The 57,671-nt window shown below is 68.7% G+C and carries 43 protein-coding genes and 1 pseudogene (1 of these 44 running past the window's edge); 13 read left to right on the top strand and 31 right to left on the bottom strand.

Annotation, left to right across the window (positions count from 1 at the left end):
* The 4 genes from FMP39_RS12355 to mutL all read right to left on the bottom strand — a co-directional run.
* Positions 1–337, bottom strand: partial view of a tol-pal system YbgF family protein gene (locus tag FMP39_RS12355; protein ID WP_141590105.1) — the start only. The gene continues 650 nt to the left of window position 1, outside the view; only the first 337 of its 987 coding nucleotides appear in the window; it begins with the start codon at positions 335–337; its stop codon lies off the left edge, out of view.
* Positions 338–454: 117 nt separating this feature from the next.
* The gene (locus FMP39_RS12350) at positions 455–1,096 is read right to left on the bottom strand and encodes a hypothetical protein (protein ID WP_228557922.1); all 642 of its coding nucleotides are present in this window, start codon (positions 1,094–1,096) and stop codon (positions 455–457) included.
* Positions 1,097–1,194: 98 nt separating this feature from the next.
* Positions 1,195–1,350, bottom strand: coding sequence for a hypothetical protein (locus FMP39_RS37410; RefSeq protein ID WP_163884409.1), 156 nt, complete (start codon positions 1,348–1,350; stop codon positions 1,195–1,197).
* 95 nt (positions 1,351–1,445) lie between these two features.
* Entirely contained in the window at positions 1,446–3,305 is a 1,860-nt protein-coding gene (gene mutL / locus FMP39_RS12345) for a DNA mismatch repair endonuclease MutL (protein ID WP_141590103.1), read from the bottom strand.
* 102 nt (positions 3,306–3,407) lie between these two features.
* On the opposite strand from mutL, the gene FMP39_RS12340 reads away from it, so the two are divergent.
* On the top strand, positions 3,408–4,370 hold the full coding sequence (locus FMP39_RS12340) for an SDR family oxidoreductase (protein ID WP_141590102.1): 963 nt from the start codon (positions 3,408–3,410) through the stop codon (positions 4,368–4,370).
* A gap of 2 nt (positions 4,371–4,372) precedes the next feature.
* A complete protein-coding gene (locus tag FMP39_RS12335) occupies positions 4,373–6,406 on the top strand; it encodes a lysophospholipid acyltransferase family protein (RefSeq protein WP_141590101.1) in 2,034 nt (677 codons plus the stop codon).
* 39 nt (positions 6,407–6,445) lie between these two features.
* Here FMP39_RS12335 and FMP39_RS12330 read toward each other — a convergent pair whose 3' ends face one another.
* Together FMP39_RS12330 and FMP39_RS12325 are read right to left on the bottom strand one after the other, a co-directional pair.
* Positions 6,446–7,321, bottom strand: coding sequence for a GGDEF domain-containing protein (locus tag FMP39_RS12330; RefSeq protein ID WP_011554038.1), 876 nt, complete (start codon positions 7,319–7,321; stop codon positions 6,446–6,448).
* Positions 7,322–7,413: 92 nt separating this feature from the next.
* Positions 7,414–10,023: a carboxypeptidase-like regulatory domain-containing protein gene (locus tag FMP39_RS12325; RefSeq protein ID WP_141590100.1), complete on the bottom strand. Its 2,610-nt coding sequence runs from the start codon at positions 10,021–10,023 to the stop codon at positions 7,414–7,416.
* A gap of 179 nt (positions 10,024–10,202) precedes the next feature.
* Here FMP39_RS12325 and FMP39_RS12320 point away from each other — a divergent pair, with 179 nt between their 5' ends.
* Both FMP39_RS12320 and FMP39_RS12315 read left to right on the top strand, forming a co-directional pair.
* On the top strand, positions 10,203–10,508 hold the full coding sequence (locus FMP39_RS12320; RefSeq protein ID WP_141590099.1) for a DUF721 domain-containing protein: 306 nt from the start codon (positions 10,203–10,205) through the stop codon (positions 10,506–10,508).
* On the top strand, positions 10,505–12,019 hold the full coding sequence (locus tag FMP39_RS12315; RefSeq protein ID WP_141590098.1) for a CAP domain-containing protein: 1,515 nt from the start codon (positions 10,505–10,507) through the stop codon (positions 12,017–12,019). Before FMP39_RS12320 ends, FMP39_RS12315 begins: the two co-directional genes overlap by 4 nt.
* A 76-nt stretch (positions 12,020–12,095) precedes the next feature.
* Here the strand turns inward: FMP39_RS12315 and FMP39_RS12310 are convergent, their stop codons facing one another.
* Positions 12,096–12,329, bottom strand: a complete 234-nt coding sequence (locus tag FMP39_RS12310; protein ID WP_002636478.1) for a hypothetical protein — start codon at positions 12,327–12,329, stop codon at positions 12,096–12,098.
* Between the two features lie 359 nt (positions 12,330–12,688).
* Between FMP39_RS12310 and FMP39_RS12305 the strand changes: the two genes are divergently transcribed.
* Positions 12,689–14,824 carry a transglycosylase SLT domain-containing protein gene (locus tag FMP39_RS12305; protein ID WP_141590097.1) on the top strand — a complete coding sequence of 712 codons (2,136 nt, stop codon included), beginning with the start codon at positions 12,689–12,691 and terminating at the stop codon, positions 14,822–14,824.
* Positions 14,825–14,877: 53 nt separating this feature from the next.
* Here the strand turns inward: FMP39_RS12305 and FMP39_RS12300 are convergent, their stop codons facing one another.
* Positions 14,878–15,540, bottom strand: a complete 663-nt coding sequence (locus FMP39_RS12300) for a glutathione S-transferase family protein (protein WP_141590096.1) — start codon at positions 15,538–15,540, stop codon at positions 14,878–14,880.
* Positions 15,541–15,632: 92 nt separating this feature from the next.
* Between FMP39_RS12300 and FMP39_RS12295 the strand changes: the two genes are divergently transcribed.
* A complete protein-coding gene (locus tag FMP39_RS12295) occupies positions 15,633–16,133 on the top strand; it encodes a helix-turn-helix domain-containing protein (RefSeq protein WP_141590095.1) in 501 nt (166 codons plus the stop codon).
* 47 nt (positions 16,134–16,180) lie between these two features.
* Here FMP39_RS12295 and cmk read toward each other — a convergent pair whose 3' ends face one another.
* From cmk to FMP39_RS12280, 3 genes are read right to left on the bottom strand one after another with little or no spacing between them, the layout of a single operon-like run.
* Positions 16,181–16,873 carry a (d)CMP kinase gene (cmk, locus tag FMP39_RS12290; protein ID WP_141590094.1) on the bottom strand — a complete coding sequence of 231 codons (693 nt, stop codon included), beginning with the start codon at positions 16,871–16,873 and terminating at the stop codon, positions 16,181–16,183.
* Positions 16,870–17,961, bottom strand: a complete 1,092-nt coding sequence (gene hisC, locus FMP39_RS12285) for a histidinol-phosphate transaminase (RefSeq protein WP_141590093.1) — start codon at positions 17,959–17,961, stop codon at positions 16,870–16,872. Before hisC ends, cmk begins: the two co-directional genes overlap by 4 nt.
* Positions 17,962–17,988: 27 nt before the next feature.
* Positions 17,989–18,957, bottom strand: coding sequence for an acetyl-CoA carboxylase carboxyltransferase subunit alpha (locus FMP39_RS12280; RefSeq protein ID WP_011554047.1), 969 nt, complete (start codon positions 18,955–18,957; stop codon positions 17,989–17,991).
* A 71-nt stretch (positions 18,958–19,028) separates the two neighbouring features.
* Here FMP39_RS12280 and FMP39_RS12275 point away from each other — a divergent pair, with 71 nt between their 5' ends.
* Complete coding sequence (locus FMP39_RS12275; protein WP_228557921.1) at positions 19,029–19,715, top strand: tetratricopeptide repeat protein; 687 nt, start codon at positions 19,029–19,031, stop codon at positions 19,713–19,715.
* A gap of 276 nt (positions 19,716–19,991) precedes the next feature.
* Here the strand turns inward: FMP39_RS12275 and FMP39_RS12270 are convergent, their stop codons facing one another.
* The 6 genes from FMP39_RS12270 to FMP39_RS12245 form a co-directional block, all read right to left on the bottom strand.
* Positions 19,992–21,959 carry an ArsA family ATPase gene (locus tag FMP39_RS12270; RefSeq protein ID WP_141590091.1) on the bottom strand — a complete coding sequence of 656 codons (1,968 nt, stop codon included), beginning with the start codon at positions 21,957–21,959 and terminating at the stop codon, positions 19,992–19,994.
* 269 nt (positions 21,960–22,228) lie between these two features.
* Entirely contained in the window at positions 22,229–23,680 is a 1,452-nt protein-coding gene (locus tag FMP39_RS12265; protein WP_141590090.1) for a sigma-54 dependent transcriptional regulator, read from the bottom strand.
* Between the two features lie 79 nt (positions 23,681–23,759).
* On the bottom strand, positions 23,760–24,497 hold the full coding sequence (locus tag FMP39_RS12260; RefSeq protein ID WP_141590089.1) for a histidine kinase dimerization/phospho-acceptor domain-containing protein: 738 nt from the start codon (positions 24,495–24,497) through the stop codon (positions 23,760–23,762).
* A gap of 176 nt (positions 24,498–24,673) precedes the next feature.
* Positions 24,674–25,126 carry a cytidine/deoxycytidylate deaminase family protein gene (locus FMP39_RS12255; protein ID WP_141590088.1) on the bottom strand — a complete coding sequence of 151 codons (453 nt, stop codon included), beginning with the start codon at positions 25,124–25,126 and terminating at the stop codon, positions 24,674–24,676.
* Positions 25,127–25,220: 94 nt separating this feature from the next.
* Positions 25,221–26,099 carry a serine protease gene (locus FMP39_RS12250; RefSeq protein ID WP_141590087.1) on the bottom strand — a complete coding sequence of 293 codons (879 nt, stop codon included), beginning with the start codon at positions 26,097–26,099 and terminating at the stop codon, positions 25,221–25,223.
* Positions 26,100–26,221: 122 nt separating this feature from the next.
* Positions 26,222–28,468, bottom strand: coding sequence for a PrkA family serine protein kinase (locus tag FMP39_RS12245; RefSeq protein ID WP_141590086.1), 2,247 nt, complete (start codon positions 28,466–28,468; stop codon positions 26,222–26,224).
* A 272-nt stretch (positions 28,469–28,740) separates the two neighbouring features.
* Here FMP39_RS12245 and FMP39_RS12240 point away from each other — a divergent pair, with 272 nt between their 5' ends.
* Entirely contained in the window at positions 28,741–30,261 is a 1,521-nt protein-coding gene (locus FMP39_RS12240; protein ID WP_011554055.1) for an Hsp70 family protein, read from the top strand.
* 81 nt (positions 30,262–30,342) lie between these two features.
* On the opposite strand, the gene FMP39_RS12235 is transcribed toward FMP39_RS12240, so the two are convergent.
* Complete coding sequence (locus FMP39_RS12235) at positions 30,343–32,415, bottom strand: response regulator (RefSeq protein ID WP_141590085.1); 2,073 nt, start codon at positions 32,413–32,415, stop codon at positions 30,343–30,345.
* Between the two features lie 68 nt (positions 32,416–32,483).
* On the opposite strand from FMP39_RS12235, the gene FMP39_RS12230 reads away from it, so the two are divergent.
* Complete coding sequence (locus FMP39_RS12230; protein WP_228557920.1) at positions 32,484–34,625, top strand: carotenoid oxygenase family protein; 2,142 nt, start codon at positions 32,484–32,486, stop codon at positions 34,623–34,625.
* A gap of 19 nt (positions 34,626–34,644) precedes the next feature.
* Here FMP39_RS12230 and leuS read toward each other — a convergent pair whose 3' ends face one another.
* The 3 genes from leuS to crtI form a co-directional block, all read right to left on the bottom strand.
* Positions 34,645–37,131: a leucine--tRNA ligase gene (gene leuS / locus FMP39_RS12225; RefSeq protein ID WP_141590083.1), complete on the bottom strand. Its 2,487-nt coding sequence runs from the start codon at positions 37,129–37,131 to the stop codon at positions 34,645–34,647.
* Between the two features lie 668 nt (positions 37,132–37,799).
* Positions 37,800–39,302, bottom strand: coding sequence for a VCBS repeat-containing protein (locus FMP39_RS12215; protein WP_194858369.1), 1,503 nt, complete (start codon positions 39,300–39,302; stop codon positions 37,800–37,802).
* A gap of 359 nt (positions 39,303–39,661) precedes the next feature.
* A complete protein-coding gene (gene crtI, locus FMP39_RS12210; RefSeq protein WP_255508482.1) occupies positions 39,662–41,119 on the bottom strand; it encodes a phytoene desaturase family protein in 1,458 nt (485 codons plus the stop codon).
* A 219-nt stretch (positions 41,120–41,338) separates the two neighbouring features.
* Here crtI and FMP39_RS12205 point away from each other — a divergent pair, with 219 nt between their 5' ends.
* A complete protein-coding gene (locus FMP39_RS12205) occupies positions 41,339–46,633 on the top strand; it encodes a trifunctional serine/threonine-protein kinase/ATP-binding protein/sensor histidine kinase (RefSeq protein WP_141590080.1) in 5,295 nt (1,764 codons plus the stop codon).
* Positions 46,634–46,699: 66 nt separating this feature from the next.
* Here the strand turns inward: FMP39_RS12205 and clpX are convergent, their stop codons facing one another.
* From clpX to FMP39_RS12190, 3 genes are all read right to left on the bottom strand, one after another.
* Positions 46,700–47,977, bottom strand: a complete 1,278-nt coding sequence (clpX, locus tag FMP39_RS12200) for an ATP-dependent Clp protease ATP-binding subunit ClpX (RefSeq protein ID WP_141590079.1) — start codon at positions 47,975–47,977, stop codon at positions 46,700–46,702.
* 224 nt (positions 47,978–48,201) lie between these two features.
* On the bottom strand, positions 48,202–48,858 hold the full coding sequence (locus tag FMP39_RS12195) for a hypothetical protein (protein ID WP_141590078.1): 657 nt from the start codon (positions 48,856–48,858) through the stop codon (positions 48,202–48,204).
* 27 nt (positions 48,859–48,885) lie between these two features.
* On the bottom strand, positions 48,886–49,818 hold the full coding sequence (locus FMP39_RS12190) for an AgmX/PglI C-terminal domain-containing protein (RefSeq protein ID WP_194858367.1): 933 nt from the start codon (positions 49,816–49,818) through the stop codon (positions 48,886–48,888).
* A gap of 44 nt (positions 49,819–49,862) precedes the next feature.
* Here FMP39_RS12190 and FMP39_RS12185 point away from each other — a divergent pair, with 44 nt between their 5' ends.
* Complete coding sequence (locus FMP39_RS12185; protein WP_141256927.1) at positions 49,863–50,708, top strand: tRNA pseudouridine(38-40) synthase TruA; 846 nt, start codon at positions 49,863–49,865, stop codon at positions 50,706–50,708.
* Positions 50,709–50,735: 27 nt separating this feature from the next.
* Here the strand turns inward: FMP39_RS12185 and FMP39_RS12180 are convergent, their stop codons facing one another.
* From FMP39_RS12180 to FMP39_RS12170, 3 genes are all read right to left on the bottom strand, one after another.
* Positions 50,736–50,900, bottom strand: coding sequence for a ribbon-helix-helix domain-containing protein (locus FMP39_RS12180; RefSeq protein WP_011554065.1), 165 nt, complete (start codon positions 50,898–50,900; stop codon positions 50,736–50,738).
* A gap of 59 nt (positions 50,901–50,959) precedes the next feature.
* A complete protein-coding gene (locus FMP39_RS12175) occupies positions 50,960–51,535 on the bottom strand; it encodes a hypothetical protein (protein WP_141590130.1) in 576 nt (191 codons plus the stop codon).
* Between the two features lie 113 nt (positions 51,536–51,648).
* A complete protein-coding gene (locus FMP39_RS12170; RefSeq protein WP_194858366.1) occupies positions 51,649–52,140 on the bottom strand; it encodes a DUF1772 domain-containing protein in 492 nt (163 codons plus the stop codon).
* Between the two features lie 77 nt (positions 52,141–52,217).
* Between FMP39_RS12170 and FMP39_RS12165 the strand changes: the two genes are divergently transcribed.
* Together FMP39_RS12165 and FMP39_RS12160 are read left to right on the top strand one after the other, a co-directional pair.
* Positions 52,218–53,006: an AraC family transcriptional regulator gene (locus tag FMP39_RS12165; protein ID WP_141590075.1), complete on the top strand. Its 789-nt coding sequence runs from the start codon at positions 52,218–52,220 to the stop codon at positions 53,004–53,006.
* Between the two features lie 136 nt (positions 53,007–53,142).
* Positions 53,143–54,942: a hypothetical protein gene (locus tag FMP39_RS12160; RefSeq protein ID WP_228557919.1), complete on the top strand. Its 1,800-nt coding sequence runs from the start codon at positions 53,143–53,145 to the stop codon at positions 54,940–54,942.
* Between the two features lie 41 nt (positions 54,943–54,983).
* On the opposite strand, the gene larE is transcribed toward FMP39_RS12160, so the two are convergent.
* The 4 genes and pseudogenes from larE to FMP39_RS12140 form a co-directional block, all read right to left on the bottom strand.
* Positions 54,984–55,880 carry an ATP-dependent sacrificial sulfur transferase LarE gene (gene larE / locus FMP39_RS12155; RefSeq protein WP_141590073.1) on the bottom strand — a complete coding sequence of 299 codons (897 nt, stop codon included), beginning with the start codon at positions 55,878–55,880 and terminating at the stop codon, positions 54,984–54,986.
* 97 nt (positions 55,881–55,977) lie between these two features.
* Positions 55,978–56,751, bottom strand: a complete 774-nt coding sequence (cysC, locus tag FMP39_RS12150) for an adenylyl-sulfate kinase (RefSeq protein ID WP_141590072.1) — start codon at positions 56,749–56,751, stop codon at positions 55,978–55,980.
* A 192-nt stretch (positions 56,752–56,943) separates the two neighbouring features.
* A complete protein-coding gene (locus tag FMP39_RS12145; protein WP_141590071.1) occupies positions 56,944–57,357 on the bottom strand; it encodes a Mov34/MPN/PAD-1 family protein in 414 nt (137 codons plus the stop codon).
* Positions 57,354–57,671 (bottom strand): annotated as a pseudogene (locus FMP39_RS12140) (ThiF family adenylyltransferase); the annotation flags it as partial. The gene FMP39_RS12145 and the pseudogene FMP39_RS12140, both read right to left, overlap by 4 nt.

Genomic DNA, 57,671 nt, shown 5'->3' with positions numbered 1-57,671 from the left:
CGGCGACCGTCTTCTCCAGGCGCTCCTTCTCGTTGGTGGCGCTGGTGCTGCGCGCGCTGGTGATCATCAGCGCGGCGCCCACGCAGATGACCGCGAACAGCACGTAGGCCACCGCGGACGACAGCCACTGGCGCTTCTGGAAATCTTCGTGGCGTTTGCCAACCGCCTTCACCTCCGCATGGAGGTTCTTGAGCAGGTTGTCGCTCTTGATGACGAGGTTGCGTGCCTCGACAATCTCACGGCGCAGATCCGTGAGCTCCTTTTCCACATCCGTTTTCGGCTGGTCTGGCATGGACATCTTCCTAGGCCCGGAAATGAATTCGGCCGATTCACGCATCGTAAGGAGTTCTCCCGGTCATGCGTCGATAATTTCCGCAGCGGAACAGCGCTGCTTAGCCAATGCATTTCCCGAAGAAGGGCAACAGCGCCCGGCTCGCCTGCTTCCCCTGCGGACTTACAGGCTCCCAGGGAGCGGCCGTGATGGCTCTGCTGGAAAGCTGTACGTCACGCCCAGCGAGAGCCAGCTCCCGCCCAGGCTGAACGAACCGACGCGCGCCGTGGACGGCCCCACGGGACCTCGGAGGAACGCGAGCCGGTAGTCGGCAGTGATGCCCCAACGCGGCGTCAGGCGCAACGTGGCGCCCACGTTGCCCATCCACGTCTGGGTGGTGGTTTCCTGGAGCTCCTCCCCCTTGCGCTCCGACGAAGCGAGCGTGGGCCCCGTCAGCAAGCCCGCGAAGGGCACGAGCCCATGAGGGCCCAGCTGCGGAATCACCGTCTGGAAGCGCAGGCCGATGAGCGCCCCGTAGCCCAGCACGTCCACCTGCCGGGCCTGCGGCGGCCCGCCGTCGGCGCCCGGCTCGTTGAGGTACAGGCGACTCTGCGTGCCGAACAGGTCGATGCCCACCTCCAGCAGGTCGGAGATGGCGTAGGCGAAGGACGCCACCACCGTGGGCCCGCCCGCCACTTCCCGGGCACGCGGCAGTGCCTGGTTGGCGGAGCGCGAGTACCAGCCGTCGTAGAGCGTCTTGTTGGGGGTGATGCGCCAGCCGCCCTGGATGGTGATGCGGCCCACCCCATCCAGCGAGGTGGACACATCCTCATCACCGTATGCGTAATCCTGAGCGGCGGCGGGAGCGGAAAGCAGCAGTGTGAGCGGAAGAAGGCGACGGAGCATCAATGGCGGCTTTGGCGTCAGGGGCGCTTGGGGCTCAGCGCGATTTCCAGGAAGGTGGTCCGCCGGCGGCGAAGTGATGCGACGAAGCAGCGCACCACGCATCCGGCGCCGAACTCGCGCAGCACCACGCCGAGATTCGCCACCACGTCCCGCAGGGTGATCACACCGTGCATGTGCCCGCTCCTGTGCGCTGCGGAGGTTGGCCTGGGTGCTACAAGCGTGTGGCGCACGGTAACAGGGGGTCCCCCCCCGTCAATTTTCGGGGCACTCAGCGGGCGCGCCGCTCCAGCTCCAGCAAGGGCATCTCCAGCACCACCACCGTGCCGTGGCTGCACGTGGGGTGGAAGTCGGCCCGGTCCAACTCCCCGAGCAGCGCGCGGAACTGCGCGTCGGAGAGCGGCACGGCGCCGGCCTGCTTCGCGGCGTGGCACGCCATCACCCGCACCGCCTCCGCCAGCGACACCGTGTCCAGCGTCGCGCTCTTCGGCGGCAGCGCCCGCGCCAGGGCCTCCAGCAGCGAACGCGCGTCCGCCCCTTCAAGTCCCGGCGGCACTGTCTTCAACGCCACAGTGGTGCCGCCGAACGGCTCCACGTCGAAGCCCAGGCGGGACAGGGCTTCCCTGCCCTCCACCAGGGCCTTGGCCGCCGCGACGGGCAACTCCAGCGTGGTACCGAAAAGCGTGGGTGCCGGAGGCGGCTTGCCGGCCTCCAACGCGCGCAGGTAGCCCGTCAGGCGCGCGCGCTCCAGCGCTGCGTGTGGATCCATCACCACCAGCGTGCCACCCGGTCCCTCGCAGACATGGAAGCGGCCCCCCAGCATGCCCAGGGGCCGCAGCGCGCCGAAGTAGCCCGGCGGAGGTGCCTCGTTGAGCTGGGGCTGCGCCTGACCGAAGGCGGGGGCCTGCCCCACCGCGGCGGCGAAGGGCAGCGCTCCCGGCCGAGCCCCCTGCCCCAGCGTCCCCAGGGACGGGGCCCCAGGGCCAGGGCCCGGTGCATCCATGGCGGTGGGCAGCGGGCCGCCCCATGCGGCTTCCTGGGCGCGGGTGAGGAAGCGCTCCACGGCGTGCGCGTAGTGCGCGGCGTCCATGGGCTGGCCGGCCTGGGGCGCGGCGCCCTCCACGCCCGAGCCCAGCCACGGCGCGGCGCGCAGCATGCGGCTGAGCGCGGCCGTCACCGCCTCCTGGACACCCCGGGCGTCGGCGAAGCGGACCTCCTGCTTCTGCGGGTGCACGTTGACGTCCACCGCGCGCGGGTCCACGTCGATGTGCAGCACCACCACGGGCTGGCGCCCGGCGGCGAGGAAGTCCTGGTACGCGCGCTGGATGGTGCCAATGAGGCCGCGGTCCCGGATGTAGCGGCGGTTGACGAAGGTGTAGAGGCCGCGCGCGTTGTTGAAGGTGAACTCGGGCGAGGCGGCATACCCCGTGACGGCCACGCCCAGCCGGCGCTCCTCCACGGGGAACAGGTGCGGATGCGACGTGGAGCCCAGCGCCGCGGCGATTCGCTCGCGCGGGTCATCCGGGCAGGCCGCGCTGGAGAAGAGCGCGCCGCCCTCGTGCGAGGCGAAGAAGCCCACCTCCGGGTACGCCAGGGCCAGGCGCACCACGGCCTCTTCCGCGTGCTTCAGCTCCGTGTCGCCCCGGCGCAGGAACTTGCGGCGCGCGGGCACGTTGAAGAACAGGTCCTCCACGGTGATGACCGTGCCCGTGCGCGGCGGCGCGTCCTCCACCAGCGGTGGCCCACCGCCTTCCACCGACACCCGCGTGCCCACCTCGGAGTTCGTAGCCGCGGAGTGAAGTGTGAACCGGGAAACGGATGCGATAGCGGGAATGGCCTCGCCCCGGAACCCCATGGAGTCGATGTGGAACAGGTCGTCCAGCTCGCGCAGCTTGCTGGTGGCGTGGCGCTCCAGGCAGGCCACGGCGTCCGAGCGCCCCATGCCGTGCCCATCATCCGACACGATGATGCGGTCCACGCCTCCCCCGTCCAGCTCGACGCGGATCGTGCCGGCACCGGCGTCGATGGCGTTTTCCACCAGCTCCTTCACGACGGAGGCGGGGCGCTCCACGACTTCGCCGGCGGCAATCTTGTTGATGAGGACGTCGCTGAGACGGGCAATCCGGGACATGGCGGCCGGACACCCTCCGCCACCCAGGCGACGTTGTCCAGCAACACAGCATGGGTGGCGGCTGACAATCCCAGGCGGCTGGGCTAACACGCGACACCGCGTATGGACGTGTCACGACCAGGCAAGGGACGGCTGCGCATCGCGGTAACGGGCGCGAGCGGCGACTATGGGCGGCTCCTGCTGTCTCGGCTGGACAGGGATCCCGACGTGGAGAGCATCCTCGTGCTCGACGTCGTCCGCCCGGAGGGCGACAAGGTGGAGTTCCACCGCGTGGACCTCACCCGGTACGATGCCGAGAGCGAGCTCACCGACGCGCTCACCGAGCGCCCCGTGGACGCGCTCTATCACCTGGCGTTCCTGTTCGGTCCCATCCGCAACGGCTCCCTGGCGCACGAGCTGGAAGTCATCGGCACGATGAACGTGCTGACGGCGGCGGGCCGCTCGCGGCTGCCCCGGCTGGTGGTGCCCTCCCTGACGGCCGTCTACGGCGCGCGCGGGAACAACCCCGCGATGCTGCGCGAGGACTCGGCGCTCCAGGGTTGCCCGCACAGTCGCTTCGTCACCGACAAGGTGGAGGTGGAAGGCCAGGTGCGCGCCTTCCGGGAGCGGCATCCGGACATGCGCGTGCTCGTGCTGCGCTTCGCGCCGGTACTCGGGCCCTCGGTGGACAACCCGGCCACGCGCTTCTTGAAGAATCCCGTGGTGCCCACGCTGATGGGCTTCGATCCGCTCTGGCAGGGGCTGCACGAAGACGACGCCGCCCGTGCCTTGCACCTGGCCCTGCGCGCGGACGCGTCCGGCGAGTTCAACATCGTGGGCCGCGGGGTGATGCCGATCTCCGGCCTCATTCAGCAGGCGGGCGCGCGGCCGCTCCCTCTGCCAGGGCCCTTGTTCCGGGCCGGCCTGCATACGTTGGACGCCGTGGGCGCGGGCACGTTGCCCGTGGCCCTGCTCGACTACATCCATTACTCATGGGTCGCGGATGGCGAACGCGCCGAGTCCGCACTCGGTTTCATCCCCCTCCACCATGTCAGAGACGCCGCTGCGGCGCTGAAGAGGAGCTAGTCATGGCCAAGGGTGTCCTTGGGAACGATCCCTTCAAGCGCGGCGCCGCGTCGCGCCCCACCGAATCCTCCACGCCGGGTGGCGAGGAAAAGGCCGCCGCCGCGGAGACGAAGAAGAAGCCGGGGCCTGGCGGGACGGCGTCCGCGAAGGGCGGTGGCAAGGCGGCTGCCGCGAAGTCGCGCAAGCATGAGGGCAAGAAGACGTCCGGGAAGGCCAAGGGAGGCAAGGCGGCCGGAGGCATGAAGGGCGCCGCCACGGATGCCCGGCCTCCGGCGCAGGCATCGGGGACGCATGCCCCCGCGCCGCAGGCCGAAAGGACTGAGGCAGCGGACGCCGCGACTCCGCAGGGCCGCGTACAGCCTACGAATGCCCCTGGGCCCCAAGCCCAGCGGCCCCCCGTGCACGGGGCAGCGGACGCCGCGCTTTCGCCGCGCGAACCCGCCCCGTCCCAGCAGGAGCGGACGCCGCAGGCTTCTGCCCACGACGCGGACGACGCCGTGCTTCCCCTGCGCGAGCCCGCGGTGTCCACGCCGCTCACGCTGGATTCACAAGCCCCCGGCCCGGTGAACGATGCCGGTGCCCCCACGCCGAAGCAGCGCGACGTGGACCTTGCCTTGGCGGAAGCCCTGGCCGCCGACGTGGCCGAAGCCACCGCCACCGCCGCGGTGGACGCGGCGCTGGGCGCGGAGGCCGGTCCCGACGCCGAGGTCGAGCGGCTCATGGCCACCGAGTTTGCGACCGAGCTGGCCGAAGCCGCGGTGGAGGAAGCGCTGGAGCGGGGCGCTCCTGCCCAGACTCTGGAACAAGAGCAGGAGCTCGCCGCCGCCGTGGCCGCGCAGGTCGCGGACAGCGCCGCACGGGCCGCCATCGACAAGGTGCGCGCGCTCCACGCCACACCGGATGCTCCGGCCGTCACCCGGTGGGAGCGGGAGACGCCGGTCCGCGTCGTGGTGACGGAAGAAGCGGACACGTCCGCGGTGGAGCCGGAAGTAGAGCTCCCGGATGCAACACGCGACGAGCTCCCTCCCAGCCGCAGGGGCCCGCTGTCGCTGGTGCCTCCGCCCGCCACGAACGCGGGTGAGTCGTCCTATCGGGAGTCCTTCTCTCCGGAGTCCGGACGGGGCGAGCCCGACGGCATCCGTCCCCTGGCGGAGCGCGCCGTGGCGGCCCTGTCCCTGGCGCGCGACATCGCCGGGCAGGCCCTGGCGAGCGAGAGTCTGGCCCGGGCGCTGCTCGCGATGGGCGGCCTGAAGGACATGCTCCGCGCCGGCCTGGGCACTGGCGGTGGCGCGAACCTGGACGAGTACGGCAAGGATCCGTCGCTCGTCGAGCGGCTGGAGCCCGTGCTCGAGTTCCTCTATTCGCAGTACTGGCGCGTGTCAGTGCAGGGCGTGGACCACGTGCCCCCGGGCGCGGCAATCCTGGTGGCCAACCATTCGGGCGCCCTGCCCTACGATGGGCTCGTCATGTCCATGGCCCTCACGCGTGAGCGCCCGGACCTGCGCGAGCCCCGCTGGCTGGTGGAGGACCAGATCTTCCACGCGCCGATGGTGGGCACCCTCTTCAACCGGCTCGGCGCCGTGCGGGCCTGCCCGGAGAACGCGCTGCGGCTCCTGGACGAGCATCGTCCGCTGGTCGTCTTCCCCGAGGGCTACCAGGCACTCAGCAAGCCTTTCGGTGAGCGTTACCGGCTGAAGCGCTTCGGCCGCGGCGGCTTCGTGAAGCTGGCGCTACGCACCGGCGCGCCCATCGTCCCGGTGGCCATCGTCGGCGCGGAGGAGACGTCACCGCTGCTGGGCCGCATCCCTGCCTCCTTCCTGGGACTGCCCTACGTGCCCCTCACGCCGCTGGGCCCCCTGCCCCTGCCGGCCAAGTGGAGCATCCGTTTCGGCGAACCCATTGGCGTCGAGGACCTCGCGCCCGAGGCGGCGGACGACCTGGGCGAGGTCCAGCACCTCACCGAGCGCACCCGTGAGGCCATCCAGAGCATGCTCCAGTCGCTGCTGCGCGAGCGCCGCTCCGTCTTCGCGGGCTGAAGCGGAAGCGCCTGGACAGGCACGGGGTGGGCTGGAGACTCAGCCCACCACGCGGTTGCGGCCGGACGTCTTCGCATCGAAGAGCTTCTCGTCGGCATCGCGCACCAGCTCCCCCGGCTCGCGGTGGTGCGGCTCCAACACCGCGAGGCCCACGGACACCGTGACGGGAATCACCTGCCGGTCGAACTCGAAGCGCTGCTTCTCCACCAGCCGGCGCACCTTCTCCGCGAGCTGACGCGTGCCGGACAGCGACACCTCCGGCAGCAGGATGGCGAACTCCTCGCCGCCGTAACGCGCGAACACGTCCTCACGGCGGATCTTCGTGCGCACCGTGGATGCGAGCTGCTTGAGCACCGAGTCCCCCGCCAGGTGCCCGTACTTGTCATTCACGGCCTTGAAGTGGTCGATGTCCAGCAGCACCAGCGACAGCATCCGCTCGTAGCGGCGGCTCCGCGAAATCTCCCGGTCCAGTTGCTCGTCGAAGTAGCGCCGGTTGTAGATCTGCGTGAGGCCGTCCATCGTGGTCAGACGATAGATTTCGTCGTGGTACGCGGCCTCGATGTTGCCGCCGGCGATGTACTTGAAGATGGTGCGGCCAATCTTCACGAGGTCGCCGTTGCGCAGCTCGCGCACCCCCTCCGCCAGCTCGTCGTTGACGAACGTGCCGTTGGTGGAGCCCAGGTCGCGGATGCGCACGCCCTCGCGCGAATTGGTGATGCTCGCGTGGTTGCGGCTGACCGACTCCTGGTCGATCTGGATGTCCGCCTTGGACGAGCGCCCGATGAGCGTCTCCTCGGACGTGAGGTCGAACTTGCGCCCCAGGTCCAAGCCGTAGATCACCACCAGCGCCGCGTCGAGGTTGACCGGCCGGTCGGAGATCTTCGAGATGACCGTGACGACCGTCTCCTTCTGCACCATGCCTCCCGGGACGACAACGCTACCACCCGGCAAATCAAGAAAGCGAGCCAGCGCACGAAAACCCAGATGGGTGTTCCCGCACTCGGGCCTCAGGGAATGTCGACCTTCCGGGTCGCGGTGACGAGCGGACGCAGGGGGTCACCCTCCAGGTCCACCAGGGTGGCCACCAGCAACACGCCCAGCCCCGAGCACGTCGACGGGAGCTGCAGCTCCACCTCGCCGCGTCCCGGTGCGATGGGGGCGGAGGCAAACAGCGCCTGGTCGTTGCAACCCGAGCCGCCCCGCATGCTGACGCGCACCTGGCCTTCGCCGCCAGAACCCGTGCCCAGCCGGAAGCCGGAGACGCTCACCCGCACCGCGCTGCCTCGGGCCAGCCGCTGCCCTTCCGCCTCCGGATGGCGCCACGTCACCTCCGGCCGGCCCAGGCTCAGCGTGGCGACGGCATCCGTCAGGTCCGCGAGCCGCTCCGCGCCCAGGCCCTCCGGGGCCACCAGGCGGGACGGGCCCAGCCCCACGCGCCGGTCCAGGCCCCGCACGCGCAGCGCCTCCACCTGGAGCTTCGCCCGCGTTTCCTGCAACACGCCGTCGAAGGTGCGGTCCTCGAACCCCAGCGGCGGCTGGGGAACGACGACGCCGTCGTCGGCATCGTCCGGGTCCATCAACACCGTCCAGCGGCGGCCGGCGCGGTTGGTGAACTCGGCGCGCACCACGCTGGCCCGTCCGTCCACCTGGGCCTGGAACTCGCGGCCGACGAGCTCGCCGCGGGGGTTCCCGTCGAAGTTGTAGCGAACGGACTCCGGAAGGGAGAGGAAGCTCAGCCCCGCGTCCACGGGCTGCACGCCGTCCGGGTCGAACTCCGGCCTGGGCAGGCTCGCCACGAGCGTGCTGGTCGCCACCGTGCCGTCCTCGGCCTGATTCCCTGACGTGGCGGACACCACCAGCCGGTACGGCAGTCCCTCCAGGCCCCGGTGCGTGGGCGCCATGCGCACGGGCACCAGCCCGGGCCGGCCCAGCCGCGCATCGGCGTCCGTGTTCGGATCGGCCGGCGCCGCGTTGGCCGCGGCGCCCAGCCCCAGCGGAACCATGCCCCGGCCGGGGACCGCCACGGTGGCCAGCACGTAGGCGCGGTCCAGGTGCGCGCCCCGGTACTGAGGCAGCGGCGGCACACGCACGGCGAAGGGGAACGACAGCCGTACGCCCGGCATTTCCCGCTCGAAAGGCAGCGCCTGCGCGTACTCCGCCGCGCGGGTGTCCGGCTCGCCGGTGAGGATGCCGGGCGTGGGCGCCAGGGTGAAGCGGGCGTCACGTGACAGCGCCGAGAAGAAGCGCGTCGAGCCGGGCAACAGCTGCCCCAGTTGCAGCAGCGGATCCGTCCCCGGCGCCAGGAGGTTGAGGGGGAGTTCCTTCAGGGGGAGCGCGCCCGTCAGCGCCCAGGCCGTCCGCGTCCCACAGGCGCCCGTGCGAATGGCCAGCTCCGCATCCAGCACGCCCGGTAGCGAGCCGTCACACACACCCGCCACGCCCGGGGCCGCGACGTCTGGAGCCGTGCTGCCCGTCAACCACAGTGCGCTGCCCGACGGCAGCGACAGGCGGTCCTGGCCGGTGCCCAAGGGGAGCGCCACCTCGTGCTCCGGGCCCAGGAAGGACTCGGGAGCCAGGTCGGAGGGGAGCCCCGGCACGGACAACCCCATCAGCCCCACGCGCAGCGAGACCGCCGTCGAGAAGGTCTCCGTCAACGTGGGGAATGGGCCCTTCACGCCGCCGAAGCGGTCCAAGGGGTTGCGGCGCAGGGCCATCCGCACGTCGCGGAACTGGCTCGCGTCGTGGCGCGCCAGCGTCAGGTAGCCGTAGTCGGAGTGGAAGGCGGAGAGCGCCACCTCACCTTCCGCGGGCACCCATGCGGCTCCGTCGGCGTTCGTCACCATGGTCGCCCCCAGGCCGCCGTCATCGGCGGACACCGCGACGACGGCCAGCGGCACCGGGCGCCCGGTCAGCGCGTCCACCACCAGCACGCGCACCCCACCCGGGGCCACTTCGGCGGGCAGCACGGTGACGCGCGCATGGCAGGAGACGTTGCCCACTCGGACCGCCAGCGCCGGGTGCTCCGAGGCGGGCTTGCCCAACACGACAGAGGCCTGGTGGCCGTCCCCGCCTCCGACCACGGAGGGAGACAACACCTCCCATGCCACGCCGTCACGCAACACCAACGGAGCGCCCGTCGATTCGCGCACCCACACGCGGAAGTCCACCGTCATGCCAGGGGTGCCCACGACGACGTCCGGCGTCACCTCGCAGGCGACAGCGCGGGTTTCGGACGGCGGCGAGCCACACGCGCCGTCTCGGCACACCGTGCCTGAGTCACAGTCCGTGTCGGCGGCACAGACAACGGGCACGCACCGGTTCATGTCGCATTGGCAGCCGGCGCCGCCTACCTCGTCACACGCGGCCAGCGCATGAGTGCCCCGCCGCGCCACGCCGCAATCCTCGCGCGTCAGGCAGGCGGGCTCGCAGCGCGAGGTGGCCGAGTCACAGAAGAAGAGCGAGGGGTTGGGGCAGTCCTGATCGACGGAACAGTAAGTCCCCTGGGGGATCGGACCCACGGGGCTGTCAGGTCCCATGTCCATGCCGCCGCAGCCGTTCAGGTACAGCAGGACACAGGCCAGGCAAGCCAGCACGAGGGGACGGGGGGGGTGATTCATACGGATGCGGCTCCGGGGGGACCGTCCGCGACCTTACAGGCAGGACGCGCGCTGCGCGACGGTACGCGGCGCCGGCCGCCGCACTTCGAGCCCCATCATAGCCGGTCCGCCCGCCGTGCGCCCCTCCTCCGCACGGGATGGTTGGCTTTCAGGGTTAACAGATCGATGATCGCCTCCTGATGGCTCGCAGTGAACCCAAGTCCCTGGAAAGTCTCCTTCCCCGCGTCCTGGCACGGCTGGCGGGAGAGTCGGGAAAGGGCCACGCGCTGGCGCCCGTGTGGGAGGCGGTGGTTGGTCCACACCTCGCGCGCCACACCACCCCTCAGGCCCTGAACGGAACCACCCTGGTGGTGGCGGTGACGGGCGCCCAGTGGGCCCAGTCGCTGGAGTCCGAAGCGGCCTCGCTCTGCGAGCAGCTCAACGCGCGGCTCGGCCCGGACACGGTGAAGTCCCTCTCCTTCACGTTCCAGGTGGCGCGCCGATGATGGCCTTGTTGGCGCTCATCACCGTCATGGCCGCCGCTCCGTCGGCGTCGGCCGAAATGGAACGCAGCGCCGCTCAGCACGTCAGCCGCGAATTCGAGCGCGTGGGACGGCGCGCCCCGGTGGAAGACCCGAAGCTGACCACCGCCGCGCGGCGGCTAGCACACGAGGCCCTCACCGACTACACCACCGGTGCGCCGGGCCTCTTCACCCTCACCTCCGCCGTCAGTGACGCGGGCGCGGCGGACCCCTCGCCGCGCGCGCTGGTCATCCGGGCGTGGGTGCCACGGCATGCTATCGAGACCTTCCTCGATCGCGACGACTTCAACAGCGAGCGCGCCTCACACTTCGGCGTGGGAGTGTCCGTCCTCGGCAAGCGCGCGGCGCTCGTCCTGCTGCTGGTGGACCGCAAGGCGGAGCTCCGGGACTTCCCGCGCCTCATCGCCAAGGGCGAGCGCTCGGCCATGACGCTCTGCGGCGCCCTGGTCCCACCGCTGCGGCGGGCAGAGGTGTACGTCACCCAGCCGAACGGCGGGGTGAGCCTCATGCCCGTCCAGAACCGGGGTGCGGGGGGCGGCTTCTGCAGCCGGCTCGCCTTCGCCACGCCGGGTACGTACACCGTGGAGGTGGTGGGACGCGCGGACGGCGGGCCGGAGGTGGCGGCGCTCTTCCTGGTGGACCAGGGCGAGCCCCGTAAGCACGCCGCCAGCGAGGACACCGCCGAGCCCACCACGCTGGAGGACGCCCGCCGGGCCGTCTACGAGCGCATCAACGCCCTCCGCCGCGCCCACGCGTTGCCCGAACTGTCCCCCGACGCCGTGCTGGAACAGGTGGCCCAGGACTACAGCGCGCGCATGTCGAAGGAGGGCTTCTTCGCCCACATCGCCCCGGACGGCTCCACGCTGACGAAGCGCCTGCCGGCGGGCGCACGCTACGTGCGCGCGGGAGAGAACCTGGGCCTGGCACCGGGGCCGCTGGCGGCCCACTTCGGCATTGAGCACAGCCCTGGACACCGGCGCAACGTGCTGGACCCGGGCTTCCGCTTCATGGGCGTGGGCGTGGCGTTCCACACGGTGAACGGGCGCCAGGAGGCCGTCCTCACCGAGGTCTTCACCGTCGCCCCGCCCGCTTCGCCGGAGCTGGCGGATCCGCAACAGGAGGCCTACGACGCCCTGAGCCGGCGACGCGCGTCCCGCAAGCTGCCGCCCCTGACGCGCAACGCCGCGCTCGAGTCACTGGCACGCGCCCACGCCAAGCGCGCGCTGGAGCTGGACCAGCCCTCGGCCCAGCCGGGTGAAGCCCCGGTGCACGACCGCGTCTTCGAGCTGCTGCCCGACGCGGGAACGGCGTCCGTGGACTTCTTCGTGGTGTCGGACCCCACGGCGATTCCGGAGTCCCGCAGCATGGCCGACGCCTCGAACAACCGCGTGGGCGTAGGCGTGGTGCGGGGAGACTCCCGCCGCTTCGGCACGAATCAATACTGGGTGGCCGTCATCTACGCGGCCGTCCCCTGACGTCCCGCACGGAGGCGCCGTGCGTGGTGGTGCCCCCGGTGTGTGTGGCCAGGGGCGTCAACGCCATGAACCCCGTTCAGACAGGCCGGCGCTGCGTGGCGTAGGCCTCGAGCCCCATCTGCGGCGGCGCCACCTGCTGATACATCGGACACTTCATGCAGGTGAACGACTGCCAACCTCGCCGGACGGCTTCATCCAGGCAGTTGTCATACTGATGACAGTTGAGGTTGCGGTGGGTCTCGACGCCGGCTCGCTTCGGCCCGGCTTCGGGGTTGATGGTTTGTGGCAGATCGGCTGGACACGGCTTCATGAAGCCCTCCCTCTGAACTGTTTCCCCCCCGAGCGCTGTGAACGAGCAGTGCTACCTGACGACAACGACTGGACCCGCCATGCAACGACGGACCGGAGTGGCGCTGAGCGGCGGCGCAAGGTAGTGATTCACTCCGGGTGACGCAATGGGTCGGCAGTTCCTACCCAAGTGCACGTAATCGCCAGGACGCTTTCAGCGAATGACATCGGGTGCTGAACAGTCTGGACTGACCCGACGCCGCGCGGATCTAGGACTTGTCGCGCCCGCTGTCAAACCACCCTCCCTGCGGGGCAAGGGGAATGATCGGTGTGTGCGTCTCGTTGGCAGGCCGCAAAGCCGCGTCGTGAAAGGAAGACCACATGAGTTGGAGTGGGTGGGTTGCGGGGGTGGTTGCGGGGATGTCGCTGGGACAGTCCCCCACGGCGCTTGAGGCCGTCCGCCTCCACAAGCCGGATGCGGCCGCCCTGGCGCGCGCGGAGCTGACGGCCTGCGCCGAGAAGAAGTGCGATGACGTGGGGCGGCTGGCGCTGCTCGCGGGGACGCTCGCCCTCTCTGACGGTCAGGCCGCCGAGGCAAGGGAGCTGTTGGCTGCCTGGCCCGCCCCTCCACTGCTGGCGCCGTACCACGCCTTCTACCTGGGCCAGGCCCGCTTCTACGCCGGGGACGCCGCGGGCGCGGCCGAGGACTTCGCGCGAGTACTGGAATCCAAGGCACCCGCGGAACTCGCGGCCCGTGCCCGAGCGCGGCTGGGTGAGTCACTGCTCAAGGCAGGCAAGCCCCAGGACGCGGCCCAGGTACTGGAAGCCGCCGCGAAGGCGTCGCCCACCGTGGAGCTGCTCTATCAGCGTGCCTTGGCGCGAGGCGGCTCCGGCAACCGCGCCGGGCAGCGCGCCGACATGATGACGGTGGCGCTGCGCTTCCCCACCCACCCCTACGGCGACGAGGCCATGGCGTGGCTGACGGACGGCAGCACGCCCCCGGTGAAGCTGGGCTACATCGAGCGCACCACCCGCGCGGAACGCTTCCTGGACGCGGGCGCGACGCAGCGCGGACTCGACGAGCTGGCGACGCTGGACAAGGTGAAGCTCGACAAGGCGCAGGCGGCCCGCGTGGCGCTATTGCGCGCGAGGGCCTGGTTCGCGCTGGGGCGGATGGAGGATGCGGAGAAGGCGCTCGCGCTGGCGCGCAAGGGCCCCGCCGCCGTCGCCGCTCAGGCGGACCTGCTGGTGGCTCGGCGCGCGCTCAAGGCGGACGACAACGCCAAGGCCCGAACGCTGATGGCAGCCCTGGACAAGAAGTACCCCTCGCAGCCCGCGGGTGATGAGGGCGCCTTCTTCGCGGGCTGGTTGGATTTGCAGGCCGGGCGCTTCGCGGACGCGGTGCAGGCCTTCACGGCTTTCGAAACGCGTTATCCGCGCTCACGCCGGCGCGACGAAGGCATGTGGTTCCGCGCGCTGGCCCACCTGCGTCAGGAGGAGTACGCGAAGGCCCGCGCCGCGTTGGACGCGTTCCTGACCGCCTACCCCAAGAGCAACATGGGGCCGCAGGCGCGCTACTGGATGGCGCGCAGCCGCGAGCTCGACGGCGCGAAGGCAGACACGCTGGGCCCCGCGTACGAGGCCGTCATCACCTCGGCGCCCGCGTCCTTCTACGCGCTGATGGCCAACGAGCGCCTCAAGGCGCTGAGCCTGAAGACGCCCGCGCACTTTCCACAGCCGCCCCAGGTGCTGAAGCTGCCCCGCCCGCCCGAGCTGGAGCTGGCGGTGGAGCTGACGCGCGCGGGCTTGTTCCGTGACGCGACGGTGGAGGTGGAAGCCCACGCGGCGCGGCTGCGCTCGGCGGACCAGGCCCTGCCCTTCGCGCACGCGCTGCTGGGACTGGGCGAGTACGGCCACGCCCACGCGGTGGCGGCGCGCCACCTGTGGGGACGGGCCTTCGGCGCGCGCGCTCCGGAGGCCCTGGCGCCCTTCTATCCTCGCGCCTTCGCCACCGCGGTGGAGGGCGCGGCGACGCAGCACCAGGTGGACCCCTACCTGGTGTGGGCCATCATGCGACGGGAGAGCGCCTTCCGGCCGGAGGTGATGAGCTTCGCCGATGCGCGAGGGCTGATGCAGATCATCCCCAAGACGGCGAACGCCATCGCGGAGAAGCTGAAGGAGCCCGTCCCCGCGCCCGCGGACCTCTTCTCCCCCGAGCGGAACATCCGCTATGGCGCCTGGTATCTGTCCCGGCTGATGGAGCGCTTTGGACACCCGGTGCTCGCGGCGGCCGCGTACAACGCGGGCCCAGGCTCGGCGGCGAAGTGGGTCCAGGAGCGGAGCTCGCTGCCACTGGACCTCTTCGTGGAGACCATCCCCTTCAAGGAGACGCGCGGCTACGTGAAGCAGGTGGTGGCGGACCTGTTCCTCTACCACTCCTTCTACGGCGACGGCACGGGGACGCTGAAGCTGCCGCTGCAGGTGCCCGCGCCGTCGAAGGAAGGTGTCAGCTTCTAGGCTCCGATTGAGGCGCCAGGCCCGCGAGACGACGCGCGGGCGCGCGCCGAGCGTCAATCCCGGTCTGGCGCGCCCAGGGGAAAGAGCGGCCGGAATCGCCGCGCCTCATTCACCGCGCGGGCGAAGGACGGGCGCGCAAGCAACCGCGAGCGGTAGGCGCGGAGCACGGGAAACGCATCGGAAATCTGGTGCGTCCAGTCCGCATAGAACAGCGAGGGCGCGGCCGCGCAGTCCGCCAGCGTGAAGTCCTCCCCAGGGGCGGCCCAGGTCCTGCCGGCGAGCTGCCCTTCGAGCCAGGCGTAGGCGACCTCCAGCTTCTTCACGGCCAGGGCCAATCCTTCCTGGCGCTTCACCGAATCCCCCGTCAGCGCGCCATCGACCGCGTGCTGCGCCGCGTTCATGACGTGCAGGTCGAAGAAGCGATCGAGAAAGCGCACGTCGAGCTCGGCCATCGGGTCCGCGGGCAACAGACGCACGGGCCCCGGATGTACGAGCTGCAGGTACTCGATGATGATGCTGGTCTCGGCGATGTCGCGCTCGCCATCCACCAGCAGCGGGAACTTGCGCAGCGGCCAGCGCCGCGACCACTCGGCCGAGTGCTGAGGTGTTTCCGGCCCGATACAGCGGAACTCGAAGGGCGTGCCGTTCTCGTACAACGCGATGAGGACCTTCTGCGTGTACGAAGAAAAGGGATGACCGTAGAGCACGAGTGACATCGGCGGACTCCTGTCGCAAACCACTTGCAGATTGCAAGCAGTCGAAACCCTATCCCTACCACTTGCACATCGCAAGGAGTAGCCTGGAGAGAATGGCCATGGCGCAGACAGGGCGATCCGGCTGCCCGATCAACCTGACGCTCGAACAGCTCGGCGACCGTTGGAGCCTGGTCGTCATCCGCGACGTCATGTTCGGAAACAGGCGCAGCTACGGCGAGCTGCTCGCGCAGAGCGAGGAACGCATCGCCTCGAACATCCTCGCGGACCGGCTGAAGCGCCTGACGGCGTCCGGCTTGCTGACGCGACGCGCGGATCCCACCCACCGGCAGAAATTCATCTACAGCCTGACGGAAGCGGCCATCCAGCTCGTGCCACTCCTGGCGCACATGGGCGCCTGGGGCCGCCGGCATACGCGCCCGAGCAAGGAGCTGTCCGTCCGCGCGGAGTTGCTGGAGAAGGGCGGCGCTCCGCTCTGGAACGCCTTCATGGAGGAGCTGCGCCACCTGCATCTCGGCGCGCCGCGGCCGGCGCGCTCGGTCTTCGGCGAGCTGCAGGCCGCCTACGAGAAGGCGCTGGCGAAGCGCTCCCGCTGAGCCCGGCGCGTCGTCCTCTGCGCCGGGCCAAGGTTCACCCACCCGCGCTAGGCGCGCTGCGCCATCCGGCGCAGGATTTCAGACTCCATCCCGTGCACCACCTCCGACAGGGGGATGCTGCTGGAGTCCACGTGCACCGCGTCCTCGGCGGCCTTCAGCGGCGCCACGGCGCGGGCGGAGTCGTCGCGGTCCCGCTTCGTCTGGTCCGCAAGGACGGCGTCCAGGCTGCTCTCCACGCCCTTCTGGAACAGCTCCTCGTAGCGGCGCCGGGCGCGCACCTCGGGGCTGGCCGCCAGGAAGAACTTCGCGTCCGCGTCCGGGAACACCACCGTGCCGATGTCACGGCCCTCCAGGATGGCGCCCTTCTCCGACTCCAGCGCCAGCCGCCGCTGGAGTTGCAGCAGGCCCGCGCGCACGACCGGCCGCCCGGACACCTGGGACGCCGCCATGGAGATGTCTGGCGTGCGAATCTCCCCGGACACGTCCTGGCCGCCCAGGAAGACGTGGTTCTCCTCCCCCACCACCTGGAAGTGGATGTGCACGCGGCCCAGCAGCTCGCCCAGGCCCGCGTCATCGTCGAAGGCAATGCCCTCACGCTGGGCCATCAAGGCCACGCAGCGGTAGATGGCGCCCGTGTCCACCAGCGAAAAGCCCAGCCGGCGCGCCAGCAGCTTGGACACCGAGGACTTGCCGGCGCCCGCGGGGCCGTCGATGGCGACGATGAAGGGCCGGGCGCTCATGACAGGATCTCTTTCAGCACCTGGACGCAGCGCGCGTTCTCCGCGGGCGTGCCCACGGAGATGCGCACATGGTTCGGGAACCCCTGCCCCGCGAAGGGCCGGACGATGATGCCCTTGCGCAGCAGCTGCTCGTACAGCGCCACCGCGGGACGGCCGAAGTCCACGAACACGAAGTTGGCGTGGCTGTGCGTGAGCGTGCCGCCCAGCTTCGGCAACTCCGTGGCGAAGTAGTCCAGACCCGCGCGGTTCATCTCACGCGTGCGGCGCACGTGCTCGGCGTCTTCCAGGGCCGCCAGACCCGCGGCCTGGGCCAGCACCGTCAGGTTGAAGGGCATGCGCGTGCGGTGCAGGTACGCCGCCAGCCGCGCATCCATGATGCCGTAGCCCAAGCGCACGCCCGCCAGCCCATGAATCTTGCTGAAGGTGCGCAGCGCCACCAGGTTCGGGTGCCGGCCGACCAGCGGCACGGCGCTGGTGTACTCGGGCCACTCGACGAACTCGAAGTAGGCCTCGTCGTGCACCACCAGCACCTCCGGCGGCACCGCGGCCAGGAAGCGCGTCAGGGCGTCGCGGCTGAACGCGGTGCCCGTGGGGTTGTCCGGGTTGGCCAGGAACACCATCCGCGTGCGCGGGGTGATGGCCTTCGCCATGGCCTCCAGGTCGTACTGGAAGCCCTCGCGCATGGGCACTTCCACGAAGGGCCGCCCATGGGCCTGCGCGGAGATGCGGTATGCGGAGAAGGAGCCCTGGCACAGGAGGATTTCGTCCTCCGGCGTGGTGAAGGTGCGGATGAGCAGCTCGATGAGCTCGTTGGAGCCGCTGCCCAGCACCACCTGCTCCGGCTTCACGTCCACGTGCGCGGCCAGCTTGCGCACCAGGTGGAAGGACGTGGCGTCGGGGTACAGGTGCGTCGCGCCAGAGATGTTCCGCATGGCCTCCACGGCGCGCGGGGAGGGCCCCAGTGGGTTTTCGTTCGAGGCCAGCTTGATGACACCCTTGAGGCCGAACTCACGCTCGGTCTCTTCAATGGGCTTGCCGGGCACGTACGGCTTGAGGGTCTCAACGTGGGTGGGGACGAGCGGTCGCATGGTGAAAAAGGCCCTGGAAACGTGGATTCAGCGTCCGGAGAACACACCGAGCGCGCGAAACTTCGCGTACCGGTCCTGGACCAGTTCATCGGGCGACAGCTCGGCGAGCTGTCCCAGATGCTTGCGCAGCGTCTTGCCCAGCGCCTCCGCCATCTTCGCGGGGTCACGGTGGGCGCCACCCGCGGGCTCGGCGATGGCCTCGTCGATGATCTTCATCTCCAGCAGGTCCTTCGCGGTGAGCCGCATCGCGTCCGCGGCCTTGTCCGCCTTGGCGGCGTCGCGGAACAGGATGGAGGCGCAGCCCTCCGGGGAGATGACGGAGTAGACGCTGTTCTGGAGCATCAGCACGCGGTTGCCCACGCCAATGGCCAGCGCGCCACCGGAGCCGCCCTCACCCACCACCGTGGAGATGATGGGCACGCGCAGCCGGCTCATGACCTCCAGGTTGACGGCGATGGCCTCGGCCTGCCCACGCTCCTCGGCGCCGATGCCCGGGTACGCGCCCGGCGTGTCGACGAAGGTGAGGATGGGCTTCTCGAAGCGCTCGGCCAGCTCCATGAGGCGGCGGGCCTTGCGGTAGCCCTCCGGGCGCGGCATGCCGAAGTTGCGCGCCATGTTCTCCTTGGTGTTGCGGCCCTTCTGGTGGCCCATCACCATCACCGGCTTGCCGTCGAAGCGCGCGAAGCCGCCGACGATGGACGGGTCCTCGCCAAAGGCCCGGTCACCGCACAGCTCGACGAAGTCGGTGAAGAGGTAGTGGACGTAGTCGAGGAAGTAGGGGCGGTTCGGGTGCCGGGACATCTGCACCACCTGCCACCGCGTCAGGTCGCTGAAGATCTCCGTCTGGAGCTTCTTCGCCTTCTTCTCGAGCTTGGAGATCTCCGAGGAGAAGTCCACCGTGCCGCTGGTGGAGAGGACCTTGAGCTCGTCGATCTTCTTTTCCAGCTCAATCAGGGGGCGCTCGAACTCGAGCACATAGCTGGTACCGGTTGCCATGGCGCGGAACTAGCACCAGGGTAAGGCGGCTTTCAACGCGCAAGCGTTTACGCACCCCTGTCTGGAGGCACATGCACCCCGCCCTGCCCCTGTTGCTCATGGCCCTCACGGGCGCCGCGTCCACCCCCAATGCTCGGGGACTGAACACCCAGGGCTTCCGACTGTACCAGGCGGGGCGCTACCCAGAGGCCCTGGAGCGCTTCCAGGCGTCCGCCCGGGAGTCCCCGGGCTATGCGCTGGCGCACTACAACCTGGCCGCCACCCTGGGGATGCTCCGCAAGCAGGGGAAGGTCTGCGAGTACAGCGCCCACCGGGACGTCATCGTCGAGCACCTCACCCAGGCGGTGAAGCTGGACGCCCGGCGGCTCACCCGCGCGAAGGAGGACGCGGACTTCACCCCCATCCGGGACACCCTGGGCTGGCAGAAGCTGCTGGGCCGCAGCCCGGCGAGGGAGGCGGATGTCCCCGTGTTGCTGCGCGAGGTGTCCTGGTTCGGCCCGGGTGTGGGCGTCTACGGCACCACCCAGGGGCTGCGCTTCGGCCCCTCCGGCAGGGTCACCCTGTGGACGAAGGAGGTGGGCGACGACGGGACGGCCCGCCAGAAGGAGACGCGGGGCCGCTACACGGTACGCGGCAGGCAGGTAACGCTCCGGTTGAGCGGCCGTGCGCCGCTGGAAGGCACACTGACGGAGACGGGCGCGCTCACCTTCCCCGGCCTGGAGACGTTCACCGACTCACCTTCGGAATGCGAGGCGTGAGCCCCCGCGGGCCTCCATGCCTTCCAGCCATCAGTCGCGGCGTGAGCCACGCTCGCTTTCAGATACGGCCCGCGCAACCCCCTTGGCACCCATGCCGCGCGTCGTCATGGTGCGCACGGGGGCAGGTGGGAAGGGATGATTCTTCGGGGTGGAATCAGGGCGTGAGGCGGATGTGGCGGCGGCCCCCTCTACTTCTGCACAACGGCCAGGACACTCCCGCCGGGTGAAACGATGCCCGGCAGGGCCCCCTTGGCTCGATTCTCAACGCGCCTGGACTCAGGCCGCCTTGGTCTTCGCGGCCGGCGGCGACAGCGCGTACCACGCCGTGCGGAAGGCCTTCAGCTCGCGCAGACCCGCCGGGTGACGGCCCAGGGCCGGCGCCATCGTCACGGGCAGGCCCAGCTTCTTCTCGATGGCCTTCGCCGCGTTGAGCTCCAGCTTGCGCCGGCTCTCACACTTGTCGCAGGTGGACTTGGGGCCCACGCGGTTGACGAGCACCCGCTCCACGGGGAGCTTCTTCTCCTTCAGGTACTCCACCAGCCGCTCGGTGCGGGCCGCGGCCAGCTCCTCGCCACGCGTGACGACCACGAAGCGCGCCTCGCTCGGGGAGGCCAGCGCGTCCTCGAAGCGCTTCACGTGCTTGATCATCCCGGCGATGTCGTCCGCCAGCTCGCCCAGGCCCTTGGCGCGGTGCTTGGTCAGTACCGCGTGCAGCGCGCCCAGCCACGTCTTGGCCGTCTCCGCCATTTCCACCACGCGTACGGACGTCACCACCGGCGCCGAGTCCACCACGATGCGCTTGAAGCGCTCCTGCACCAGCGCGTCCGTCAGGCAGGACAGCGCGGCCAGCTCGTCGATGCCCGGCGGTGCGCACTCCAGCAGGTTGCGCAGGTAGAGCAGATCCGAGGGCACCTCGCTGCCCGACCGGGGCGCGCCCTCGAAGGCCTTCTCCGCCTTCTCCTTCACCCGCTTGCGCAGGGCATTGAACCAGCCGGCGATGTCCAGCTCGCGCGCGTACAGGCCCTTGGTGCCCTTCACCTGCGTCTCCGTGTCCGTCAGGCGGCTCTGCAGCACGTCCGACAGCGAGTGCGCCGGATCCGTGGAGATGAGGAGCACCGGCCCCTCCTTCTCCGTCAGCGTCACCGCGGCGGCGGCGGCGCAGGAGCTCTTGCCCACCCCGCCCTGCCCCACGAAGAAGATGAGCCGCGTGGGCGGCAGCGGCGGCGCGGCGATGGGCGGCATGGACGGCGCGCGCACCAGCGCCGGAGGCCCTTCGGCCGCGGCGAACTCCAGCGCCTTGGTCTCCTTGCCAGCGGCCCAGGCCTTGGCGAACAGCGCCAAGCCATCCAGCCCGCGCGGCGCCACTTCACGCCGGCCCAGCAGGTGCACCGGCACCGTCTTGTCCAGCGCCTGGAACTTGCGGACGTGGGGGGCCTGTAGGCCGCGGCGGCCCTGGCACGCGGGACAGCCGTCCTTGTCTTCGATCTGATTGACGACGATCTCCGTCACCGGCAGCCCGCGCTCGCGAAGCTGGGCGAAGAGCATGCGCGTCTGCGCCTCGGGCACCGGCTCCGCCAGCGCCACCAGGTGGAAGGCCGTGCGCGTGGTGTCCTTCAGCAGCGCCAGCAGCTTCTCCGCCTTCTGCCCCACCTGCTCCAGGAAGCCGGGCGCCTCGGCCGCGGCGGCCGCCTTCTTGCCCTTCTTCGGCGGCGCCTCCGTCTTGTCCCCACCGGCCTTCACCAGGCCCAGGAACTTGCGCAGGCTCGTCGGCAGGTCGAACAGCCGCAGGGTGTGGCTGGTCGGCGCGGCGTCCACCACGATGCGGTCGAACTCCTCGCCCTCCAGCAGGTCCACCACGTGGAAGAGCGCCACCAGCTCCTCCAGTCCCGGCACGGCCTGCTGGTACAGCTTGCCCATGTCGTCTTCCGACACGTGCGTGCCCTTCGCCGCGGCCTTCGACAGCGCTGGCAGGTAGGAGGCCAGGAAGGGCTTCATGAGCGCTGCCGGCTCCACTTCCAGGCCGTACACGCCGCCGTCTCCCTTGCCCGGGACCAGCTTGGTCGCCTTGGCCGGGAGCTTCTTCTTCACCAGGTCCGACAGCGAGCGGACCGGGTCCAACGACACGAGCAGCACCCGCTCCTTGGGCGCATCCTCCGACAGCCTCAACGCATATGCCGCCGCGAGCGTGGTCTTACCTACCCCGCCTTTGCCGCCGAAGAAGTGAAGTACTCGCGCGTCGCTCATTGCGTTGTGGCCTTCCTTGTGCCCCCCCGCGGCACCCGATGCACACTCCGGGGCGCCCGAATAGATTGGCGCCGCTGGAGTTGCCCGAGGCGTGGAACATGTACGGCCGGGCACTCCCTGTGGGTGGGAGACCCCCCAAGAATCCCCCGTCCGGAGGTCAAAAGTCAAGAATTGACGGGGGTTTCGCGGCGGGGTCGCCGCCTGGGCGGGCATCCCCTCCGAGCCGGGCCAAGAGCCCGGAATCCGAAGGGGATTTCCTACCTGTGAGGTCAGCGGATGACGAACGAGTTGGTGCCCATGGCCCCCATCGCGCCGTCACTTCCCTGCCCGCCCAGGGGGCCGCCACCGCCGCCGGGCGCCTGCTGCGCGCGGGCCTCGGCCGCGTAGCGGTTGAGCTTGTTGTAGAGCGTCTTCTCGCTCACCCCCAGCACCTCGGCGGTGCGGGCCTTGTTGTTCCCGTTCCGCTGGAGGCTGCCCAGGATGTACTCGCGCTCCACCGCGTCCAGGCTCAGGCCGAAGGGCAGCCGGAAGGTGTGGCGCTCCGGGCTCTTGCCGGCCATGTCGGGCGGCAGGTGCTCGCGGGTGATCAGCTCCCCGTCGCACAGGATGACGGCGCGCTCCACCGCGTTGCGCAGCTCGCGGATGTTGCCCGGCCAGTCGTAGTTCTTCAGGACCTCCATGGCCTCCGGGTGCACGCCGCTGACGCGCTTGCCGGAGTCGCCGCGGAACTTGTCCACGAAGTGCTGCACCAGGATGGGGACGTCGTCGCGGCGCTCGCGCAGGGGCGGCAGGTGGATCTGGAAGACGTTGAGGCGGAAGTAGAGATCCTCGCGGAAGCGCCCGTTCTTGATCTCCTGCTTGAGGTCGCGGTTGGTGGCGCAGAGCACGCGCACGTCCACCTCGATCTCCACCTTGCCGCCCAGCCGGCGCAGCTTGCCCTCCTCCAGCACGCGCAGGAGCTTGGCCTGCAGTTCGATGGGAATCTCACCCAATTCGTCCAGGAAGAGCGTGCCGCCGTGGGCCATCTCGAACACGCCGGGCCGCCGCTGATCCGCGCCAGTGAAGGCGCCGCGCTCGTGGCCGAACAGCTCGGACTCGATGAGCGTGGCCGGGATGGACGCGCAGTTGATGGCGATGAAGGGCTTGTCGCGGCGCAGGGACAGGTTGTGCACCGCGCGGGACACCACCTCCTTGCCCGTGCCGGACTCGCCGCTGATGGACACGCTGGCCTTGGAGGGCGCCACCTTCTCCACCAGCTCGATGACCTTGCGCATGCCCACGGACTGCGCAATCAGGTCCGACGAGCCGAGCTGCTTCAGACGCCGCCGCAGCGTCTGCACCTCGCGCATCGTCTCCTTCTTCTCCAGCGCCCGGTCGATACAGACCTTGAGCCGCGCGGTATCCAGCGGCTTGACGATGAAGTCGTAGGCGCCCTCGCGGATGGACTCCACCGCGGCGTCGATGGTGCCTCGCCCCGTCAGGAAGACCACCGGGCAGTCCGGCAGCTCCTCCTTCAGGTTGCGCAGCAACCAGAGCCCATCCGTCTCCGGCATGGCCAGATCCGACAGGACCACGTCCGGCCGGAACTCGTTCGCCTTGCGAAGGGCGTCATGCCCGTCGAATGCGATCTCGACCTTGTGTCCCCAGGCGCTGAGCATGTCCGCCAGCGCCTCACACGTGTCGCGTTCGTCATCCACGGCCAGGATTCGTGCGCTGCCCAAGTGAAGACCTCCCGTACTGCGTCGTGACGCGAAGTTGTCGTGACTCGAAATCAGAAGCCGGCCCGTCCAGATGAGACACTCAGGCGCGGGAGAAACTCAGGCGGCACAGCCCCGCCCGGACGTACAGGTCGACGCCCAACTGTGAACAGCGCAGCTGCAGCGCGGCCACGGCTTCGGGCAGGGGCTCGGGGCAGGCGCCGGCCGAGTCCTCGACCTCCAGCACCGCGCTCGACTCGTCCCCGCGCACCGTGACCCGGATGGAGCCGCCATTCTCCGCCCGGCGGAAGGCGCGCAGCAGCGCCTGGATGAGGAAGAAGCCCAGCTCCGACGTGTCCTGCAGGCGGACCTGGACGCCCGCCTCCACCGCCGCCTGGACCTGGACGCGGCGCTTGCGGCCCTCGTGCCCCAGCACGCCCAGCGCCCGCGTGGTGGCCTCCGACAGGTCCGCCACGCCCGGCGCGCCGCCTCGGAAGACGACGAAGTCGCTGAACAGCTTCAGGATGCCGTCCACGCGCTGGATCTGATCGCGCATGGCCTTGAGGTTCTTCTCCTGCGAAGGCGGCACGCTCCCCGTCTCCGCCTTCAGCTTCTCCGACAGGACCTCCAGATGGATGGCCAGCGCGTTCAGCGGATTGCGGACGTCGTGCAGCAGGCTGTCCATCAGCGTGGGGACGGCCAGATACCGGGCCGCGCCCACCACAGGCTGCGGCGCGTCCTCAACAGAGGATGCACTATTTGACATTGCTGTCGAGGTAACCAACTGGAACTCCTCGGGATTTTCCCTGATCCACCCCCGCCGCCGCCCAACCGGAGCCAAGAGTTAGGGAGCCGTTCCAACATCGTCAACCCTGGGGCGGTAATTCTTGCCGGAAGTGGCAAATTCCCCATACACGGCGCGGACTTACGTCCGCCCGCGAGTGTTTTTCAGGTGACGATTGAGGAGCCCGCGCGATCCGCGCGGAAATGCCCGGACTGCCCCGCGGTGCGGGGTGATCAGGCACCCGAGGCGGGAGGCCGGGCGGCGTCGCCCAGACCCACCAGGTCCAGCTTCAGCCGGGCCGCGTACTCGAAGATGCGAGGGTCCCGGTAGAACTCGCCGAACACGATGCGCACCAGGCCCGCGTTGGCGATCAGCTTGAAGCACGGCCAGCAAGGCGAGGCGGTGGTGTAGATGGTCGCCCCTTCGATGCTGACGCCGTTGGTGGCGGCCTGGATGATGGCGTTGGCCTCCGCGTGGACGGTGGCCACGCAGTGTCCGTTCTCCATCATGTGGCCCACGTCATCGCAGTGCGGCAGCCCGCGGATGGCGCCGTTGTAGCCGGTGGACAGGATGGTCCTGCCCCGGACGATGACGGCGCCCACGTGCTTGCGATCACACGTGGCGCGCGAGGCCACCTGCGTCGCGATGTCCATGAAGTACTGATCCCACGAGACACGTCCGGCCATCCCACGCCTCCAGTCCGGCGGATGTACCCCGCTCGCGCGCGGTGTCGAGATTCCTGCCAGCCCGCCCGGAGGACTGGGACGCCGCGCGAAGGGACTAACGCCCGGCGGCGTGTGCGACGCCACCTTCCGTCATCGGCTTGCGCGCCAGCAGCCGGCCAAAGCCCTTGGCCTGGAGGAAGTGGCGCACCTTCGCGCTGGGTGCGGCGAACGTCTCTCCGGGCATGGGCACGTCGAAGCTGTAGTTCTCCTCCTGCACCTCGAAGTCCACCTTCGCGGTGCGGTAGCCTTCGACGATGGCCAGCAGCCGGCCCGTCGTGAGGCTGAAGATGCCGCCGCCCGACGCGCCGTAGCCGATGGGGGCGTCCGTCTTCACCATCTTCGGGCGCTGGGAGGCCTTGTCCCACTCGACCTGGGACAGCATGCCGCCAGACAGCGACAGCGCGCGGCCGAACGGCGAGGCGGCCACCACCACGTCCTCCCCCAGCTCCAGCTCCGCGTCGTCCGCCAGCTCCACCGCAGGCAGGTCCAGCCCCGGCACGCGCACCAGCGCGAGGTCCAGGTCAGGCACCTCGCCCATCGCCACCACCTCGCCCCGGTGCTCCAGCGACTCCGCGCGGCGATCCACCAGCACGCGCAGCTCCGGAGCCTCCATCCCGTCCATGGCCACCGCGTGTGCGTTGGTGACCACCCAGGCGACCGTGGCTCCGTTCGCGTCCCGCTCGGCGCCCACCACCACGCCCGACGCCGTGCTGCGCACCCTGCCCTGCGAGGCCAGTTGCAGCCGCACGTTGTGCGGGAGGATGCGCCGCACCTGCTCCTTGCGCGTCATGCGCGGCACGTCCGGCACCGCGATGACACGCTCGACGACGGGCGCCACCTGGGATGCGGGGGTGGCGGCGGCCGGCTGAGGCGGGGCACCAGCGCATGACACGAGGGCGAGCAGGGCGGGGGCGCCCAGGAGGAAGCGGGTCATCGACTCTCCGGTCTGGGGGGAAAACGGATGCAGCCAGTACAACTCCCTGGCAGCCCCCATCATCCCGAGCCCTTTCCGGCTTTGAAAGCAGGCGTCCAGGCGGGCCCCGGACGCCTGCCCGGTCACGCGTAGCGCTTCTTCATCAGGAAGAGGATGGCGTCCTTCGCGCACGCCTCGCAGTAGCCGTAGCGCTCCGCCATCGTCTTCAGCGTGCTCTGCACCTGCGTCTGCTCGCGCGCGGTGAGCTGGTTGCGGTCCTCGGACAGGTACTTGAGGACGTTCTCCTTGTTCTTGCGCAGCACGCGCTTGCGCTCCTCGAAGTAGTGATCTCGCAGGCGCTTGAACATGTCCGGGAAGATGCGGCCGTAGTCCATGACCGCGTCCGGGTTGTCCAGCCGGTGCGCGCCGATGGAGGCGATGAGTCCCCGGCGGAAGTCGGCGGCGTCCTCGCCGCGCGGCATGATGATGGCCTCCACCTCCACCATGCGCTGCTCTTCCGGCGCCTCCATCACCCCGGTGACGCGGTTGCGCATCTTCTCCCCGCGCACCCAGTGGCTGATGGTCTGGATGTAGCGCTCCACCAGCTCGCGGTACTGCCCCTCCGACACCAGGCCCATGGACTCGCGCACCTCCGAGTCCACCCGGTCCAGGTACTCCGCCTCCGCCAGCCCCACGAAGGCGTCATGGTCGTGGTAGCCGTCCACCACCTCCTGCAAGAGGAACTCGTAGACGCTCTTGTCCTTGCAGATGGCGGACAGCTCCTCCAGCACCGCCAGCGCGTTGAGGCACTTGTAGTCGGTGTTCTGCGCGGCATTGAAGAGCGCCGTCTTGATTTCGCGCGCGCTGGCGCCCGAGCGTCCCTCGTAGTTCGGGTACGCGTCCGACTCCGTGAACAGGTCCTCGCGCAGCTTGCGCAGCTCCTTCGTGTTGGCCAGGCTCAGCCGGTCCGGCGGCGCGCCCTCCTCGTAGAGGTGCAGCTTCTCCACCGGCGTCACCTGGTCGATGAGCTCCTTCACGTCCTGCGGGTAGCGGTCCGGAATGGGCTTCTTCAGCCGGGTGAGCACCGCCCACATGGCCGCCAGCTCCGTGGCATGGGGCGCAACGTGCTTGCCCACGGTGGTGGAGGTGATCTGCGCGTCGTAGATCTGCTGCTCGGTGCGGTAGCGGCGCAGGTAGGGCACGCGCACCAGCTCGATGCGGCCCTTGAAGGACGCGAAGTCCGGCAGCTCCTTGAAGGCGTTGAGGTGCTTCTCGTTCGCCGACGCGATGAGCACCTCGTCGAGCTGGAGGACGAAGGGCTCCAGCGGCACCTCGCCCGTCTCGCTGAAGCCCAGCAGGTACTTGAAGGCCTCCAGGGGCCGCTTGAGCAGGTCCGCGTACTCGATGAGGCCGCGGTTGGCGTGGACCAGGGGGCCGTGCGGCTCGAAGAGCACCGTGCTGTGCAGCGGCGCGGGCACGTTGAGCTGGGTGCGGTCCGCGGTGAGCTGCTGGACGACGGCGTCCACGCTCATCTGCGGCTCCACCGTCACCGTGCCCACCTGGTAGCGGCGCGACACGTAGAAGCGCTCCACCTGGACGTGGCGCATCACCTTCAGCCAGTCCCCGCCGTAGGAGTTGAGCAGCGCGGTGTAGATGCGGCGGCACTTGGAGCACAGCTCGCCGTCCCGCACGTAGTCGGACAGGATGAAGTCGCCACTCTCCCCGTCCCCGTTGCCCAGGCCCTTCTTCTTGAGCGCCGTCTCCAGCAGCTTGCGGCGCTCGCCGGGCGGGACGGCGAAGAGCGGGTGGTCCCGCAGCTCGCACGGCATGCGCAGGTCGATGGACTCCGCGTCCAGGTGTGCGAAGGTGGTCATCTCCCCACTGGCGGAGTCCCGCTCACCGAAGCCAATGGAGCCCTTGATGAGCTTCTCCGACGGGAACACCCAGGCGAGCCGGTAGAGCGCGCCCTGGGGCAGCCGCGAGTACGTCTCCATGCCTTCCTTCAGGGCATTGACGAGCGTGGATTTGGCGCTGCCATTGGGCCCGTGTAGGAGGATGAGCTTGTTGATACGGCCGGCCCGCACGAAGTTGCCGAGCAACCGGTAGATGGCGTTCTGCACCTCCTCCTGGCCCGCCACCCGGTCGTCCCGGTCGCCGCCGGGCACGTCGAAGACCTGGAAGCGCCGGATGGTGCCCGTGGGGTGCGGCACCGTGGTGGTGCCGAAGTGGTCCATCACGTCCCGCAGGTACTGCGCCGCGTTGCGGGCCTGGCCCTTCGGGTCGCTGAAGAAGAGGGAGAGATACTCCTCGAAGGAGAGAATCGACCGGTTCTTGACGAAGTCGGCGTTCACCTGCGCGCCCACTTCCTGCAGATAACCCTTCGCGTCCAAGTTGACTCTCCTCTGGTCCGTCGTCCACCACCAAGTTTTCCGTCCGGGCCACCAATGTCCAGCACCCCGGACGTCATTGTCGGCTGGGGCACGCGCTGCTGGCCACCGGGCGGCCACAGGGAGCGCTACGGCGCCCTCCAGGGGAAGCAGGGAGCCCGGGTCCGCATTCCCGGGAGCGGCAAACGGCGCGGTGTGTGAACTCGCGCGCGGCGCGAGGGTGCGCTACGGTCTTTTCCTTCCTCTGCGGCCTACCCACCCGGAGTCCAAGCAAGATGCACAAGGAGCCCATCATCGGCATCGACCTCGGCACGACCAACTCGTGCGCGGCGATCGTCGAGGACAGCGGGAACGTCAAGCTCATCCCCTACAAGGGCGGCGAGTACACCATCCCCTCGATCTTCGCGATCGACGACAAGGGGAACGAACTCATCGGCTACGAGGCCAAGCGCCAGTGGCAGCTCAACCCGCGCAACACCGTCTACGGCTCCAAGCGACTGGTGGGCCGAGGCTTCGGTAGCGAAGTCGTCGACACGATGAAGCAGGTTGTGGCGTACAACATGCGCCCCGGCAAGCAGAGCGACGTCATCCTGGACGTGGGGAAGAAGGAGTTCGCCCTCCAGGAGATCAGCGCCAAGATCCTGGGGAAGATCCGCGAGGTCGCCTCCAACTACCTGAAGATGCCCATCAAGCGGGCGGTGGTGACGGTGCCGGCCTACTTCAACGACCGGCAGCGCCAGTCGGTGAAGGACGCGGGCAAGCTCATCGACCTGGAAGTGGTGCGCATCATCAACGAGCCCACCGCGGCGGCGCTGGCCTACGGCGTGGGCAAGGGGCTGAAGGAGAAGGTCGTCATCTACGACCTGGGCGGCGGCACCTTCGACGTCTCCATCATCGAGATCCGCGACCGCGTCTTCGAGGTGAAGGCCACCGGCGGTGACGTCTTCCTGGGCGGCATCGACTTCGACAACGCCATCATCCACCACGTCCTCAAGGACTTCGCGGCGAAGACGGGCCTCGACCTCGCCACGGACCCGGTGGCGATGCAGCGCATCAAGGACTTGGCCGAGCGCACGAAGATCGACCTGTCCGCGCGCGAGGAGGTCCCCTTCAACATCCCCTTCATCACGATGACGTCCCAGGGCCAGCCCCTGAACATCGAGATGAAGTTCAGCCGGAAGATGCTGGAGCAGCTCACCAACCAGCTCGTGGACCGCACCCTGCAGATGGTGGCGCGCGTGCTGGTGGACTCGGGACTGTCCACCAAGGACGTCGACGAGGTCATGCTCGTGGGCGGCCAGACGCGCATGCCCATCGTCCAGGACCGGCTCACCAAGTTCTTCGGCAAGCCGCCCAGCAAGGGCGTGCACCCGGACGAGGCCGTGGCCATTGGCGCCGCGCTCTACGCACACTCGCTCCAGGACGACACCAACCTGCGCATCCAGCTCCTGGACGTGATTCCCATGGCCATTGGCCTGGAGAAGGCGGGCGGCGCCTTCCACACCGTCTTCCCGCGCAACGCGTCCATCCCCAACGCCAAGCAATTGCTGGCCACCACCAGCATGGACAACCAGACCGAGCTCGCCGTGCGCATCTTCCAGGGCGACAACGAGCTGGTGGCCCGCAACGACATGCTGGGCGAGTTCACCTTCTCCGGCATCCAGCCCGGCCGCGCCGGCGCCGCGCAGGTGGAGATCACCTTCGACGTGAACGTGGAAGGCATCCTCACCATGCGCGCCCGCGACCCGGCGTCCGGCCGCGAGATGAAGACCACGGTGCGCGTCAGCAATGCCTGATTGACGTCCCCTGCCCCGCTCCCGTGCGCCAGGAGCGGAGCGCCCTCGGCCGCCGCAGCACGGAACAGCGGGCGCGGCCCCTCAGCCGCCCTGCGTGGTTCCCCGGCCTTCTGGCGCCGCATCCAGCGCCAGGAAGGCGGTCGCATCGTCGGGGCCCCGTGAGCCATGGCCCTCGTCGCGGGCCAGCTCGAAGAGGCCCGTCTCCACGGGCGACAGGCCGAAGCGTGACGCCGCGCGCGCCTGGGCCCGGCCGCTGACCAGCACCTGCCCACGCCCGGCCCTCGCCGCCAGCCGCGCCGCGGTGTTCACCACGTCCCCCAGCACCGTGAAGTCCAGCCGGCCGGAGGCCTTCGCCCCCACGCTGCCGGCCACCAGGTCGCCCGAATCCAGGCCCATGCAGACGCCATGCGCGTACGGTGCGCCCTCGCCGCCACGCGACGCCAGCGTGCCGAGTTGCCGGTGGACGGCGTGACAGGCCTCGAGCGCCAGGTCCACGTGCCCGGGGCCTCGGAAGACGGCCATCACCGCGTCCCCCATGAACTTGTCCACGATGCCGCCGCGCGCGAGCAACTCCGGGACGATGGCCTCGAAGTTGGCGTTGAGACGGCGCAGGGACTCCGGCGGCGCTTCCTGGTGCAGCACTGGTGTGAAGGCATCCACGTCGATGAACACCACCGTGCCGTCCACCCATTCGCCCGCCATGGCGTCCGAGCCCTGGAGCAACGGCGGCAGGCGCTCCAGCACCGCGCCCGGGACGAACATGCGCAGCAGGCCGTTCTCCTCCGTGTAGCGCACGGTGCGGCGCAGCTCGCGCACGTGCTTCAGCGTCTTGACGAGCGTGGCCTCCAGGTCCGGGAAGTCGATGGGCTTGGTGATGAAGTCGAAGGCGCCGCGATTCATCGCCGTGCGGATGTTGTTCATGTCGCCATACGCGGAGACGATGACCACCCGGGTCAGCGAGCTGATCTCCCCCACGCGCGACAGGAACGTCAGCCCATCCATGCGCGGCATGTTGATGTCGCAGAGGACGACTTCGATGTCGGGATGCTGGCGCATCTCCTCCAGCGCCTCCTCGCCGTCCGCGGCGAAGAGGAACTGGTAGACGGAGCGGCGGATCTGCTTGCGGAAGCTCTGCTCCATCAGCACGACGATGTCCGGCTCGTCATCGACGACCAGGATTTTCGCCGGGCGCGACGGCCGGCCCGCATCCACCGCGCTGGTGAGGGCGGAGGCCAGCTCGTGCGCGGACTGGAAGCGGCGCGCGGGGTCCACGTCCAGGGCGCGCGCGAAGAAGGCGTCCACCTCCGTGCCCAGCTCCGGGGACAGGCTGGACGGCGTCGCGGGCGGCGGCGGCACGTTGCCCAGGCGCATCTGCCGCAGTGACTCCAGGGGGAACGGGTGCTGTCCCGTCAGCGCGCGGTACGCCACCACGGCCAGCGCCCAGAGGTCACAGCGGTGGTCCAGCCGCGGCTCCAGCCCTCGGAGCTGCTCGGGGCTCATGTACCGGGGCGTGCCGGCCATCTCCTCCTCGGGATGCGGCCGGGCCGCGCCGCCCGACATCAGCAGCGCCAGACCGAAGTCCAACACCTTCACCTGCTCGCCATGCTCCGTGCGCGCGAGGAACAGGTTGGCCGGCTTGAGGTCGCGGTGGATGACGCCCGCGGCGTGCGCGGCGGTGAGCGCGCGGGCCGTCTGCGTCACCAGCCGCTCCACCATGGCCAGGGACAGCCGGCCGCGGCGGTTCAATAGGGCCTCCAGGTCCTCGCCCACCAGCCACTCCATGACGATGTAGGGCGTCTCGCCGGAGAGGTCGCAGTCGTGGACCTGGATGACGTGGGGATTCTGGAGGCGGGCAATCGCCTGCGCTTCCCATTCGAACTGCCGGCGAGCCAGGGGCGCGGGCGCGCAGTGGGCCGCCATCAGCTTGAGGGCCACGCGGCGCTGGAGCTTGGGATCCAACGCCACCCAGATGGTGCCCATGCCACCGCCCGCCAGCCGCCGCTCCAGGACGTAGCGGTCGCCAATGACTTGTCGCTCGGAGTGGGAGTCTTCGACCATGGGAAGCGGCAAGTGTCTCACACCGGCCCCTCGCAAGGTACTGTGGGCTGCCCTCTCCCACGGCGGCCAGCCGCCCGGCGTCGACCGGTCTGTCACAACACGCGTGCTACGGTCCCGGCCCCCATCCCGCTGCGGCGCGCACCCACCCAATCTCCGGAGGCGTCATGCCCGAGACTGAATCCGTCCTGAAGCCCCCCGCCCCCGCGGCGCCCGAAGCGCCCGCTTCCCTCTCGCGCGAGGCGGACGGCCATGCGCTCCCCGGTCTGCACGTCCCACCGGGACTCAGGCCCGGCATGCCACGCAACGCGATGACCACCAGCCCGGTGGAGTACGTCAACGAGCCGCTGCAGGTGCTCGCCGGCACGCTGCCCGAGGACCTGCAGGGGCACGTCTATGTCGCGGGGCCCAGCGTGCACGCGGGCTCCCCGGCCCTGGCCTCGGACGGGCTCGTGCTGCGCCTGGACTTCCAGGTGGGCGGCGCCCGGTTCACCTCCGCCACCATGCGCACCCCCTCGTACTACGCGCGCCAGCAGGTAGACGCGGGCGCGACGGCGCGAGGCCCCCTGACGCGGCTGCTCAACCGCTTCCGCAAGACGACGCTGGCGGACGTGTCCCTCACGCTGGGACCGCAGGAGACCCCCAACACGGCGCCCTTCCTGGTCGAGGGTGAGCGGATGCTGCTGGTGACGACGGACGCGGGCCGCCCGTGGGCCATCCACCCCAAGACGTTGAAGGCGTACACACCGCTGGGCTACCTGCGCGAGTGGAACCGCGCCCTCCCCACGCCGTGGGTCTTCCCCCTGCTGCAGAGCACGGCCCACCCGGCCTTCGACCCCGCCGAGCGCCTGGGCCCACGCCTCAACAAGGACCGGCCCCGCCTCTTCTTCACCAACCACGCGCCCAAGTGGCCCCTGGGCGCCGGTTACACGCAGTTGGTGAGCTGGGACACGGAAGAGAACCGGCTGAACCACTGGAAGCTGATGGACGCGGCCACGGGTGAGCCGGTGGTGGCGGCGTCGCTGCACCAGATCGCCGCCACGCGGGACTACGTGGTGCTGCTGGACTCCAACTTCCCCATCAACTTCTGGCAGATCGCCGCGCAGGCGGCGGTGCCCTTCCTGCCGCGGGTGCAGCGCGCGGTGGAGTGGCTGACTGCGTCCCCCGCCGCCCCGCAAGCGGTGTTCTGGGTGGTGCGGCGAGCGGACCTCCAGACGTCACCCGGGACGCTGGACCCGGCGAATCCGCCGCTCGTGTCCGCGCACCGCTTCCAGGCCGGAGGCGGCGGGCTGCACTTCGCCGCCATCTACGAGAACCCCGACGACGTCATCACCATTGTCGCGGCGCACTCTCCCACCGAGGACCTGTCTCATACGCTGGAGCCGGGCGAGCTGCTCATCAATGGCAACCGCGTGCAGGACTGGCAGGCGGGAATGCCCACGGCGGTGCCCGTCACGCGCAGCTCCATGGGGGTGCACCGCATCGACATGAAGCGGCTGCGCATCCAGTCCAATCTGTATTCGCATGACGACTTCACCTGGGGCCTGACGGTCTTCTCCAACGCCGGCCTGGTGAATGGCGAGCTGGAGGCCCACTTCCGGCTGCTGGGCCACGTGATGAACGCCAAGTTGCCGACGAAGGAGCTGGCGCTCTACCTCAACTCGGACGGCTTCACGGCGGACATGGTCCCCGAGGCGCTCTACCAGCTCTACAAGCCCGTCGTCGGGGACAAGTCCGCGCTGCCCATCCGCGATGGCCGCGCGGCGAGCTTCTGCAAGTTCTTCGTCGACTCCGGCCGCTTCGAGGGCTACGTGCTGCCCACCGGCTGGTTCGGCTTCGCGCCGCAGTTCGTCCCCAGCGCCCGGTTCCCCCAGGTGCCCCACTGGAAGGGCTACGTGGTGGCGCTCGTCGTGTCGGACCCGACGCCGGACCTGCCTGAGAACTCCACGGGCGACGAGGTCTGGATCTTCGACTCCGAGGACCTGGCCAAGGGCCCCATCTGCCGGCTGGGCAGCCGCAACTTCGACGTGGGCATGACGCTGCACACCACCTTCCTGCCAGCGGGCCTGGCTGACCTCCTGGAAGGCCAGCCCCCGGGCAACGTGGCCCCGTACTGCGTGGACGTGCGGCAGGACCTCGACATGGACGCCATCGAACGGACGTACCTGGAGTGGCCCCAGACGCTGCTCCCACGGGTGCCCCGGGTGCTGTTCGCCCCGTGGCGCCTGGGCGTGAAGTGGGCGTTGAACTTCCCGAAGCTGCGGCAGGTGCTCCAGGAGGACGTGTATCCGCACTTCCCGCGCAGGTGACTGCGTTCGCCGCAGGGCCTCAGCCAACGACGATGTTGATGATTCGCCCTGGCACGTAGACGAATCGGCGCTCGGTCTTTCCGGCGAGATGCGGGATGAGCTCCGGCTCTCGGTGGACGGCCTCACGCGCCTCCGCCTCCGTGGCGTCTCGCTTCAGGCGCAGCTTCCCTCGGACCTTGCCGTTGACCTGGATGGCCATTTCGACGAGCTCGTCCACGGTCAACGCAGGGTCGTATTCAGGCCACGGCTGGAGGGAAATGGACTCGCTTGCGCCCCAGCGGTGCCAGAGCTCCTCCGAGAGGTGAGGCGCGAATGGGGAGAGAATCCGCGCAAAGACCCTGGCCGCCTCGAGCGGCACGCGCGGAAGCTCGGCCAGCGCGTTGGCGAGGATCATCATCGCGCTCACGGCCGTGTTGAAGCGCAGCGCTTCGATGTCCTCCCCCACCTTCTTCACCGTCTTGTGCAGCAGCCGCCGCACGTCCTCGGTCAGCTCCGCCGGCGCCCCCCCCGCGTCCTCCGTCACGAACGCGAGCATGTTCCACACGCGGTCAAGGAAACGCCGCACGCCGATGACGCCGTTGGTCTGCCACGGCTTCACCGCCTCCAGCGGCCCCATGAACATCTCGTACATGCGCAGGGCATCCGCACCGAACTGCCGGACAATGTCGTCCGGGTTCACCACGTTGCCGCGCGACTTCGACATCTTCTCGTTGTTCTCACCGAGGATCATTCCCTGGTGGACGAGCTTCTTGAACGGCTCGGCGTGCGTGACGAGGCCGCAGTCGAACAGCACCTTGTGCCAGAACCGGGCGTAGAGCAGGTGCAGCACCGCGTGCTCCGAACCGCCGACATACAGGTCCACCGGCATCCAGGCGTCGTACGCCTCCTGCGAGAAGATGGCCTGGGTGTTCTTCGGGTCAGTGAAGCGCAGGTAGTACCAGCACGAGCCCGCCCACTGAGGCATGGTGTTGGTCTCTCGCGCGTACCACTTTCCATCGCGCTGGAAGAATCGCCAATCCAAGGCGCGGGCCAGCGGGCCCGCCGGGTCCTCGCTGGGCTTGAAGTCCTCGAGCTCGGGGAGCCGCACCGGCAGCTCGTCCTCGGACACGGGCAGAGGCTGGTCGTAGCGAATGGTGTGGGGATGAATACGCGGGTCCGATGAGCCCTCCGCGAGCTCGACCGGGAAATAGATGGGGATCGGCTCCCCCCAATAGCGCTGGCGCGAGAACACCCAATCCCGCAAGCGGTACTGGACGCGCCGTGCGCCCAGTCCCTCGCGCTCGAGGTGCGCGAGCATGGCCGCCTTGGCCTCCGGCGTCCGCAGCCCATCGAGGAAGCGCGAGCGCACCGCGACGCCGTCCCCCACGAATGCCTCCGTCCACGTGCCGGTCTCGTTCAGGGCGCCGTCGGCCGAAACCACCTCGACGACGGGCAAGCCGAGGGCACGCGCGAACTCGAAGTCACGCGCGTCATGGCCGGGCACGGCCATGATGGCGCCCGTCCCATAAGAGCCGAGCACGAAGTCCGCGACCCAGATGGGGAGGCGCGCTCCCGTGAGCGGGTGCAGCGCGTAGGAGCCGGTGAACACGCCGGTCTTGGCTTTCGAGAGCGCGGTGCGGTCCAACTCGCTTCGGCTCGCGGTCGCCTCTCGGTAGGCCAGGACCTCGGCGCGCCGCTCCGCCGTGGCGAACCGCTCCAGCAGCGGGTGCTCGGGTGCAACGACCATGTACGTCGCGCCGAAGAGCGTGTCCGGACGGGTGGTGAAGATGCGGAGGCGGTCCGCGCTGCCCTCGATGAGGAAATCGACCTCAGCACCCTCGCTGCGCCCAATCCAGTGGAGCTGCTTCTCCCGCGTCTCGGGCCAATCCAGCCCCGAGAGGTCCTCGGCGAGCCGATCCGCGTACGCCGTGATGCGAAGCGTCCATTGCCGCAGCGGCAGCCGCACAACCGGGTGACTGCCCCGCTCGCTTTTCCCGTCAATGACCTCCTCGTTGGCGAGCACCGTGCCGAGCGCCGCGCACCAGTTCACCGGGAGCTCGGCCTGATAGGCCAGCCCGCGCTCGAAGAGCTTGAGGAAGAGCCACTGGGTCCAACGCACGTACTCCGTGTCTGTCGTGGAGAGCTCGCGAGACCAGTCGTACGAAAACCCGAGAGACTTGAGCTGCCGCTTGAACGTCGCGATGTTCTTCGCGGTGGTATCCGCCGGGCGGGTTCCCGTCTCGATCGCGTGCTGCTCCGCGGGCAGGCCGAACGCGTCCCATCCCATGGGATGAAGGACATCATATCCCCGCATCCGCAAGTATCGCGAGATGATGTCCGTGGCCGTGTAGCCCTCCGGGTGCCCGACGTGCAGCCCGGCCCCCGAGGGGTAAGGGAACATGTCGAGGACGTATGCCTTCGGTTTGCCGGGGTGCCTGCGCGCCTCGAAGAGGCGCTGCTCCTCCCAACGGGCCTGCCAGAGGGGTTCGATGTTCGCCGGGTCGTACTTCGGCCGTTCTGTGGACATGGCGCCAGTTACCACAACGGGCATGCCCAGTCAGCAGGCGGTGGAGCGGCACTTCAGGTGGCCCGCTCCGCGAGCGAGCCAGCGCTGAAGAACCCCAGACCCGCTCCGAACGCCCCCTCTCCAAACCTCACCTCGGCAGTGCAAGAGTTGAAGCGCATCGGCTGAACCCTTTCACGCGACATCTACCTTGACGCTCACCGCGGACGACAGCTCGCCCTATTGCAGCTCGGGAGGTGCGACTCGACAGCGAACGTCGGCACTGCGAGGTATGCGGCACGAGGACGCGAGCAGATTGGCGCCAGCGGCGCTGCGTGACGATGTTCACTGGATGCATGGGATTGTCCGTGCAGGTACGGGCGCGCCACCGCGAGGGGTGTCTGCTGAAGGGGGTGTCGCGAAGGTGGTCAACCTCAACTACCCGACGCCAAACGGATGCAAGAAACACTGAAACCTCAGGGGCGGGCATTGCTTGCTATTGATGGGTTCGCTCCTGACGTGGGACACGAGGTGCTTTGGGTGGTGCGCGAATGTCTGTCGGGTCAGGTCTTGCTGGGCGCGTCCCTTGGTGTCTGGGAGCGAGCAGGAACGCGCACCGCTCGGCTTGCCCCGGAACACGCAACCAAGGTGGGCTGGACTTCCAGCCCGCCTCAAGCTGCCCCGCTTTCAACCTATCGGCGGAAAATATACCCTCCGACAAAGGTCAAACCCGGCGTCCACTGCCCTTGGGTCGAGGGACTCAGCACCAAGTGATTCGTGCCAGCCTGACCATAGCGAATCTCAGCCAAGCCGGTCTGCCCCATAATGAACAGGTCGTCCTTCCCGTCTCCGTCATAATCCCCCACAAAGAAAGTCTGCCCCAACGACCAGTGCTGGACATTGGAAAGAGACCACGTTACCCCCCCAGCCCCCTGTATGCCCAAAGCGACATTATTCACTCCAGTGGAAGTCTGATACATAAAGTAATCCGATCGCCCATCACCATTGAAGTCTCCAACAAGGTACACGGAATCGGTGGCCAACGCCCACCGAGACTCGGGCTTAAGAATGAGCGCCCCCATTCCTTCCCATCCATACCGAATTTCAGTATTATTATCGAACGGATCCCTGACTAGCAAATCACTCCTGCCATCCCCATTGAAATCACCGGATGTAAAATCCATTCCTGGGTTCCACGTCTGCTGAGACGCAGGAATGAACAAGAACGGCCCAAGCCCCGTCCGTCCGTACCGGATCTCAACGGCTCCCGCCGGGTAATAGAGGAACAGGTCAGTAAATCCGTCCCCATTGTAGTCTCCCGGAATGTACTTCAACCCCAATGTCCAGGAGTGCTGCGTGACAGGACTCGACTGCAACGCCCCCATTTGAGACGAGCCAAATCGGATTTCAACGTGCCCCGTCACAGCATTGTGGATGAATACATCCGTCTTGCCATCACCATTGAAATCGCCCGGGACGAACTCCAGACTCAAGCCCCAAACCTGCTGAGACGACGCACTAAAGAGAAATGGACTATATCCAGCCTGACCGTAGCGAATCTCAACTTCACCGGTTGGAACATAATAGAGAAACAGGTCGGTATAACCATCCCCATTGAAGTCGCCCGTCACATACTTACGATTCGTCAGCCATACATCTTGGGATGCAGCACTGAAGTGGAGCGGCCCCATTCCAGACCGACCGAACCGGATCTCGACATCGCCAGTCTGCGGGTTCTGGAGGAACAGGTCCGAATACCCGTCACCGTTGAAGTCAACGACGTGCTTGGCTCCCCCACTTCCGCCAGAGTCCGGACCCGGCGGCGGGTTTGGATTACCTCCACCGGAGTCAGGCACGTACCATTTGATGACAAGGGTCACTGACAGTCGGGAACTCGAATCAGCGGCAAGCACCGTCGGAATTGCAACCCACGGACCACTATGAACCAACCGCCCGGCCCAAGGTGCCGTCACGGGCTGGCTTGCAGTGGGGAACCACACGTGCCCGTTTGCAAATGATCGAAAAATCGCATCAATCCACCCCTGTTGAGACAGATCAATCCGGCTTATCAATACATTCTGCCCGGTCGGAACTTCCGCCAGATAAACGGATTCCACCTTGGCATCCGACGGTGCATTACCCACCACAACAGGAGTCTCTGTTGTCGTATAATTCCACGAATAGCGAATCGACACCGTCCCAGTCGTCGTACTCAGGCAATCCGAACACTCAGGTATCTCAACCGAGATCGGAGGGAGTTGCACCTCAGCAAAAACCCGCAGAGGCGCAACTCCAATCAAACAAAAAAGCACCCATACCATCCTAGAACGCCACCCAGCCTTCGGCAACGAGACACCCATTACCCATCGACTACGGTCCACAATCGCCCCTTGTCTATACAGCCACCTAACTGTTACCACAGCCGTCAGACATTCGACAGGCGATCAGACAATCGACGCCGCGCCAGCAGCAGAAGCCCTCGATATGCAACTATCGTTCGAGTTCACTCAGCAGAGCTGGACAATCTTCTACTGCGAACATGCAGTCGCTACCGTCAGGCGCATGCAATAGCCGTATCCACAATTTTCGCGGAACAAAGAACCGCAGGAAGCCCGGCCCCGGGGTGCGTGCCTGCCCCGACAATGTATAGGTGGTCCACATCCTCACTCCGGGCCTGCGCCCTGAGGAATGTTGTCTGCATCAGCGTCGGTGCGAAGCTGAACGCGGCCCCTCGGAATGACCTCAGTTCGTCACGGAAGTACTCCGGTGTCACCATCCGCGAGGTCACCAACTCCGCCCCCAGGCCCGGCAACACGGTCCGCGACAACCGCGCCTCCAACTCGCGTCGGAAAGACTCCGCGCGCGGCCTCCACTCTGAGCCCGTCCCCAGGTGAGGCACTGGTGCCAGCACGTAGAACGAGTCATGCCCTGACGGGGCCAGCGCCGCGTCTGTCGCCGTGGGTCTGTGTAGATAGAGCAAGGGGTCCGCGGACGGCTGTCCAGGGCCTTCCAGTCCTGAGAACATCCCCCGGAAGTCCTTGCCGAACAGCAGCGTGTGGTGCGCGACCTCCGGGTACTGACGCCGCGTCCCGAAGTACCAGAGGAATGCGCTCATCGAGTACCGAGCCCGGTTGATGCGCTCGTCCGTCCAGTGCTTCCGGACATGCCCTGGCACCAGGTACCGGTACGTCCACGCCGCGTCCGCGTTCGACACCACCACGTCCGCCGCCAGCCCCGTACCGTCCCCGAGCCTCACGCCCGTCGCCTTCCGCCCCTCCAATGCAATCTCAGTCACCTCGCTGCCGTAACGGACCTCGCCGCCCAGGGACTCCAATAGCGCCACCAGGCCGCGCACCAGCGCGCCAGTTCCCCCCACTGGAAAGAACGCCCCCCAGCGCCGCTCCACGAATTGAATCGACGTGTACACCGCGCTCGCTGTCGCGAAGGGACTGCCGCCAATCAGCAGCGGATGGAAGCTCAACGCCTGCTGCAACCGTTCGTCCCGGATGTGCTTCGACACCAGGCCGAACATGGACCGGAACGCCTCGTCCCGCACCAGCGCGGCGGTGAAGGGCGCCAGACTCAGCACGTCCGGCACCGGCGTGCTCATCAGGGCCCCAATGCCCGCCTCGTACATCCGCTCCACGCGGGCGCACAGCGCCAGGAACCCCGCCTCATCCCGGGGAGACAGCCGCCGCACGGACTGGCGCATCGCCTCGCGGTCCGTGTGGTAGTCGAACGTGGAGCCATCCGGGAACCGCATCCGGTACAGCGGCGCCACGGGCCGGAGCTCCACGTGGTCCGCCATGCGTTGCCCCGCCAGCGCCCACAGCTCTTCCAGCAGGTGCGGACACGTAATCACCGTGGGGCCCGCGTCGAACGTGAAGCCGTCCTGCTGGAAGGCATTCGCCCGCCCGCCCGGGCTGTCCATCCGCTCGAGCACCGTGACGCGCCACCCACGCGCCGCCAGCCGGATGGCCGCGGCCAATCCACCGAAACCACTGCCAATCACGATTGCGCGTCGTCCACCGCTTCGCGCGGTCAGGCCAGCCATCCCAGAGGGTCTCAGCACGGTGACTCGCTCCATCGCACACCCGCGAGGCCCACTCCACTCCGCCTGCGGGCAGGCATCCGGCCTCACATCGTCCGCGCTCTGTTGCGAGCCCCCAGTGCCAGGGCTACCCTCCCCGCCTCAACGGGGAGTGCGCTCCTTCGCGCACGGGTGGAAGCAATGATGGATGTGCCCGGCTACCGCATCGGCAGAGAGGTCACCACCGCAGGGGCCTTCCAGCTCTTGCGCGCCACACGCGAGGAGGACGGCGCCTCGGTCATCCTCAAGGTCCCCGACGCGGCGCGGCTCCCCTCGGCCACCACGCGGCTTCGCCATGAGTGGGAGCTGACGAACGCCCTGAGTCTCGACGGCGTCCTGCGGCCCCTGGCGTGGGCCGAAGCGCGGGACGGCGTGCCCGTGCTCATCCTGGAAGGCTTCGGGGATGCGACGCTGACCCAACGCCTGTCACACGGGCGCGTGGAGCCGCGCGCCGCATGCCGCATCGCGCTGTCGTTGGCGCGCGCCCTGGGTGCCATCCACGAGCAGGGCATCCTCCACCGGGACCTGAACCCCAACAGCATCCTCGTGGGCACGGATGGCGAGTCCGTGAAGCTCACCGGCTTCACCCTCGCAACGCGCAGGCCCCGCGCCGAGGTCGCTCCGCTCGCGCCCGAGCGGTTGGAGGGCAGCCTCGAATACCTCTCCCCCGAGGGCACCGGGCGCACCCACCGCAGCGTGGACTCGCGGGCTGACTTCTATTCCATGGGCGTGGTGCTCTACGAACTGCTCACCGGGCGCCGCCCCTTCGCGGACACGGATGCGCTGGGCCTCATCCACGCACACGTCGCCCTGCCCCCGCCTCCGCCCGTCAGTGTCGAACCCGAGCTGCCCCAGCCCCTGTCCGACATCGCGCTCAAGCTGCTCGCCAAGTCCCCCGAGGACCGCTACCAGAGCGCCTACGGGCTCGTGGCGGACCTCCAGCGCTGCCTGGGTGCCCTGGAGGGCCCCGGCCCCGTCGCCGCCTTCGAGCTGGGCGCCAAGGACGTCCCCGAGCGCTTCGCCGTCCCCGAGAAGCTCTACGGCCGCGAGCCCCAGCAGGCGGCCCTGCGCGACGCCTTCGAGCGCGCCGCCTCAGGCCGCTCCGCCTTCGTGCTCGTCTCTGGCGCGGCGGGCATGGGCAAATCGGCCCTCACCGGGATGCTCAAGCGGCCCGTCGCCGAGCGCCAGGGCCACTTCGCCCGAGGAAAGTACGACCAGCTTCTCCGTGACACTCCCTACAGCGGCATCTTCGAGGCCTTCCGCGAGGTGGCTCGCGCGCTCCTCGGAGGGCAGGAGCAGGAGCTCGAGAGCTGGCGTCAGCACCTCCTCGAAGCCGTGGGCGGCATGGGCCGGCTGGTGGTGGACGCGGTGCCTCGCATGGCGCTGGTGCTTGGCGACCAGCCTCCCGTCCCGGAGCTGGGGCCCGCGGAGTCGGAGCTGCGCTTCCAACTGGTCCTGCGCAAGCTGGTGGCCGCGCTCGCCACGCGGGAGCATCCCCTGGTGCTCGTCCTGGACGACCTCCACTGGGCGGACAGCACCAGCCTCCAGTTGTTGCGGCTGCTCCTGACGGACCGGGACATCGAACACCTGCTCGTGGTCGCGGGTTGCCGCTCCGAAGAGCTGAGCCCCGACCATCCCGTGGAGTCCCTTGCCCGCGCGCTCCAGGACCACGGCACGCCGGTCCACCGCATCGACCTGGCGCCGCTGTCGCCCGAGGACGTGACGAGGCTGGTCGCGGACGTGTTCCCTCCCGCCGAGGGCCAACCCGACGCGCAGCTCGACGACCTGGTGCTGTCGCTGACGGAAGGCAACCCGTTCCACGCGGTGCAACTGCTGCGCACCTTCTACGAGCGCGGGCTGGTGCGCTTCGATGCGGACGGCGGTGGCTTCCGGTGGGATGCCAGCGCGCTGCGTGGACAGGACTTCAGTGACGGCGTGGTGGCCCTGCTCACCTCCCGCATCCGAGAGCTGAGCTCCGCCGCGCAGGCACTGCTGCCCATCGCCGCGGCACTGGGCCATCTGTTCGACCTGCACAGTCTGGCCATCGTCCTGGAGCGTACGGACGAGGAGGCCGAGAAGGGGCTCGTCGAAGTGCTCCAGGCGGGCCTGGTGGCGCCCATTGACGACGCCGACCTCGACAGCGGGGGCTCGTATCAGTTCACCCATGACCGCGTGCAGCAGGCCGCGCTGGAGCTGATTCCGGCGGATGTACATCCGGAAATCCATGCCCGCATCGGCCGGCTGCTCCTGCGGCACACGCCCCCGGAGCGGCTCGACGAAGAACTCCCGGAGCTCGTCAGCCACTTCCACTTGGCGTTGCCCGTGCTCCACGACGAGCAGGAGCGCCACCGCGTGGCGGAGCTGGACCTGCGCGCCGGCCGCAGCGCCAAGTCTCGAGGCGCCTGGGCCGCGGCCCTGCGCCTGTTGAACACGGGCCTGTCCCTGCTCGGCGACGACGGCTGGCGGAAGGACCGGCGGCTCACCTTCGACCTTCACGTCGACGCGGCCGAAGCGGCGTACCTCGACGCGGACTTCGACCTGATGGAGCGGTTGGCAGCGGCGGCGCTGGCCCATGCGGTGGACAGCGCGGAGGAAGTCCGCGTGCAGGAGGTCCGGCTCCAATGCCTCGCACACCGGGGCGAGCACTCGCGCGGCGTGGACCTGGGCCTGGAGGTGTTGCGCAAGCTGGGCCAGCCCCTGCCCGCGAATCCGAAGCAGCCCCACGTGCTGGCCGCGGTGGCGAAGACGAAGCTGCGTCTGGGCCTGCGCAAGCCCGAGGACCTGGCTGCCCTCCCCGAGTGCACCGACCCGCTCCTGCTCGCCACGCTGCGGCTGCTGGTGAAGCTGTCCTCGCTGGCCTTCATGGCCCGCCCGCTGCTCTTTCCGCTGGTGGTGCTCCGCGTGCTCCAGCTCACCATCCGCCACGGCGCCACGGGCGTGGCCGCGTTCGGCTACGTGGGCTACGGGCTGATGCTGAGCGTGCACCTGGGCAACCCCGAGGAAGGTTTCCGCTATGGCCGGCTGGCGCTGAAGACGCTGGACCGCTTCCAGGCGGAGAGCCTGCGGGCCATGGTGACCTTCGTCTTCAACCTCTTCATCCGGCACTGGAAGGAGCCGCTGTCCGCCTGCGTCGGCGACTTCCTCGCCGCCGCGCAGAAGGGCCAGGAGACGGGCGACATCGAATACTTCGGCTATGCGTCCAGCGCGGGCTGCGCCACCGCCCTCATCGCCCGGGACGGCCTGGCCGACGGTGGCCCGCGCATGGACCGGTACCGGGACATCCTGGCCACCCACCGCCACAAGAACGTGCTCTTCACCGAGTACATGCGGCACACGCTCGACTCCCTCACGGGTGCCTTCACCGGCAACGTGGAGGCCCGCGAAGAGGAGCTGGTCGCGCCGTACCGGCAGCTCGACTACGGCAACGGCATCGCCACCTGCGACGTGCTACGCACCCTGCGCCGCTGGCTGTGGGGCGATGCGCGCGGAGCGCTGGAGAGCGCCGCGGCGGTGGACGCCCAGGTGGAGCTCATCGCCGGGCAGATCTACCTGCCCTGGTACAAGTTCTTCCAAGGCCTGGCGCTCATGGCGGTCCACCCGACGTTGGGGCCGCTGGACCGGATTCGCTCGTCACGGGCCATCGACGCCATCCGCAAGTCCATGCGCGGATGGGCCCGCATCGCCCCCATGAACTACGGCGCCCGCGCGGAGCTGCTGGACGCGGAGCGGGCCCGCCTGGACGGCCAGGGGGACTCGGCCGCGGATGCGTATGACCGGGCCATCCGGCTGGCGCGCCAGTACAGCCTGTCGCTCGACGAAGGCGTGGCCTGCGAGGCCGCGGCACGGTTCCACCTGACGCAAGCCCGCGAGCGCGTGGCCCGCACCTACCTGGAGGAAGCCCGCGCCGCCTACCTGCGCTGGGGGGCCCGCGCCGTCGTGGCTCGGCTGGAGCGGGAGCACCCCCGGCTCTTGCCGTCCGCCCCCACGCCCACGCGCACGGATGCCCCCACCGAAGCGTCACTGGCCGCGCTGGACCTGGCGTCCGTCATCAAGACGGCGCGCGCGCTGTCTGGCGAAATCGTCCTGGGCAAGCTGCTGCGCAAGCTGATGACGCTGGTCATCGAGAACGCGGGCGCGCGCCGGGGCCTGCTGCTGCTGAAGCGGACCGAGGGCCTGGTCATCGCGGCGGAAGGCTCCGTGGACGGCGATGGCGTGGTGCTCGAGGCGCCCATCCCCATGGAGTCCTCCGCGTCGCTGCCGACCTCCATCATCCACTACGTGGTGCGCACCGGAGAGACGGTGCTCCTCCACGACGCCTCAGCGGAAGAGCCGTTCTCCGAGGACCCCTACGTCCGCAGCGCCCAGCCCAAGTCCCTGCTGTGCAGCCCGCTCTTGAAGCAGGGCTCGCTCACCGGCGTGCTCTACCTGGAGAACGACGCCACGCGGGGCGCCTTCACCCCGGAGCGGCTGGAGGTGCTGCGCCTGCTGTCGTTCCAGGCGGCCATCTCCCTGGAGAACGCCGACCTCTACGCCAGCCTGGAGGAGTACAGCCGGACACTGGAGCGCCGCGTCGAGGAGCGCACCGCCGAAATCCAGCACAAGAACGCCGAGCTGGCGGAGACGCTCACCCGGCTTCAGGAGATGCAGCGCCAGCTCGTGGCGCAGGAGAAGCTCGCGTCCCTGGGCGCGCTCACCGCGGGCATCGCCCATGAGCTCCAGAATCCGCTCAACTTCGTGAACAACTTCTCGAACCTGTCCTCACGGCTGGCCGGCGAGCTGGAGGAGACGCTGAAGGGCATGGCGGACCGGCTCGACAGCGAGGCCCGCGAGGACGTGCTGGAGACGCTCCAGGACTTGAAGCAGAACGCCCAGCGCATCCACAGCCACGGCACGCGTGCCTCGGACATCATCAAGACGATGCTCCGGCACTCGCGCAAGTCGGAGGGCACCCGCTCCAAGTCGGACCTCAACCTGCTGGTGCGCGAGAGTGTGAATCTGGCAGTGCAGGGCCTGCGCAGCCGTCCCGGCGGGGCCAGCGTGAAGATGGAGACCACGTTAGACCCCACCGTGGGCATCGTGGAGCTGGTGGCCAGCGACATCAGCCGGATGCTCACCAACATCCTCGACAACGCGTTCTACGCCGCGGCGCAACACCAACAGCAGGCCGGCGCGGGCTTCACGCCCCAGGTGCACCTGAGCACCCGCCGCGTCGGAAGCAAGGTGGAGCTGCGCATCCGAGACAACGGGCCGGGCATCCCCGAGGACCTCCGCGAGAAGCTCTTCCACCCCTTCTTCACCACCAAGCCCGCGGGCGTGGGCACGGGGCTGGGGCTCTCGCTGTGCCACGACATCGTCCAGGAGCACCAGGGCGACCTCCGTGTGGAGAGCACGCCCGGCGCCGGGGCCGAGTTCATCGTCACCCTGCCCGCGCCCTGAAAGCGAAGGCCCCGCCTCCCGGGAGGGAAGCAGGGCCTTGGGACACCGGGAGAAGGGAGACCGCCGCTAGGCCGTCTTCTTCTCCTTCTCCATGACGAGCTGGGGCGCCTCGTGCTTGGTGATGACCTGCTCGGTGATCTTGCACTCCTTGATGCCTTCGCGGAACGGCACGTCGTACATGATCTCCAGCATGGCATCCTCCAGGATGGCGCGAAGACCGCGCGCTCCGGAGTGACGGCGCATCGCCTCGCGGGCGATGGCGCGCAGCGCCTCCTTGGTGAAGGTCAGCTTCACCTTCTCAAACTCGAAGAGCTTCTGGTACTGCTTCACCAGGGCGTTCTTCGGCTGGGAGAGGATGATGACCAGGTCCTCTTCCTTCAGGTCGTTCAGCGTGGCGATCATCGGCAGGCGGCCGATGAACTCCGGAATCATGCCGAAGCGCATGAGGTCTTCCGGCTCGGTCAGCGCCAGCAGCTCACCCACGCTGCGCTCCTCACGGTGGGTGATCTTCGCGCCGAAGCCGAGGCCCTTCTCGCCCACGCGGCGCTTGATGACGCCGTCGATGCCGTGGAAGGCGCCGCCGCAGATGAACAGGATGTTCGTCGTGTCGACCTGGACGTACTCCTGCTGGTTGTACTTCTTCCCGCCGCGCGGCGTGACGTTGGCCCGGGTGCCTTCGATGATCTTCAGCAGGGCCTGCTGCACACCCTCGCCGCCCACGTCGCGGGTGGCGCTGGGCATGTCACCCTTGCGGGCGATCTTGTCGATCTCGTCGATGTAGACGATGCCGCGCGAGGCCTTCTCCACGTCGTAGTCGGCGTTGTGGAGGAGGTTCTGGATGATGTTCTCCACGTCCTCGCCCACGTAGCCGGCCTCGGTGAGGCTGGTGGCGTCGGCGATGGTGAAGGGCACGTTGAGGAAGCGCGCCAGCGACTGGGCCAGCAGCGTCTTGCCACTTCCCGTGGGACCGATGAGCAGAATGTTGCTCTTGCTCAGCTCCACTTCCTCGCCGGTGGGGCCCTTCACGCCAGGACGCGGCCGGGAGTTCGGCTTCTTTTGATAGATGCGCTTGTAGTGGTTGTACACCGCCACCGCGAGGACCTTCTTCGCCTGGTCCTGTCCGATGACGTAGTCGTCGAGGAACGCCTTGATCTCCGCCGGCGTCGGCAAGCTGACCTGGGGCTTGCCCTCCTCGCGCTCGTTCTCGTCCGCGATGATGTCGTTACACAGCTTGATGCATTCGTCGCAGATGTAGACCGTCGGGCCCGCGATGAGCTTGCGGACCTCGCGCTGCGACTTGCCGCAGAACGAACAAGACAGGTTGACGTGGTGCTCCTTCTTCACTGCCGCCTCCGAGTTCGCCGGCTCCGGACACCCGGAGCCTCCTTCGCCGTCCACCGCTCCCCTACCCGCACGGCCTGCCCACGTCTCGAACAGCCGTCAGGCCCACCTTCCACGCGGCCCTGAACCACTATAGGGCCCTCCCCTTCGGGCAGGAAGCCCGGCGGTACAGGCCCGTTGCCGAGCGTACAGCCCCGGCCAACGGGTCAGCGTTCAGTAACAGCGGCTCAGGCGTCCGTCACGCCCGAGGCGATGTCTTCGAGGTCTTCCGCCAGGGCGGCTGCCCGCTCGGCGACGGCGTTCGGAATCCGACGGCTCCCCGACAGCTCGCTCGCGAGCTTGCGGGCCATCTGCGCCAGTTTCCGCACCTGGGCGCTCTCCGGGGGCGGCTCCGGCGGGGGACGGGGGAAGCGCTCGGCGAACTCCTTCTTCAGCTCGGCCGGGTTCTTCTCCGGGCTCCAGATGCTGTCGCGCAGGGACTTGTATTCAGTGGGCGACAGCTGGCCCCGCTCCTCCGCGTCCGCGAGGACTTCAATGACCTCGAACGCGGGTGCGCGCTGGGGGAACTCCTGTGCGGTGAGCTCCTCCTCGGGCTCGTGCTTGGTCAGGAAGCTGAACGAGCGGGTGAGCTTCAAGGCGGTCTGCTTCTTGATGTGCAGTTCCTTGAGGCAATAGGTCTCGAAGGAGGGGTAGCCCCACTCCTCGAACTTGGCCTCGTCCCGGACCTGGACCAGGAGCTTGCCCAGCTCGGCCCAGGTGGACTTGAAGCGCTTGGCTGCCGTCAGCACGGTGTGACGGAAGGTCCCCGGCGGGACGCTCATGGCCTTCTTCGCGATTTCGGTCTCAGCAACAGATGCGGCGGACATGCCCACGGTATCGGGCATGCCCGGGGTGCCGGCAAGAAAGTGACCCTACCCCCGCTTGCCGATGGTGAACGACAGGCCCACCGTCGCCTGCTCGCCTTCGTAGGCGCGGAACGGCCACTTCCGCATCTCCGACAGCAGGCACTCGTAGAGTGGACCCTTCTTGAACTGATGGTTGTCCACCCACAGCTTGCTGACCCGGCCATCGTTCCCGATGACGAACTCCATGGGGACCTTGGCGTAGATGCCGGGGGTGCGCTCCGCCTCTTCCTTGAAGCAGCGGAAGAGCGTGGACTTGTTGCTGGCCACCACCTGGTTGATGGCGGACTGGTCGAACTGCTGCGTCATCTCCATGCCATCCGGGTCGGTGGTCACGCTGCCCCCGGGGCGGGGCTTCCGGTCCGCCGGCGCCCGGGTGGTGGACGCCATGGCCACCTTGCCCGGACCGCTGCTGCCGGTGGCGGGCTTCACACCCGGCTCGCCCGAACCCGGACGGCGCGCGCCATGTCCGGGGTACTCGAAGAGCTCCTCGTCATCCACCCGGGCCTGGGCCACGCGGATGGTGATTTCGCCCATCTCGAAGTCGTCCGTCTGGACCTCGCCGCCGCCGCCGAACCAGCCGTGGACGGCGGCGTTGCGCGCCACCTGGATGCCGACGATGCCCAGCACCACCACGCCCACCGCCGCGGCGCCGCCGAGAATCTTCAGGCGCTTCGCGGACTTCGCCCGCTCCACGACGACCGCGGCATCCACGCGGGCGCGCGCCTCCACCCGGGCCACGTGCACGCGGAAGGCGTCCACCTCGGACATGCGGTGGAAGTCCCGCTCTCCTGCGGGCGCCACCAAGGTGTCCAGCGTCAGCTCACCCGAAGTGAGCTTCTCCACGAGTTGAGCACCACTGACGGGCCCCAGGATGAGGTCCCCGTGCTTGAAGAGCCAGAGTCCGTCCACGTCCGCCGCAAGGTCTTGTCCAGCCGCCATTTTGCGCGCGAGTATCCCGTGGTTCCCCACACCCAAGCAACGGCGTGCTCCCCTCCACCTCCAAGCGGATTCCCGTCGCACTGTGGATCTGGTACCGCGGCGGAATCTTCCGCGGCTTCCAGCGCCAACCCGAGGGCCCCACCGTCCAGTCAGCCCTGGAAGAGGCGCTGCGGTCCGTGGGGGTGCCGGCGACCTTGATGCCTTCGGGGCGCACGGACCGGGGCGTCCACGCCCGGATGCAGGTGGTGAGCGTCCGGCTGGAGGCGGGCGACTCGGCGGAGTCCCTGGAGAAGCGGCTCCCGCCCCGGTTGCCACCGGGCCTGGGCCTGTGCGGGGTGCGCCGGCCCACGTCCTTTCATGCGCAGTGGAGCGCATGCGGCAAGGAGTACCGCTACCGGTTCCAGCTGGGCGGGGCCGTGATGCCCGAATGGGCGCCCTATGCGCTGGACGTGTCCGCGGAGCCGCTGCTCCAGGCCACGGCGGTGACGCCGGAGCGGCTGGCGGCGCTGCTGCGTTCAGCGGAAGGGACGCGGGACTTCATCGCGTTCCATGAGAAGTCCAGTCCACGCAAGCCGCGCACGCTGGAGTCCGCCACCCTGCACGCGCTGGGCGGTGGGCTCTACGAGGCTCGGCTGCGAGGGGACGGCTTCGCGCGCTACCAGATCCGCTATTTGATGGGGAGCGCGTTGAAGGTGGCCGCGGGGCTGCTGCCGGAAGAGGCGTGGCTCGCGGCACTCGAGACGGGTCAGGCCATGGAGGGCTTCAAGGCGCCCGCTCACGGCCTCGTGCTCTGGGAGGTTCGCTACCCTCCCCAAGTGGACCCCTTCACCGCCGGGGAGCGTCTCCATCCCCCGGGGCTTCCGCTGGAGCCACCCTTCCACATCGGGTGACGCGCGGTGGGGCCCGGATGGCCGTCTTCAGTCGACGAGCCGCTCTTCGTACTTCGCGAGCAGATCGGAGATGGCCTCGCGGAGGTACTCGCTCTGACGGATGCGCGTGGTGCGCGACAGGTCCTTGAGCGCGTCGAGCTTCTCGCGGTTGAGCCGGAAGACCACTGAGGTAAGGCGGGGATTCATGTCCATGTGCGCGACCTCCTACAGATGCGCACACATTCTCACAAGTCGGTCTGATCGCAAGAAATTCACTTCGATCCGACCGGGAAGATCCACTGAACCCCGGTGAAGGCTTCCGCGTCTCCGCGCAGGCCCGCGCCGAACCCGAGCGAAAGCCCGAGTCCCCCGAACACCGCGAGCCGCTCGGAGAAGGTGTGTCGCACGCCCAACGCTACGCGAGGCCCCAGCCACGGCCCAGAAAACGGCCTGATCAGCAGGCCCAGATCATAGAAGGTCTGCCAGGACCCATCTCCGTAGAAGTTCCGGAAGCCGCCGGCCACCGATAGATCCGGGCCGCGCAGGCTGCCGCGGATCACCACGAAGACCTCGTCCCCGTCGTAGCCCACGGTCCGGCTGCCCCCGAGGTCCAGGTGCGCGTCCCCGCCATGCTTCGCGTCCGACTCTGAGCGATCAATGGACTCGGTGTAGGAGGCGCCGGGGCCGAGGATCAGCGAGAAGGCCCGTCGTTCCGCGTACGGCGCGTCCACGTACTCCGCCGCGCCGGCTGCCGCGGGCAGGAGCACGGAACAGGCGCTGATCAGGGTGTGGACGCGGCGTGTCAGGCGGGAACCTGCCCTGGGGGACGTGGAGTGATCGCGGGCCATGGCGCGGATCACGTTTCTATCAGGGTCCGCGCCCGGGGATGTGCCAGTCCGTGCTCCCCTCCCCTGGCGAGGCGGCCAGGGGCGCGGTGCGCGCACGGAATCGGACGTTCTGATCACGCCCCACCCTTCCATCGGAGCCAGGACAGGGCCTGGAGCGCCGAGAACCAGGCCCCCGCGCTGAGCACATGCCGCAGGTGGTTCATCCGCGCCCACGTCATCGCGGTCTCCACGGCGGCGGTGTTATCGGGTGCCTCCATCAGCCGGACCATCGTCGGAATGAAGTACGAGAAGGTCAGGAGCCGGTCGGCCAACGCCGCCAACGCGGCCCCGAGCCACCAGAGGCGCAGCGCGCCGGTGGCCTGGGATGCGAAATAGAGGCTCGCCAGGGTGAGCAGCGTCAGCGGCCCCGTGGTGACGAAGGCCCAGAAGCGGAGTCCCACGTTGTCCTCCCGCGCGGCCTCCGCGGACCAGTGTCCGCCCAGGGTGTCGAGCCATCGGGGCAACGAGACGCGGTGCTCGTAGAGCCCCGCGCCGAAGGCGATGCCCAGGACGACGACGAAAAGCCACAGGACGATTGCCGCGACCGAATGCTTCAGGTTGATCATGGCGCCAGGATGCGTTCCCGGCACGCGAGCGTCTTTCGTGCCCTTGCGCCGTTTTTCGCATTCCTGCGGAGTTCCCGATGAGCCCCCGGCCCGCCCTGCTCGAACAGATTGGCTCGGACGTCGTGCAGTTCCAGGACGCGTCCGCGGAGTTCGATGCCACCGTCGGAAAGGTCCTGGCGCTCGGGCGCGCGGACCTCGCGTGCCTGACGCAGATTCACTTCGGAGGCCCCACGCCCCTGGGCGCCGTCGCCCGCGAAGCCGACGTGGCGCGGCTGGAGCTTGCGGGCTACGTCCAGCGAGAAACGGCCGGTGGTGGCCAGCGGCTGGTGCTCACCTCGCACGCACGCGAGTGGATCGACACGCTCTGGGGCCCGTTGCAGGCGGACGGGCACCAGCTCATGGCGGGGCTGCCGGAGGAACACCTGCGAATCGTCGCGGGGTTCCTGAAAGCGGCGAGAGCCATCCAGGACCGACACGCGACTCGGGTGGCCAGACTGCTCCAGGAGCCGGGGACTTCACGGGCGGCACGCCAGCGAGGCGGGCTCTCCCCCGCCGCACTTCGCCGCGTGCAGCTTTACGTGGAGGCGCACCTTGCCGAGCCAATCCGTGTAGGGGAGCTCGCCCAGCGCTCCGGATTGAGCGTCTTTCATTTCACCCGCGCCTTCCGCCAGTCCGCTGGGATGACACCGCACGCCTGGGTGCAGCAACGACGCGTGGAACGGGCGCGCGACTTGTTGAGCAACTCGTCGCTGCCGCTGGGAGACATCGCGCTCGCGGTGGGCTTCAGCTCACAGAGCCATTTCACCACGGTGTTCCGCAGGCTCACCGGACTGACTCCGGCTGTCATCCGCCGCGAACAACGCTGAAGGAACCGGGTGCAAGGTGGGCCCCATTCGCCCTCCCACATGGCATCGCAACACATACAGGTTACGCATTGACCTGCGTCCTTGGAGAGGTTGATCTCCCCCCATGCACACGGGAACTCCATGGCTCGCAGGACTGATGCTCGTCGTGACGGCTTGCGCCACCCGTCCCCCGGCCGTCATTCCCGCTCCTTCCTCGATCCCCGTCGTAGTGACGGCTCCCAAGCCGCTCCTCACGGTGTTCCGCCTCGAACCGGATGGGACCAGCGCTGAGCTCGGACATTTGCCACCAGGGCCTGAAGGCTTCACCCCACCTGACACGGGCAACTGGTACGCAGAACCCTTGCGCCCCGTGCGTACCGAAGCGGAGGCTCGCGAGATCGCTGCCGTGTTGCGCGAGCATCGCGTGCGCGAATTGTCGTTTGGCGTTGCCGGTGTCCCAGCCCCCGGGCTGCTCGCAGCCCTGCTTCAGGAGTCCGGCGTCGTCGCGCTTCAGGCGTCTGGCACGGACTTCGGCAATGCGCACCTCGCCTCGCTGGAAAACGCGACCCAGCTCGAGGCCCTGCACCTCAATGCCACCCGAGTCACCGACGCGGGGCTGGCTCCTCTCAAGCGCATGCAACGACTGGCAGTGCTGCGGCTGGACGAAACGCCGGTCTCCGACGCAGGGCTTGCGTCGCTGTCAGAGCACATCACCCTGCGTCGAGTAACCCTCGCTGGAACAGCCGTAACACCTCAGGGACTTGGATTCCTCGCGAGGCAACCGGGGCTGGAGGAACTCGACCTGTCGGATACCGCGGTGGACGACACCGTCCTCACAGTGCTGCCGAGCGCCCCGTTGCACACGCTCAACCTCAGCGGAACGAAAGTCACGGATGCCGGCCTCCGCGGCCTCAACGCCCTGCCCTCCCTTCGGCGGCTGGGCCTTGCGCGGACCACTGTGTCAGACGCCAGCCTTCTGCACATCGCGGGACTCCGTGAACTGGAAGCCCTCCACCTGGGCAGCACGCAGGTGACGGACGCCGGGTTGCTCCACCTCGCGAAACTGCCCGCGCTTCGTGCGCTGGTTCTCAGCAAGGCGCGAATCCGAGGCGCAGGACTTCGCCACCTCGCGGGCCTCTCTCGACTGGAAGCGCTTCACCTCGACGACACGCGAGTGGGTGACTCAGCGCTGCGCCATCTTCGAGGACTCAACGAGTTGAGGGAGCTCGACCTCTCGCGCACCGCCATTACGGGCACGGGACTTCAAGACCTGAGCACCTTGGTGGCGCTCGAATCACTCTGGCTCTCGGGGCTCGCGCTGACGGACGATTCCCTCACCGCACTCGCTCCCCTCAGCCAACTGACGCGACTCGCGCTCAGCCACACGCCGATTGGCCCGGAGGCGCTGAACAACCTGGGTTCCCGCCCGCTCCTGCGACACCTGGACTTGAGCAAGACCGGGTTCACCGACGAATGGGTGCCCTCCATCCGGCAGGCCTTCCCCGGCCTCCATTCCTTGAAAGCCGAACGCACCCTCCTCACGGACGTCGGGCTGGGCCAGTTCGCCGAATGGACAGAACTGGAGGCAATCCATGTCGCGGGGACGCTCGTCAATGGTTCTGGCCTGACGCGCCTGCACACCCTTGCCCGACTCACGACGCTCGACCTCGGCGCGACGAGGTTGGACGCAGAGGGCCAGAAAGCGCTCCAGGGCTTCACGAAACTCGTCTGGCTGAGCGTCGCCGGCGTCCGCACCGGCGACGAGATGCTTGGCCACCTCCCCCGTTCGCTCCGAACCCTCTACCTGACGCGCACGAAAGTCACCGACGCGGGCCTCCCGGCGTTGCACAAGCTGCCCCACCTGCGGGAACTCGACCTGCGCGGAACCGCGGTTTCCACAGAGGCCCGGAGCGCCCTGGCACGGGAGCGCGGCATCCACCTCGTCACCGGGATGTGAGCCGGTCCCGAGCCTCACGACCACCGCCATGGAGACGCGGCTCAGCTCACCACGGGCAGCGAAAAGCCCTCCGGCTTGCCCGTGTCCCCCGGCCGCGCCACACCCGCCGCATCATTCATGCGGCCCGAGCGGAACGGCTCCAGGTCCAGCGCCACGAACTTGAACCCCAGCGCCAGGAACGCGGTGTTGATCTTCTGCCGCACGTCCGCCGCGAGGAAGCGCTCGTACTCCTCCGCCGCCACCTCCAGCCGCGCCACGTCCTGGTGGTACCGCACGCGGAACTGTCGGAAGCCCAGCTTGCGCAGCTCCGACTCGGCGGCGGCGACCTGCAGCAGCCGATCCCGCGTCACCGCCGTGCCGTACGGAATCCGCGACGCCAGGCACGCCATCTGCGGCTTGTCCCACGTCGGCAGCCCGAGCGACTGGCTCCAGGCCCGGATCTCCTCCTTCGTCAGCCCCGCCTGTGCCAGCGGTGACACCACCTGGTGCTCCTGCGCCGCCTTGTGGCCAGGCCGGTGGTCCTTGAAGTCGTCCGCGTTGAAGCCGTCCAACACCACCGCCAACCCCAGCGACTTCCGCTGCGCCTCGCAGATGTCGTACAGCTCCGTCTTGCAGAAGTAGCAGCGGTTCGTCGGGTTGGCCGCGTACTGCGGGTTCGCCAGCTCGTTGCTGCCCAGCACCACGTGCCGGGCGCCCAGCCGCTTCGCCAGCTCGCGCGCCTCGTCGGCCTCCTCGGGTGCCACGGACGCGGACAGCGCGGTGAGCGCGAGCGCCCGGTCGCCCAGCTCCTCCACCGCCACCTTCAGCACGAAGGTCGAATCCACACCGCCGGAGAACGCCACCAGCGCGCTGCCATGGGCCCGCAGCGCGGCACGCATCGACTCCAGCTTGGGGCGCGACGACTCACACAGGGACTTGATCCGCTCGGGGCTCAACATGAGGCTCTCCTAAAACGGAGGGGCCCCGGATTGCACGCGCACCGCGCGGCAACCTGGAGCCCCTTGGAAATGACACCGGGCCCGGAAGCCCAGCCGCCTAGCGAGCCTTCCGCTTCGCGGCCTTCTTCGCCGCCGAGGCCGGCTTCGCCACCCGGGCCGCGCGCGTGGCCGGACGGGCCTTGGCGCCCTTGTCCGCCTTCGGCGACTTCGCCGCGGGCTTGGACTCCTCGGCGCGGCGGGCTTTGGCGCCACCCTTCTCGGCCTTCTCCGCCTTCTCGCCCTTCGCGGGGAGCGGGTTGGCCTTCATCTTCTTGCCGGTGATGACCTTCAGCTCCTCGGTGCTCATGTAGCCGAGGTCCAGAAGCGACTGGAAGATCTTCGCCGCGCCGTCCTCCACCGACTCCACGTTGGAGTGGATGGTGACCTCCGGCGAGTTGGGCGGCTCATACGGCTCGGTGATGCCAATGAAGTTGGGGATCTCCCCGTTGAGCGCCTTCTTGTAGCGGCCCGTGGTGTCGCGCTCGATGAGCTTCTCGGTCGGGCAGTCGACGTAGACTTCCACGTAGCGACCAATCGACCGGCGGTTCTCCTCACGGCCCGGCTTGTACGGGCTCACGCAGGGTACCAGCGCCGCCACGCCGTTTCGCGTCAGCAGGTTCGCCACGAACCCCAGCCGCTTCACGACGGTGATACGGTCCTCCTTGCCATCCCCCAGCCCCGCCCACAGCGCCTCGCCAAGTTCACCCTCGTCGAGGATCTCGACGTTGCGACCCACCTGCCGCAAGCGCGCGGCGATGTAGGCGGCGGTGGTGCTCTTCCCGGTACCGGACATGCCGGTCAGCCAGAGGGTGAAACCAGTGTTGGAGGCCATATGGGTCGTCTACTCCCTGCGTCCGGAGCACTTCTTGCAAGCTGCGTATGGACGCCGCAGATCCAGAAGATGGACGCGGTTATAGACGAAAACCCGGCCACTTGACAATTCGCGCCCACCTTTCCGCAGGTGGGGGTGACGGGCATTCAAGTGCCTGCTCAGACAAGGCTTTTTCGTTTCTGCAATGCACTTTCAGCCCGTTCGTAACACGAAGTTTCCCTCAAGCCACTCATACTCCGACACGTAGTGAACACAGCCGCGATGTACGGATCCGATGAGATAGGAAACATCTGGGAGCAACGGATGCCCCTCCGGAGCCGCCCGCAGCAGGTCCTCCCGGGAGAATGTGGCCGGTGCATCCACATGCGAGTGGAACACGCACACCACTCGCTCTGACCGTACATCCGCGTCCATGCAGACGGCCAGCCACTCCTCGGGCGTGAAGGCGTACGCCACGCGTGGGTTGTCGGCGGCATTGCGCAGGGGGCGGATCCGCAGGGCGCCCGACCCCTCCGCGCGGAGGATCACCCCACAGCCCTCGAACGGATACGCGGCCTCCAGGTGACGCCCCACCTCGTCGAGGATGTGCTCGGGCCAGTGACTCACGGCTCGGCGGGCGGCTCACGGCCCGCGCAGCGCGAGCACCTGCGCAATTCCATCTCCTCCACGGCTCCAGGTGCCACCAACCACCGGCCGCCCAGCGCGGGGCCCAGGCCCAGCCGCAGCCGCTGAAACACGAGTGCGCCCAGCGTCCCCACGGCCACGCCCAGCGCCCCATCCGGGGGCGAGCCCAGGTGCCGCACCGTCTCACCGAAGCACCAGAAGCACCCCTCCGCGCTTCGGAAGACAACGGCGGCCCGCATGCCATCGCCCCCCAGCGCCACCCAGGGCGCCTCGCCACTCCACGCCGCGGGCAGCTC

Source organism: Myxococcus sp. AB056 (genome assembly GCF_006547365.1).
In the GTDB taxonomy this organism is placed as follows: Bacteria; Myxococcota; Myxococcia; order Myxococcales; family Myxococcaceae; genus Myxococcus; species Myxococcus virescens.
Note: the sequence above shows the minus strand (reverse complement) of the source record. Positions and strands in the feature narration are given on the sequence as shown.

Coding starts and splice junctions, on each gene's coding strand:
- FMP39_RS37410 (WP_163884409.1), bottom strand. CDS start 1,350: ATGCACGGTGTGATCACCCTGCGGGACGTGGTGGCGAATCTCGGCGTG.
- mutL (WP_141590103.1), bottom strand. CDS start 3,305: ATGTCCCGGATTGCCCGTCTCAGCGACGTCCTCATCAACAAGATTGCC.
- FMP39_RS12340 (WP_141590102.1), top strand. CDS start 3,408: ATGGACGTGTCACGACCAGGCAAGGGACGGCTGCGCATCGCGGTAACG.
- FMP39_RS12335 (WP_141590101.1), top strand. CDS start 4,373: ATGGCCAAGGGTGTCCTTGGGAACGATCCCTTCAAGCGCGGCGCCGCG.
- FMP39_RS12325 (WP_141590100.1), bottom strand. CDS start 10,023: ATGAATCACCCCCCCCGTCCCCTCGTGCTGGCTTGCCTGGCCTGTGTC.
- FMP39_RS12320 (WP_141590099.1), top strand. CDS start 10,203: ATGGCTCGCAGTGAACCCAAGTCCCTGGAAAGTCTCCTTCCCCGCGTC.
- FMP39_RS12315 (WP_141590098.1), top strand. CDS start 10,505: ATGATGGCCTTGTTGGCGCTCATCACCGTCATGGCCGCCGCTCCGTCG.
- FMP39_RS12310 (WP_002636478.1), bottom strand. CDS start 12,329: ATGAAGCCGTGTCCAGCCGATCTGCCACAAACCATCAACCCCGAAGCC.
- FMP39_RS12305 (WP_141590097.1), top strand. CDS start 12,689: ATGAGTTGGAGTGGGTGGGTTGCGGGGGTGGTTGCGGGGATGTCGCTG.
- FMP39_RS12300 (WP_141590096.1), bottom strand. CDS start 15,540: ATGTCACTCGTGCTCTACGGTCATCCCTTTTCTTCGTACACGCAGAAG.
- FMP39_RS12295 (WP_141590095.1), top strand. CDS start 15,633: ATGGCCATGGCGCAGACAGGGCGATCCGGCTGCCCGATCAACCTGACG.
- cmk (WP_141590094.1), bottom strand. CDS start 16,873: ATGAGCGCCCGGCCCTTCATCGTCGCCATCGACGGCCCCGCGGGCGCC.
- hisC (WP_141590093.1), bottom strand. CDS start 17,961: ATGCGACCGCTCGTCCCCACCCACGTTGAGACCCTCAAGCCGTACGTG.
- FMP39_RS12280 (WP_011554047.1), bottom strand. CDS start 18,957: ATGGCAACCGGTACCAGCTATGTGCTCGAGTTCGAGCGCCCCCTGATT.
- FMP39_RS12275 (WP_228557921.1), top strand. CDS start 19,029: ATGCACCCCGCCCTGCCCCTGTTGCTCATGGCCCTCACGGGCGCCGCG.
- FMP39_RS12270 (WP_141590091.1), bottom strand. CDS start 21,959: ATGAGCGACGCGCGAGTACTTCACTTCTTCGGCGGCAAAGGCGGGGTA.
- FMP39_RS12255 (WP_141590088.1), bottom strand. CDS start 25,126: ATGGCCGGACGTGTCTCGTGGGATCAGTACTTCATGGACATCGCGACG.
- FMP39_RS12250 (WP_141590087.1), bottom strand. CDS start 26,099: ATGACCCGCTTCCTCCTGGGCGCCCCCGCCCTGCTCGCCCTCGTGTCA.
- FMP39_RS12240 (WP_011554055.1), top strand. CDS start 28,741: ATGCACAAGGAGCCCATCATCGGCATCGACCTCGGCACGACCAACTCG.
- FMP39_RS12230 (WP_228557920.1), top strand. CDS start 32,484: ATGCCCGAGACTGAATCCGTCCTGAAGCCCCCCGCCCCCGCGGCGCCC.
- leuS (WP_141590083.1), bottom strand. CDS start 37,131: ATGTCCACAGAACGGCCGAAGTACGACCCGGCGAACATCGAACCCCTC.
- FMP39_RS12205 (WP_141590080.1), top strand. CDS start 41,339: ATGATGGATGTGCCCGGCTACCGCATCGGCAGAGAGGTCACCACCGCA.
- FMP39_RS12195 (WP_141590078.1), bottom strand. CDS start 48,858: ATGCCCGATACCGTGGGCATGTCCGCCGCATCTGTTGCTGAGACCGAA.
- FMP39_RS12190 (WP_194858367.1), bottom strand. CDS start 49,818: ATGGCGGCTGGACAAGACCTTGCGGCGGACGTGGACGGACTCTGGCTC.
- FMP39_RS12180 (WP_011554065.1), bottom strand. CDS start 50,900: ATGGACATGAATCCCCGCCTTACCTCAGTGGTCTTCCGGCTCAACCGC.
- FMP39_RS12175 (WP_141590130.1), bottom strand. CDS start 51,535: ATGGCCCGCGATCACTCCACGTCCCCCAGGGCAGGTTCCCGCCTGACA.
- FMP39_RS12170 (WP_194858366.1), bottom strand. CDS start 52,140: ATGATCAACCTGAAGCATTCGGTCGCGGCAATCGTCCTGTGGCTTTTC.
- FMP39_RS12165 (WP_141590075.1), top strand. CDS start 52,218: ATGAGCCCCCGGCCCGCCCTGCTCGAACAGATTGGCTCGGACGTCGTG.
- FMP39_RS12160 (WP_228557919.1), top strand. CDS start 53,143: ATGCTCGTCGTGACGGCTTGCGCCACCCGTCCCCCGGCCGTCATTCCC.
- larE (WP_141590073.1), bottom strand. CDS start 55,880: ATGTTGAGCCCCGAGCGGATCAAGTCCCTGTGTGAGTCGTCGCGCCCC.
- cysC (WP_141590072.1), bottom strand. CDS start 56,751: ATGGCCTCCAACACTGGTTTCACCCTCTGGCTGACCGGCATGTCCGGT.